At 63.1% G+C, this 55,854-nt stretch carries 55 protein-coding genes and 3 tRNA genes (2 of these 58 cut by a window edge); 32 read left to right on the forward strand and 26 right to left on the reverse strand.

Annotated features, from left to right (window positions below; translation table 11 throughout):
• The 5 genes from ACWNZ3_RS08345 to ACWNZ3_RS08365 all read left to right on the forward strand — a co-directional run.
• Positions 1-1,645, forward strand: partial view of a sensor histidine kinase gene (locus ACWNZ3_RS08345; RefSeq protein WP_496901798.1) — the 3' portion only. The gene continues 86 nt to the left of window position 1, outside the view; the window shows 1,645 of its 1,731 coding nt (coding positions 87-1,731); its start codon lies off the left edge, out of view; it ends in the stop codon at positions 1,643-1,645.
• Positions 1,642-2,874 (forward strand): sigma-54-dependent transcriptional regulator, encoded by a 1,233-nt coding sequence (locus ACWNZ3_RS08350; RefSeq protein ID WP_269367707.1) that lies wholly within the window; start codon positions 1,642-1,644, stop codon positions 2,872-2,874. The genes ACWNZ3_RS08345 and ACWNZ3_RS08350 overlap by 4 nt, the downstream gene beginning before the upstream one ends.
• Positions 2,875-3,118: 244 nt before the next feature.
• Positions 3,119-4,120: a TRAP transporter substrate-binding protein gene (locus ACWNZ3_RS08355; RefSeq protein ID WP_269367708.1), complete on the forward strand. Its 1,002-nt coding sequence runs from the start codon at positions 3,119-3,121 to the stop codon at positions 4,118-4,120.
• Between the two features lie 81 nt (positions 4,121-4,201).
• On the forward strand, positions 4,202-4,882 hold the full coding sequence (locus ACWNZ3_RS08360) for a TRAP transporter small permease (RefSeq protein ID WP_496901799.1): 681 nt from the start codon (positions 4,202-4,204) through the stop codon (positions 4,880-4,882).
• Between the two features lie 4 nt (positions 4,883-4,886).
• Positions 4,887-6,263: a TRAP transporter large permease gene (locus ACWNZ3_RS08365; protein WP_269367710.1), complete on the forward strand. Its 1,377-nt coding sequence runs from the start codon at positions 4,887-4,889 to the stop codon at positions 6,261-6,263.
• A gap of 153 nt (positions 6,264-6,416) precedes the next feature.
• Here the strand turns inward: ACWNZ3_RS08365 and tpiA are convergent, their stop codons facing one another.
• Positions 6,417-7,160 (reverse strand): triose-phosphate isomerase, encoded by a 744-nt coding sequence (tpiA, locus tag ACWNZ3_RS08370; protein ID WP_496901800.1) that lies wholly within the window; start codon positions 7,158-7,160, stop codon positions 6,417-6,419.
• Positions 7,161-7,256: 96 nt separating this feature from the next.
• Between tpiA and ACWNZ3_RS08375 the strand changes: the two genes are divergently transcribed.
• Positions 7,257-8,189 (forward strand): isopenicillin N synthase family dioxygenase, encoded by a 933-nt coding sequence (locus tag ACWNZ3_RS08375; protein ID WP_496901801.1) that lies wholly within the window; start codon positions 7,257-7,259, stop codon positions 8,187-8,189.
• A gap of 173 nt (positions 8,190-8,362) precedes the next feature.
• Here ACWNZ3_RS08375 and ACWNZ3_RS08380 read toward each other — a convergent pair whose 3' ends face one another.
• From ACWNZ3_RS08380 to ACWNZ3_RS08415, 8 genes are all read right to left on the reverse strand, one after another.
• Complete coding sequence (locus ACWNZ3_RS08380) at positions 8,363-8,689, reverse strand: TfoX/Sxy family protein (protein WP_269367713.1); 327 nt, start codon at positions 8,687-8,689, stop codon at positions 8,363-8,365.
• Positions 8,686-9,048, reverse strand: a complete 363-nt coding sequence (locus tag ACWNZ3_RS08385; protein WP_269367714.1) for a HesB/IscA family protein — start codon at positions 9,046-9,048, stop codon at positions 8,686-8,688. The genes ACWNZ3_RS08380 and ACWNZ3_RS08385 overlap by 4 nt, the downstream gene beginning before the upstream one ends.
• A 151-nt stretch (positions 9,049-9,199) precedes the next feature.
• Positions 9,200-10,411 (reverse strand): glycerophosphodiester phosphodiesterase family protein, encoded by a 1,212-nt coding sequence (locus ACWNZ3_RS08390; protein ID WP_496901802.1) that lies wholly within the window; start codon positions 10,409-10,411, stop codon positions 9,200-9,202.
• A 118-nt stretch (positions 10,412-10,529) separates the two neighbouring features.
• Entirely contained in the window at positions 10,530-10,892 is a 363-nt protein-coding gene (locus ACWNZ3_RS08395; protein ID WP_114275625.1) for an SUF system Fe-S cluster assembly protein, read from the reverse strand.
• Positions 10,893-11,316: 424 nt separating this feature from the next.
• Complete coding sequence (gene rimK, locus ACWNZ3_RS08400; RefSeq protein WP_269367716.1) at positions 11,317-12,696, reverse strand: 30S ribosomal protein S6--L-glutamate ligase; 1,380 nt, start codon at positions 12,694-12,696, stop codon at positions 11,317-11,319.
• Positions 12,697-12,747: 51 nt separating this feature from the next.
• Complete coding sequence (locus ACWNZ3_RS08405; protein ID WP_496901803.1) at positions 12,748-14,418, reverse strand: mechanosensitive ion channel family protein; 1,671 nt, start codon at positions 14,416-14,418, stop codon at positions 12,748-12,750.
• Between the two features lie 42 nt (positions 14,419-14,460).
• On the reverse strand, positions 14,461-14,736 hold the full coding sequence (locus tag ACWNZ3_RS08410; protein WP_274575232.1) for an NfeD family protein: 276 nt from the start codon (positions 14,734-14,736) through the stop codon (positions 14,461-14,463).
• Positions 14,736-15,623, reverse strand: coding sequence for an SPFH domain-containing protein (locus ACWNZ3_RS08415; protein ID WP_443069640.1), 888 nt, complete (start codon positions 15,621-15,623; stop codon positions 14,736-14,738). The genes ACWNZ3_RS08410 and ACWNZ3_RS08415 overlap by 1 nt, the downstream gene beginning before the upstream one ends.
• Before the next feature lie 117 nt (positions 15,624-15,740).
• Here ACWNZ3_RS08415 and tgt point away from each other — a divergent pair, with 117 nt between their 5' ends.
• The 14 genes from tgt to ACWNZ3_RS08485 all read left to right on the forward strand — a co-directional run bounded on the left by tgt (position 15,741) and on the right by ACWNZ3_RS08485 (position 30,176).
• A complete protein-coding gene (tgt, locus tag ACWNZ3_RS08420; RefSeq protein ID WP_496901805.1) occupies positions 15,741-16,868 on the forward strand; it encodes a tRNA guanosine(34) transglycosylase Tgt in 1,128 nt (375 codons plus the stop codon).
• Positions 16,869-17,112: 244 nt separating this feature from the next.
• Positions 17,113-18,210 carry an alkene reductase gene (locus ACWNZ3_RS08425; protein WP_496901807.1) on the forward strand — a complete coding sequence of 366 codons (1,098 nt, stop codon included), beginning with the start codon at positions 17,113-17,115 and terminating at the stop codon, positions 18,208-18,210.
• 274 nt (positions 18,211-18,484) lie between these two features.
• Positions 18,485-20,896: an endopeptidase La gene (gene lon, locus ACWNZ3_RS08430; RefSeq protein ID WP_496901808.1), complete on the forward strand. Its 2,412-nt coding sequence runs from the start codon at positions 18,485-18,487 to the stop codon at positions 20,894-20,896.
• A 466-nt stretch (positions 20,897-21,362) separates the two neighbouring features.
• Positions 21,363-21,749, forward strand: a complete 387-nt coding sequence (locus ACWNZ3_RS08435; protein WP_269366498.1) for an HU family DNA-binding protein — start codon at positions 21,363-21,365, stop codon at positions 21,747-21,749.
• A 58-nt stretch (positions 21,750-21,807) separates the two neighbouring features.
• Positions 21,808-21,882, forward strand: a tRNA-Val gene (locus ACWNZ3_RS08440).
• 489 nt (positions 21,883-22,371) lie between these two features.
• The gene (locus ACWNZ3_RS08445; protein WP_496901809.1) at positions 22,372-22,953 is read left to right on the forward strand and encodes a histidine phosphatase family protein; all 582 of its coding nucleotides are present in this window, start codon (positions 22,372-22,374) and stop codon (positions 22,951-22,953) included.
• Between the two features lie 5 nt (positions 22,954-22,958).
• Positions 22,959-23,522, forward strand: a complete 564-nt coding sequence (locus tag ACWNZ3_RS08450; protein ID WP_496901810.1) for a histidine phosphatase family protein — start codon at positions 22,959-22,961, stop codon at positions 23,520-23,522.
• A gap of 35 nt (positions 23,523-23,557) precedes the next feature.
• Positions 23,558-23,633 (forward strand) — tRNA-Val (locus tag ACWNZ3_RS08455).
• 450 nt (positions 23,634-24,083) lie between these two features.
• Positions 24,084-25,160: a hypothetical protein gene (locus ACWNZ3_RS08460; RefSeq protein WP_496901811.1), complete on the forward strand. Its 1,077-nt coding sequence runs from the start codon at positions 24,084-24,086 to the stop codon at positions 25,158-25,160.
• Between the two features lie 76 nt (positions 25,161-25,236).
• Positions 25,237-26,331 carry a GSCFA domain-containing protein gene (locus tag ACWNZ3_RS08465; protein ID WP_269366491.1) on the forward strand — a complete coding sequence of 365 codons (1,095 nt, stop codon included), beginning with the start codon at positions 25,237-25,239 and terminating at the stop codon, positions 26,329-26,331.
• A 22-nt stretch (positions 26,332-26,353) separates the two neighbouring features.
• Complete coding sequence (locus ACWNZ3_RS08470) at positions 26,354-27,124, forward strand: hypothetical protein (protein WP_496901812.1); 771 nt, start codon at positions 26,354-26,356, stop codon at positions 27,122-27,124.
• 10 nt (positions 27,125-27,134) lie between these two features.
• A complete protein-coding gene (locus tag ACWNZ3_RS08475; RefSeq protein WP_496901813.1) occupies positions 27,135-28,799 on the forward strand; it encodes an aldolase catalytic domain-containing protein in 1,665 nt (554 codons plus the stop codon).
• A 7-nt stretch (positions 28,800-28,806) separates the two neighbouring features.
• Positions 28,807-29,505 carry an acylneuraminate cytidylyltransferase family protein gene (locus ACWNZ3_RS08480; protein ID WP_269366486.1) on the forward strand — a complete coding sequence of 233 codons (699 nt, stop codon included), beginning with the start codon at positions 28,807-28,809 and terminating at the stop codon, positions 29,503-29,505.
• Complete coding sequence (locus ACWNZ3_RS08485) at positions 29,502-30,176, forward strand: HAD family hydrolase (protein WP_496901814.1); 675 nt, start codon at positions 29,502-29,504, stop codon at positions 30,174-30,176. The genes ACWNZ3_RS08480 and ACWNZ3_RS08485 overlap by 4 nt, the downstream gene beginning before the upstream one ends.
• Before the next feature lie 74 nt (positions 30,177-30,250).
• Here ACWNZ3_RS08485 and xth read toward each other — a convergent pair whose 3' ends face one another.
• Together xth and ACWNZ3_RS08495 are read right to left on the reverse strand one after the other, a co-directional pair.
• Positions 30,251-31,060: an exodeoxyribonuclease III gene (xth, locus tag ACWNZ3_RS08490; protein WP_496901815.1), complete on the reverse strand. Its 810-nt coding sequence runs from the start codon at positions 31,058-31,060 to the stop codon at positions 30,251-30,253.
• Between the two features lie 126 nt (positions 31,061-31,186).
• Positions 31,187-31,510, reverse strand: a complete 324-nt coding sequence (locus ACWNZ3_RS08495) for a HesB/IscA family protein (RefSeq protein WP_269366480.1) — start codon at positions 31,508-31,510, stop codon at positions 31,187-31,189.
• A 92-nt stretch (positions 31,511-31,602) separates the two neighbouring features.
• Here ACWNZ3_RS08495 and ACWNZ3_RS08500 point away from each other — a divergent pair, with 92 nt between their 5' ends.
• From ACWNZ3_RS08500 to ACWNZ3_RS08530, 7 genes are all read left to right on the forward strand, one after another.
• A complete protein-coding gene (locus ACWNZ3_RS08500; RefSeq protein ID WP_496901816.1) occupies positions 31,603-32,802 on the forward strand; it encodes a deoxyguanosinetriphosphate triphosphohydrolase in 1,200 nt (399 codons plus the stop codon).
• Positions 32,803-33,693: 891 nt separating this feature from the next.
• The gene (gene argS, locus ACWNZ3_RS08505) at positions 33,694-35,439 is read left to right on the forward strand and encodes an arginine--tRNA ligase (RefSeq protein ID WP_496901817.1); all 1,746 of its coding nucleotides are present in this window, start codon (positions 33,694-33,696) and stop codon (positions 35,437-35,439) included.
• A 78-nt stretch (positions 35,440-35,517) separates the two neighbouring features.
• Entirely contained in the window at positions 35,518-36,528 is a 1,011-nt protein-coding gene (locus ACWNZ3_RS08510) for an SPOR domain-containing protein (protein ID WP_496901818.1), read from the forward strand.
• A 65-nt stretch (positions 36,529-36,593) separates the two neighbouring features.
• Positions 36,594-37,607 carry a beta-N-acetylhexosaminidase gene (gene nagZ, locus ACWNZ3_RS08515; protein WP_496901819.1) on the forward strand — a complete coding sequence of 338 codons (1,014 nt, stop codon included), beginning with the start codon at positions 36,594-36,596 and terminating at the stop codon, positions 37,605-37,607.
• Entirely contained in the window at positions 37,600-38,397 is a 798-nt protein-coding gene (locus ACWNZ3_RS08520; protein ID WP_274577116.1) for a segregation and condensation protein A, read from the forward strand. Before nagZ ends, ACWNZ3_RS08520 begins: the two co-directional genes overlap by 8 nt.
• The gene (gene scpB, locus ACWNZ3_RS08525) at positions 38,378-39,043 is read left to right on the forward strand and encodes an SMC-Scp complex subunit ScpB (protein WP_496901890.1); all 666 of its coding nucleotides are present in this window, start codon (positions 38,378-38,380) and stop codon (positions 39,041-39,043) included. Before ACWNZ3_RS08520 ends, scpB begins: the two co-directional genes overlap by 20 nt.
• 87 nt (positions 39,044-39,130) lie before the next feature.
• Positions 39,131-39,391 (forward strand): hypothetical protein, encoded by a 261-nt coding sequence (locus ACWNZ3_RS08530; protein ID WP_269366468.1) that lies wholly within the window; start codon positions 39,131-39,133, stop codon positions 39,389-39,391.
• A 203-nt stretch (positions 39,392-39,594) separates the two neighbouring features.
• Here ACWNZ3_RS08530 and ACWNZ3_RS08535 read toward each other — a convergent pair whose 3' ends face one another.
• From ACWNZ3_RS08535 to ACWNZ3_RS08575, 9 genes are all read right to left on the reverse strand, one after another.
• Positions 39,595-40,317: a hypothetical protein gene (locus ACWNZ3_RS08535; protein WP_496901820.1), complete on the reverse strand. Its 723-nt coding sequence runs from the start codon at positions 40,315-40,317 to the stop codon at positions 39,595-39,597.
• A gap of 238 nt (positions 40,318-40,555) precedes the next feature.
• Positions 40,556-41,632: a 2'-deoxycytidine 5'-triphosphate deaminase gene (locus ACWNZ3_RS08540; protein ID WP_496901891.1), complete on the reverse strand. Its 1,077-nt coding sequence runs from the start codon at positions 41,630-41,632 to the stop codon at positions 40,556-40,558.
• 75 nt (positions 41,633-41,707) lie between these two features.
• Positions 41,708-41,784, reverse strand: a tRNA-Pro gene (locus tag ACWNZ3_RS08545).
• Positions 41,785-41,851: 67 nt separating this feature from the next.
• Positions 41,852-43,024, reverse strand: coding sequence for a MerR family transcriptional regulator (locus ACWNZ3_RS08550; RefSeq protein WP_496901821.1), 1,173 nt, complete (start codon positions 43,022-43,024; stop codon positions 41,852-41,854).
• Positions 43,025-43,028: 4 nt separating this feature from the next.
• Positions 43,029-43,331 carry an integration host factor subunit alpha gene (gene ihfA / locus ACWNZ3_RS08555; protein ID WP_114273520.1) on the reverse strand — a complete coding sequence of 101 codons (303 nt, stop codon included), beginning with the start codon at positions 43,329-43,331 and terminating at the stop codon, positions 43,029-43,031.
• 110 nt (positions 43,332-43,441) lie between these two features.
• The gene (locus ACWNZ3_RS08560) at positions 43,442-44,413 is read right to left on the reverse strand and encodes a beta-ketoacyl-ACP synthase III (protein ID WP_496901822.1); all 972 of its coding nucleotides are present in this window, start codon (positions 44,411-44,413) and stop codon (positions 43,442-43,444) included.
• Positions 44,410-45,486 (reverse strand): phosphate acyltransferase PlsX, encoded by a 1,077-nt coding sequence (gene plsX, locus ACWNZ3_RS08565; RefSeq protein WP_496901823.1) that lies wholly within the window; start codon positions 45,484-45,486, stop codon positions 44,410-44,412. Before plsX ends, ACWNZ3_RS08560 begins: the two co-directional genes overlap by 4 nt.
• Before the next feature lie 44 nt (positions 45,487-45,530).
• Positions 45,531-45,737 (reverse strand): 50S ribosomal protein L32, encoded by a 207-nt coding sequence (rpmF, locus tag ACWNZ3_RS08570; RefSeq protein ID WP_114273517.1) that lies wholly within the window; start codon positions 45,735-45,737, stop codon positions 45,531-45,533.
• A gap of 218 nt (positions 45,738-45,955) precedes the next feature.
• Positions 45,956-46,507 (reverse strand): YceD family protein, encoded by a 552-nt coding sequence (locus ACWNZ3_RS08575; protein WP_496901824.1) that lies wholly within the window; start codon positions 46,505-46,507, stop codon positions 45,956-45,958.
• Positions 46,508-46,597: 90 nt separating this feature from the next.
• On the opposite strand from ACWNZ3_RS08575, the gene ACWNZ3_RS08580 reads away from it, so the two are divergent.
• From ACWNZ3_RS08580 to ACWNZ3_RS08595, 4 genes are all read left to right on the forward strand, one after another.
• Complete coding sequence (locus tag ACWNZ3_RS08580; RefSeq protein ID WP_269366458.1) at positions 46,598-47,053, forward strand: outer membrane protein assembly factor BamE; 456 nt, start codon at positions 46,598-46,600, stop codon at positions 47,051-47,053.
• Positions 47,054-47,122: 69 nt separating this feature from the next.
• On the forward strand, positions 47,123-47,845 hold the full coding sequence (locus ACWNZ3_RS08585) for a GNAT family N-acetyltransferase (RefSeq protein ID WP_496901825.1): 723 nt from the start codon (positions 47,123-47,125) through the stop codon (positions 47,843-47,845).
• Positions 47,846-47,909: 64 nt separating this feature from the next.
• Positions 47,910-49,718 carry an ABC-F family ATP-binding cassette domain-containing protein gene (locus ACWNZ3_RS08590; RefSeq protein ID WP_496901826.1) on the forward strand — a complete coding sequence of 603 codons (1,809 nt, stop codon included), beginning with the start codon at positions 47,910-47,912 and terminating at the stop codon, positions 49,716-49,718.
• A gap of 46 nt (positions 49,719-49,764) precedes the next feature.
• Complete coding sequence (locus tag ACWNZ3_RS08595) at positions 49,765-50,082, forward strand: DMT family transporter (protein ID WP_269366452.1); 318 nt, start codon at positions 49,765-49,767, stop codon at positions 50,080-50,082.
• Here ACWNZ3_RS08595 and ACWNZ3_RS08600 read toward each other — a convergent pair whose 3' ends face one another.
• The 4 genes from ACWNZ3_RS08600 to tyrS all read right to left on the reverse strand — a co-directional run bounded on the left by ACWNZ3_RS08600 (position 50,083) and on the right by tyrS (position 53,636).
• Positions 50,083-50,628: a sugar O-acetyltransferase gene (locus tag ACWNZ3_RS08600; RefSeq protein ID WP_496901827.1), complete on the reverse strand. Its 546-nt coding sequence runs from the start codon at positions 50,626-50,628 to the stop codon at positions 50,083-50,085.
• A gap of 5 nt (positions 50,629-50,633) precedes the next feature.
• A complete protein-coding gene (locus ACWNZ3_RS08605; RefSeq protein WP_496901828.1) occupies positions 50,634-51,389 on the reverse strand; it encodes a 3-hydroxyacyl-CoA dehydrogenase in 756 nt (251 codons plus the stop codon).
• A gap of 42 nt (positions 51,390-51,431) precedes the next feature.
• On the reverse strand, positions 51,432-52,265 hold the full coding sequence (locus tag ACWNZ3_RS08610) for a GNAT family N-acetyltransferase (protein ID WP_496901829.1): 834 nt from the start codon (positions 52,263-52,265) through the stop codon (positions 51,432-51,434).
• A gap of 120 nt (positions 52,266-52,385) precedes the next feature.
• Positions 52,386-53,636 (reverse strand): tyrosine--tRNA ligase, encoded by a 1,251-nt coding sequence (gene tyrS, locus ACWNZ3_RS08615; RefSeq protein WP_496901830.1) that lies wholly within the window; start codon positions 53,634-53,636, stop codon positions 52,386-52,388.
• A 77-nt stretch (positions 53,637-53,713) separates the two neighbouring features.
• Between tyrS and ACWNZ3_RS08620 the strand changes: the two genes are divergently transcribed.
• Positions 53,714-54,823, forward strand: coding sequence for an anhydro-N-acetylmuramic acid kinase (locus ACWNZ3_RS08620; RefSeq protein ID WP_496901831.1), 1,110 nt, complete (start codon positions 53,714-53,716; stop codon positions 54,821-54,823).
• Positions 54,824-55,099: 276 nt separating this feature from the next.
• Here ACWNZ3_RS08620 and ACWNZ3_RS08625 read toward each other — a convergent pair whose 3' ends face one another.
• Positions 55,100-55,516, reverse strand: coding sequence for a cupin domain-containing protein (locus ACWNZ3_RS08625; RefSeq protein WP_496901832.1), 417 nt, complete (start codon positions 55,514-55,516; stop codon positions 55,100-55,102).
• 10 nt (positions 55,517-55,526) lie between these two features.
• Positions 55,527-55,854: the 3' portion of a GNAT family N-acetyltransferase gene (locus tag ACWNZ3_RS08630; RefSeq protein ID WP_496901833.1), read on the reverse strand. Its footprint extends 230 nt past the window's final position; only the last 328 of its 558 coding nucleotides appear in the window; its start codon lies off the right edge, out of view; its stop codon occupies positions 55,527-55,529.

Genomic DNA, 55,854 nt, shown 5'->3' on the forward strand with positions numbered 1-55,854 from the left:
ACGCGGGCGCGCGGACCTGGCGCTTGCCGGGGACCGGCTGGTGGGCCAGCTGCAGCGCTACCGGGATCTGGCGGTGCTGATGGGGAATCATCCGGCGGTGCGCGCGGTCCTTTCCGAGGGCGATGCGCAGGACCTGGGCGATCTGCTGCTGAAGGTCGCGGACAAGACGGCGGCGCTGGATGTGCTGGTGATCGATGCAGAGGGGCGCCTGCGCGCCTCGGCGCTGGGGCTGGATGCACCGATGGAACTGGCCGGACAGCCCTTTGTGCGCCGGGCATTGCGCGGCGCGCTGGGATGGGGGCACGGCGAAGCGATACCGCTCTCCCAGCGGGCCTATTTTCATGCCTCACCGGTGTTCAGCCCGCCGGGGCAGGTGCTGGGCGCCGTGGTTGTGGTGACCGATCTGAACGGGATCGACTACAACTGGCGCGGCAGCAACCCGCCGGCCTTTTTCACCGACAACAGCGGCGAGGTCCTGATTTCGAACCGCTCGGAACTGCTGTTCTGGCGCCGGGCGCCGGCATCCTCCGGCCTGGTCGGTCTGGTGCCGCCGGTGGGGCCCGCTCCGCCTTTCGAAGCGCGCCGGCTGGGCGGGCATGAGATCTGGCTGCTGGACTGGGGCCCGTATCTGCCCCGCTCCGCGCTGCATCTGACCCAAGGCCTGCCGGTCATCGGCCTGACCGGCGAGGTGCTGCTGGATACCGAACCCGCGCGCAGGCTTGCGGCGGCACAGGCCGCGGCGGTGGCCGCACTTTGCCTCGCATTCGGGTCATTGCTGTTTCTGGCGGCAGAGCGACGGCGCGCGCTGGCCAGCGCCAATGCCCGACTGGAAGACCGGGTGGCCGAGCGCACCCGGGCCCTGCGCGATACCAATGCCAAGCTGCTGGCAGAGGCGGCGGAGCGCGAAGAGGCGCAGGCCGCCCTGCGCCGGGCGCAGGATGAGCTGGTGCAGGCGGGCAAGCTCAGCGCCCTGGGGCAGATGTCTGCGGGCATCAGCCACGAGTTGAACCAGCCGCTGATGGCAATCCGGTCCTTTGCGGAGAACGGGGTGCAGTTCATGAACCGCGGCACGCCGGCGCGCGCGGCAGAGAATCTGACCCGCATTTCCGAACTGGCGCAGCGGATGGCGCGGATCATCCAGAACCTGCGCGCCTTTGCCCGGCAGGACCAGCAGACCGATGACCGTGTCGATCTGCGCCGGGCCCTGGAAAGCGCCCTGGAGCTGACCCGCGCCCATGTGCAGGAGGCGGGTGTCGAACTGGTGCATGCACCGCTCGAAGCGCCGACCTGGGTGCGCGGCGGCGAGGTGCGGCTGGGGCAGGTCTTTGTCAATCTGATCACCAATGCGGTGGACGCGATGGCCGATGCGCCGGAAAAGCGTCTTGAAATCCTGGTGCTCGAAGCGGATGAGGTCACTGTCAGCTTTCGCGACACCGGACCGGGGATCGAGATGCCGGACAAGGTATTCGATCCTTTCTATACCACGAAAACCCAGGGCCCCTCCGCCGGGATGGGGCTGGGCCTGTCGATCAGCTATGGCATTGTGCAAAGCTTTGGTGGACAGATCAGGGGCAGCAATTATCAGGGCGGGGCGCTTTTTACCGTGACACTTGAACGACATACACAGGATGTGGCGACGGCATGATGGGCAAGGTGCTGCTGGTGGATGATGACGCCGCCGTGCGCGAGGCGCTGGCGCAGACGCTGGAACTGGCCGACTTCACGGCGGTCACCGCCGGCTCCTTCGTGGCGGCCAAGGATCGGATCACCCGCGATTTCGACGGGGTGATCCTGTCGGACATGCGGATGCCCGGGCGTGACGGGTTTCACCTGCTGAAATATGCCCAGGGTCAGGACCCGGACCTGCCGGTGATCCTGCTGACCGGCGAGGGCGACATTCCGATGGCGGTGGAGGCGATGGGGCAGGGGGCCTTCGATTTCCTCGAAAAGCCCTGTGCGCCTGCCGCCCTGCTTGCGGTGCTGGAACGCGCGCTCAAGACCCGTGCGCTGGTGCTGGACAACCGCCGCCTGCGCGATCTGGTGCGCAAGGGCGATCCTGCGTCGCGGATGATCTTTGGCACGTCGGAGATATCGGAGGCCCTGCGCGCCCGTGTCCGCCGTGTTGCCCAGACCGAGGGCGAGGTGCTGGTCTTTGGTGCGCCGGGCACCGGGATTTCCAAGGTGGCGGAGGTGATCCACCTCAGTTCCGCGCGCTCCAAGGCGGCTTTCGTCAAGCGCGCGGCGGCAGAGATGGGATCGGAGGCCCTGTTTGCAGCGCTGGAGGCGGCGGCAGGCGGCAGCCTGTTTCTCGACGAGGTCACATTGCTGCCCGCCCAGACCCAGCTGGCGCTGATCGAGGCGCTGGAGGGCGCGCCCGCCGCGCGGCTGATGACCGGCAGCACCCGTGACGTGGAGGCCGCGGTCAGGGAAGGCCGCTTGCATGCCGATCTCTATTACCGGCTGGAGGTGATGCCGGTGCGGATCCCGGCCCTCTCCGAGCGGCCCGAGGATATCCCTTCGATGTTCCGCCAATATGTCGATCAGGCGGCAGAGCAGGCGGGGCTGACCCGGCCCGAGGTCACGCCGCAGGTGGTGGCCGACCTGATGGCGCGCGACTGGCCCGGCAATGCCCGCGCGCTGATGTCGGCGGCGATGCGCTTCGTGATGGGGGTGCATGAAGATGCCGTGGCCCCCGATGCGGCGCTGGGATTGTCCGAACAGATGGCCCAGGTGGAGCAATCCCTGTTGGAGGCTGCCCTGCGCCGGGCCGACGGGCAGGCCAGCGCAGCCGCCAAGGCGCTCAAACTGCCGCGCAAGACCTTTTACGACAAGCTGGCGCGCTACGGCATCCGCCCCGAGGATTTTCGCAGCTGAATTATGTGCGGATTTCCGCACAAATGCCGCTCCGGCATGTGTGGGAAACCGCACATCCGGTACGGCAGGTTCAATGACCTATCACGGGACCGTCTGGTAAATCTTTGTAAATAAACTATAAAAATGAAAAAGGACACCGCGGATCACACGCACTTGTGAACGCACGCGGGAATATGGCTCCTTATCTCAGCGCACCCGGAAAGGTGTGACGATTTGATTCCAAATCTCTGGGAGGAGACAACCAATGAAGATATTTACCGCCGCCGCTGTTGCCCTGACGATGTCTGTCAGCGCGGGCGCTGTTGCCGCTGCCTGTGATGACGGCGAGATTGTCATCAAGTTCAGCCATGTCACCAACACCGACAAACACCCCAAGGGCATCGCCGCCTCGCTGTTCGAACAGCGCGTCAACGACGAGATGAACGGCAAGGCCTGCGTCGAAGTGTTCCCGAACTCCACGCTTTACGACGACGACAAGCTGCTCGAAGCCATGCTTCAGGGTGACGTCCAGATGGGCGCGCCCTCGCTGTCCAAGTTCGAGCAGTTCACCAAGGTCTTCCGCCTGTTCGACCTGCCCTTCGTCTTCAAGAACATCGAAGCCGTGGACGAGTTCCAGAACTCCGAAGCCGGTGCCGCGATGAAGGAATCGATGACACGCCGCGGCCTGCTGGGTCTGGGCTTCTGGCACAACGGGATGAAGCAGATGTCGGCCAACAAGCCGCTGCTGCTGCCCGAAGATGCAAAGGGTCTCAAGTTCCGCGTGCAGCCTTCCGAAGTGATCAAGGCGCAGATGGAAGCGATTGGCGTCAGCCCGCAGCCGATGGCCTTCTCCGAAGTTTACGGCGCGCTGCAGACCGGCGTTGTCGACGGTCAGGAGAACACCTGGTCCAACATCTATGGCCAGAAGTTCTTTGAGGTGCAGGACGGTTCCACTGAAACCAACCACGGCGTTCTGGATTATATGGTTGTCGTATCCACCGACTGGTGGGACAGCCTGCCCGAAGACGTGCGCACCCAGCTTGCCACCATCATGGACGAAGTGACCGCCGAGCGGAACGCCGCCGTGGCACAGGTGGACGCCGAAGCACGTCAGGCGATCCTGGATGCCGGTGGCGTGATCCGCGAACTGGACGCCGAACAGCGCGAAGCCTGGGTCAGCGCAATGAAACCCGTCTGGGAAGAATTCGTGGCCGACGTTGGTCAGGAAAACATCGACGCCGCACAGGCGATCAACGAAAAGCACTAGGCTTTCGTGTCTTGCGGGTGGCCGGCCCCGGTCAGGGCGACCGGCCACCCCTTACCTGCATTTTTCCGGAAGGGCTGAGCGATGGCATCGCATTACCAACCACGCACGGGGCTGGGGCGCTTCGTGCACGAATTCGAGGAAACGGCGATCGCCGTGATCCTCGGGCTCATGACACTCATCACATTCATCAACGTGGTTCTGCGCTACGGCTTCAACACGGGCCTGATCTGGGGGCTTGAGGCGGTGACGCTTCTGTTTGCCTGGCTGGTCCTCCTGGGCGTGAGCTATGCGGTCAAGGTCACCGCACATCTGGGCGTGGACGCGGTGATCAACCTTTTTGACAAGCCTGCGCGCCGGGTGCTTGCCCTGATCGCGGGCCTGGTCTGCATCATCTATGCGGTGTTTCTGATGAAAGGCGCCTGGGATTACTGGGCCCCCTTCGCGGGTCTCGATGCCACCACGGGCCGCTGGTTCCCGACCGGCTTTGCCGACAGCCGCGATCAGGCCTGGTACGAGGTTGTCGATCTGCCCATGCCCGACTGGCTGCGCTTTATCGAGCCGGTGATGAACGAGGGCGAAAGCTATGACAAACTGCCCCGTTTCATTCCCTATGCAATCCTGCCCATCGGCATGGCGCTGCTGTTGTTCCGCTTCATCCAGGCGTTCATCCGTCTGCTGCAGGGCAATGCCGACAGTCTGATTGTCAGCCACGAGGCCGAAGACGCCATCGAGGACGTCAAACACATGAACGCGGAGCGTTGATCCCATGGAAGTAGCAATTCTTTTCGCAATGGTCGTGGGCCTGATGCTGATCGGGGTGCCGATTGCGGTCTCGCTCGGCATGTCCTCCATCATGTTCCTGCTGGTCCTGTCCGATACCTCGCTTGCCTCCATTGCGCAGACGCTGTTTCAGGCGATGGCCGGTCACTATACCCTGCTGGCGATCCCCTTCTTCATCCTCGCCTCCAGCTTCATGTCCACCGGCGGCGTGGCGAAACGGATCATCCGGTTCTCCATCGCTCTGGTGGGGCACCTGCCGGGCGGTCTGGCGATTGCGGGCGTCTTTGCCTGTATGCTCTTTGCCGCCCTTTCCGGTTCTTCCCCTGCGACCGTGGTCGCCATCGGCTCCATCGTCATCGCGGGGATGCGCCAGGTCGGCTATACCAAGGAATTCGCGGCAGGTGTTATTGCCAACGCGGGCACCCTGGGCATCCTGATCCCGCCCTCCATCGTGATGGTGGTCTATGCCTCGGCCACCGATGTCTCCGTGGGCCGGATGTTCCTGGCCGGGGTGATCCCGGGTCTGATGGCCGGCACCATGCTGATGATCACGATCTACATCATGGCCAAGGTGCGCAAACTGCCGCAGGGCGAATGGCGCGGCTGGGGCGAAGTCTGGGCCTCGGGCCGGGAAGCGGGCTGGGGCCTGTTCCTGATCGTGATCATCCTGGGTGGCATCTATGGCGGGATCTTCACCCCGACAGAGGCGGCAGCGGTGGCGGCAATCTATGCCTTCCTGATCGCCAGTTTCGTCTACCGCGACATGGGGCCGCTGCATGTGGAGGGCGAGGGGCGCAACCTGTCGCTGATGCGCAAGCCGCTGGCGCTCCTCAGCGTGTTCTGGCACCCCGACACCAAGCGGACCCTGTTCGACGCGGGCAAGCTGACCGTGACGCTGATGTTCATCATCGCCAACGCGCTGATCCTGAAACATGTGCTGACCGACGAACAGATCCCGCAGCGGATTTCCGCGATCATGCTGGACGCGGGCTTTGGTCCGATCATGTTCCTGATCATCGTCAACGTGATCCTGCTGATCGGCGGACAGTTCATGGAGCCCTCGGGCCTGCTGGTTATCGTGGCACCGCTGGTGTTCCCGATTGCCATCGAACTGGGCATCGACCCGATCCACCTTGGCATCATCATGGTGGTGAACATGGAAATCGGGATGATCACGCCACCGGTCGGGCTCAACCTCTTTGTGACCTCCGGGGTGGCGAACATGCCGATGATGAAGGTGGTCAGGGCCGCGCTGCCCTTCACCGCCGTGCTCTTCGTCTTCCTGATCATGGTGACCTATATCCCGATCATCTCGACCTGGTTGCCGACAATGATGATGGGGCCGGAGATCATCACGAAATGACAAACGGGCGGCGCACCCCGTCGGTGCGCCGCCCCCTCCGCGCGCAGCGCTAACCAAATAAGATGTCTGTTAACAAGTATTTGGGTTCCCCGCGGGGAACCCTTTTTTGCGGGGGCCGTGCGCGCCTGTCGAACGGCCCATGCAGCAGGAAGCTCAGGATGCCGCCAGCGCCGCCACGATGGGGGCGAAATCACTGGCCTTCAGGCTGGCCCCGCCGACCAGCGCGCCATCGACATTTTCCGCCTCAAAGATGGTGGCGGCATTCGCGGCCTTGACCGAGCCGCCATAGAGCAGCGCAATCGCATTGCCCCTGTCCGCACCAAAGCGCGCGGTCAGCTCGGCGCGCAGGAAATCATGAACCTCGACGATCTGCTCCAGGGTGGGCACCTTGCCGGTGCCGATGGCCCAGATCGGCTCATAGGCCACAACGGTATTTTCAGCACCGGCATCATCGGGCAGGGAGCCTGCCAACTGCGCGCCGATCACCTCCAGCGTGCGCCCCGCCTCGCGGTCCGCTTCGCTTTCGCCCAGGCAGAGGATCGCGGTCAGCCCCGCGGCCCAGGCGGCCTGCATCTTTGCGCTGACATCCGCGTCGCTTTCGCCATGGTCGGCCCGACGTTCGGAATGGCCAAGGATCACATAGGCCGCACCGCTGTCCGCCACCATCGCGGCGGAAATATCGCCCGTATGCGCGCCCTTTTCCGCCGCATGGCAATCCTGCGCGCCGATGGCGATGCCCTTTGCCCGCGCCACGGCAGGGATCAGCAATGGGGCAGGCGGGCAGATCACCACGCGGGTGTCGCCGCCGGGCAGCATCGCGGCCAGAGCATCGAGTTCGTCGAGGGCGGATTGCGTGCCGTTCATCTTCCAGTTACCGGCGGCGATCTTGGGGCGCATGAAATTCTCCTGATTTTCGAACAGACTTACCAGCCGGCACCCGGGGCGGCAACGAAAGGCTTTGCCGATGGCGTCAGCACGACCTAGGCTTGCCCCATGAATGAGCACAGCGAGACATCGGGGCTGATTCCCCGCATCGACCTTCAGGCCCTGCGCACCAGCGACCCGGCCGCCCTTGATGCCATGCGGGTCGCCGCCACGGATGTGGGCTTTGCCACCGTGTACAACACCGCATTGCCGCCCGAGCGGGTCGCGCAGGTGATCGAAACCTATCGCGCCTTCTTCAAACTGCCGGAGGCGGAGAAAGCCGCGACCGACATGGCCACCACCGGGTCGAACCGGGGCTGGGGCCGGTCCGGTGCGGAACAGGTCGATCCGGACGCCAACCCGGATTACAAACAGGTCTTTGATTGCGGCGTGACACTGCCAGAGGATGATCCGCGCCTTGCGGACCCCTTTTATGCGCCCAATATCTGGCCCGGCACACCCGCCGGTTTTCGCCAGACGGTTGAGAGCTATTACACGGATGCCTGTGCCGTGGGTCTGGAAGTGCTGCGCGGCGTGGCGGAGGCCATCGGCCAGCGGCGCGACGCCTTTGATGCGGCCTTTGACGCGCCGATGGCGCTGCTGCGCGGCAATTACTATCCCGAAAGGCCCGCATCGGCCGGGGCCAGGGATTTCGGCATCGCGACCCATACCGATTACGGCTGCCTGACGCTGCTGGCCACCGATGGCACACCGGGGCTGGAGGTGCGCAAACGCGGCGGCGGCTGGATACCTGTCACGGCGGCGCCGGGGGCTTTCGTGATCAACTTTGGCGAGATGTTGCAGTTCTGGAGCGATGGCAAGGTGATCGCGACGCCGCACCGGGTCATCGGCAGCACCGCCGAGCGCGTCTCGGTGCCGCTGTTCTTCAACCCCGCGCGGGAAACCAATGTGGCGCCACCGGGGTCGGATCAGGTGATCAGCGCAGGCGACCATCTGGCGAAACGCTATAACGAGACCTACTTGCACCTGGCCAAGGCCTGATCACCGGGGGGGCCGCGCCCGCCCGTCGCACCAGAGGTGCGCCGAAACGATCAGGCACGCCTCTGGCGTGACGGGGCGGCTCGGGTGCTGCCCGGACGCAGGGCGTCCGGGCATTGTGGCGAACGGCTGCAAACTCCGCATTGCAGACACTCTCGCGCTTTGAAACGTATCCCCTAACGCAGCGCGTCGATCGCGTCGCGGGCGAGGGCCAGCGCCTGTTCGGGATCTTCCATCGCGGCCTCGGGCAGGGTCCAATAGGGCATGGCGGCACTGGCACCGTTCTTGCGGGTATAGGTCCATTGTTCGGCCCCGTCCCCCGCCAGCCGCTGTGCGAAACCGCCCTGGGCCTTGAGCATCAGACGGCCGTCCGACAGCATCAGGGCAAAGATCGTATCGCCGCAGTAAATCCCCAGCCCGCCGAACATGCGGCGGGTGGCCAGGTCTGGAATCTCCGAAAACAGATCGCGGGCAAAGTCGATATCCGCGGCGCCCAGGCTCACTTCGCGCCGAGCGCTTCGTCGAACTTGATGGATTCGCCGCAGCCACAGGCTTCGGTCACATTGGGGTTGGAAAACCTGAACCCGCTTTCCAGCAGGGTGGTTTCATAGTCGATTTCCGTGCCGAACAGGAACATCTGCGCCATCGGCGCGATCATCACCCGCGCACCGTCCTGTTCCACGACCTCGTCATTGGGGTCGGGGGAATCGACGTATTCCATGGTATATTCCATACCCGCGCAGCCGCCCTTCTTGATGCCGATGCGCAGGCCCGCGTGGCCTGCCGATGCCATCAGCTTGGAAATCTGGGCGGACGCCCTGGGCGTCATGGTGACAGCTTGTTTTCCGGGAATGCCGAACATGGGTGTTTTCTCCTGTTGGGACAAAGATAGGAGCCTTGCGCGGCATTCTCAAGCGGTCTGCGGGAAAACGGTGCGCGCTGCAGCAAAATGGCCGCCTCCGGGGGGATGGAGGCGGCCTGCTGCGCGGGTCCTTTGGGGACGGGGTGGGGCGTTACAGACCCATGCAGTTGGCGTAGAAGGTGACGGTGGCAGGCCAGTCAGAGAAGACGCCCGCGACCTTTACATCCTGTGCAAGCACGTCGAGCGCGACGAGGTAATCGCTGTCATCGGTGATGATGTCGTTCACCGACTGGAAGTACCAGCCGCCGCCCGATGCCAGCGGCCCGGAGCGTTCCAGGGTCCAGGCGATCAGGGTGATCCCGGCGTCCCGCGCGGCCCGGGCATAGTCGGAGGCTGCCAGCGTGCGATCCGCGTTTGTCAGCAGCATGTTCAGCGAGGCACCGATGTAATTGACACCCGCGGCCTTGAGCGCGGCAAAGTCCTGGACCCAGGTCTCGGGGTTCTGTTCGTCGAAGCCTTCGGACCATTCCACGAGATAGACCGCCTGTGCGCCGAATTCGGGTTCGTTTTCAATCCAGTACATCACGTCATCCAGGTTGAACGACTGCGCCCAGACATCGGAGGCGGGGATGCCGGCGGCCTTGTATTCGTCGATCATCTTCTGCGCGTAATCCGCCTGGGTGAAACCCTCATGCGGCATTTCGACGGCGGGAGATTTCAGTTCCGGCGTGAACCGGGCACCCAACGAGGCGAAAAGCGCAATCGACTCGGCATGGGTCATGGTCCGGGCGCCAGCGGAATAGAGATCCGTGCGCCAGCCCGCGACACCGCCCTGATAGGCTTCGGCTGTGGTGGCGGATTTGTCGGCGCTGTCCATCTTGGGGGCAAGGCTGCGGAATTCCGCCAGGGTCAGATCGGAGGTGCGGCATTCGGCATTGGCGGGCGTGTCCGCCGTGGCGGGGGTGAAACCGGTGGTGCATTTGGCCGCAAGATCGGTGGTCAGGATGTTCGTGGTGGTATGCAGGTCGTTCTGCGCGTGACGGCAGACCAGCTCGTGATCGGCGGTGAAGGTCACGTCGCATTCCAGGATGCCGGCACCCATGCCGGCGGCGGCGACATTGGATTCTATGGTATGTTCGGGAAACATCATCGGCGCGCCCCGGTGGCCGATGGAGAACAGCGTCGGCTCGGCCTGCTGGCCCAGGCAGGCGGTCAGCCGGGACTTGAGATCGCCATCGGCAAGCCGGGAGACCAGGAAGGCCGGGCGGGGACCATAGCCGTAGCCATTGGCGGCCAGGTGGTCTTCGGCCTGGGCTGCGAGCGGGATGAGGGAAAGGGCCGCGAGGGCTGCGAGACTGCGCATGGAAGCTCCGTAAATTCAGGGTGTCGTCGCGTCCCTTCTGACGGCAGCCTGTAACGGTATGACGAAGCCTCTGTGACAGGCGGGTGACGGTTTCACGACACCTGCCGGTTTCTTTGTGTCACATGAAGCCCAGTTCGAGCCGCGCCTCGTCCGACATCATGTCCATGCCCCAGGGCGGCTCCCAGACCAGTTCCACATTGACCTGTTTGACACCGGGCAGCGGTTCGATCGCATCCGCGACCCAGCCGGGCATTTCACCGGCCACAGGGCAGCCGGGGGCGGTCAGCGACATCTTGATGTCCACCGCGTTTTCGGTGTCGATGTCGATGGTGTAGATCAGGCCCAGTTCATAGATATTCACCGGGATTTCAGGGTCATAGACTGTGCGACAGGCCTCGACCACCTGATCGTAGAGCGGGTGATCGGTGCTGGAGGGCGCAATCAGCGGTGTGCCTTCGAGCGGTTGGGTGTTGTCGGTCATGTCGGCCTCTGATCTGGTTCCTGACTGTTTATATAGGGATAGCATGGCGCGGCGTCCAGTGGGGGGTGGGGGTGCAGCAGGGTGGGCGGGGTTGCGGACGTTCGCTGTGGTTTGCGCAGAGGTCGGGTATGGGGACGAAGAGGCCCTTTGCAACGAAACCCCAAGCCGCGCGTCGCAGGGCCGTGGTGCGGCGATCCGACCGTCGTGACTGGCACTTTATGGCAGCCAAGCACTTCCAAGTTATCCATGGAACACGACAGCAGACAAATCGCCGTGCCAGGGGACGGCCAGTCATGTCGGAGACATGCCTCTGGCATGATGCGCGGCGGCCTGCGGCCTTGATTCCGCGCTTGCGAAAGCGGCAAGGCCCCATCGCTGCCATTGGCTGCGCCTGCTGCGCATGCCCGCTCCGGGCCGTTCCCAATCACGCCTTGCGCCGGCGCACCGGCTGCGGTTTCACCCTTGCTTCGATCTCGTCGTAGACCTTGCCGACGATGTCCTTGCCGGTGGCCTTTTCGATGCCTTCGAAACCGGGGGAGGAATTGACCTCCAGCACCTTTGGCCCGCTTTCGGAGCGCAACAGGTCCACGCCTGCCTTGCCCAGACCAAAGGCGCGGGCGGCGCGGACGGCGGTGTCGCGTTCCTCTTTCGAGATGCGCACGACCTTGGCCGAGCCGCCGCGGTGCAGATTGGACCGGAAATCGCCCTCCGCCCCGGTGCGTTTCATCGCCGCGACAACCTTGCCCGCGACCACCAGACAGCGGATGTCTTCGCCTGCCGCCTCTTTCACGAAATTCTGCACCAGAAAATTCGCCTTGAGGCCCCGGAAGGCGTCGATCACGGATTCGGCGGCCTTTTTGGTTTCGGCCAGCACCACGCCTTTTCCTTGCGTCGATTCCAGCAGTTTCACGATCAGCGGCGCGGAGCCGACCAGCGCCATCAGGTTGGAGGTGTCCTTGGGCGAGGCGGCAAAGGCGGTGGTGGGCATGCCGATCTTCTTGCCCGCCAGCACCTGATGGGCGTGCAGCTTGTCGCGGCTTGCAAGGATGCCTGCCGAGCCGTTCACGCAATAGGTGCCGATGGTTTCGAACTGCCGGATCACGGCGCAGCCATAGGGCGTGACGGAAGCCCCGATGCGCGGGATCACCGCGTCATAGCGGGGCAGGCGCTTGCCGTCATAATGCACTTCGGGCGCCAGAGAATTGATCGCCATGTAGCAGCGGGTGGTGTCGATGACCTCCACGGTATGGCCGCGCGCCTCGCCGGCCTCTACCAGACGGCGGGTGGAATAATTGTCCTCGCGGCTGAGCACCGCGATGCGCAGGGCGCGGACGGGGGCGGCATGGCGCACCTTTGCGGAATGATAGACATCATAGCTGAGGTCGGGCTGCAGCCGCCGCTCCGTGGGGGAAATGATGATATGATCCCCCAGCGCCTGACGGCCCAGCAACATGCGGCTGGTCAACCCCGCGCGGTTGGTCAGGGTGATTTCAATGGGCCAGCTCTGGCCGCCGACCTCAAGCGTGGAGGCGATGACCAGCCGCTGTTCGCTTTCGCCGTTCGAGGAGGTGACCTCGCGCCGGTCGATCAGCGGGGCAGAGCAGGTGATGGAGATGTCCTCGCGCCCCGGAATCGGATGCACGTTGAAACGGACCTTGGGTTTCGCGGCAGAGCCGAAGGTTTCGATGTCATGGGCATGCAGCGCTGAGGTGCGCGCGCCGGTGTCGACCTTGGCCTTGATGGCGGGCAGGCCCAGATCGGGCAGGGAGACCCATTCCTCCCATCCGAAATTCAGTTCGTTCACGGCGTTTCTCCTGCTGCTGCGCGGCCTGCCTAGCGGCTTGCCCGGCGGGCTTCAAGCTGGTGTTACGTCCGGCGGCAGGATCGGAAAAATCCGTGCGCCGGTCTCGCGTTCGATGCGCGCGGCCTCGGCCAGCAGGGCTTCGCGCAGGCGGCACTCCACATCCCAGAAAGTGGCCGGATTCGCGGTCGGCAATTCGAAGCGGACCTTGATGCCGATGGCGTCCTGTCCGGTCACATTGACCCTGGCGCGCTCCATCGGCGAGACATCGGAAGGGTCTTCGTAGCTCAGCAGATCGAGGAACACCTGCCGCAGGCGCTCCACATCGGCACCATGGGCCAGGGTCAGTTCGATGGGGCGGACCATTTCGGGCTCTTCGATCGACCAGTTTTCGAAGGGGTCCGACACAAAGGTGCTGACCGGCACGATCAGCCGGGTGCCGTTCCAGATCATCAGCTGCACATAGGTGAAATCAATCCGCTCCACCGTGCAGAAATGCCCTTTGAACATCAGCTGGTCACCGATCCGCGCCGAGCGGTTGAGCGCGATCTGGACAGAGGCCAGGATATTGCCGAGCACTTCGCGGGCGGCAAAGCCCAGCACGATGGTCAGCGCCCCGGCAGAGGCCAGCAGCGAGATGCCAAGGGTGCCATAGGCGGTGATGGAGCTGAGCACGACGCCCGAGGCGGCGAGGGTCGCGATGACGATGACAAATTTGCGCGCGGCGGAAATGGTTGTGGCCACGGCGCGCAGATGGGCATTCTGCGGGTCCGCCAGTTCGGTCGCGGTGGAGACGCTGATGCGGTCGAAGACCTCGTCGATCACCAGCACCACCGCCAGGGTGATCGCCACCACGTAAGAGATCAGCACCAGCGGCGAGACCACCGCGTCGATGATGCCCGTCACCACCAGCACACGGCTGGTTGCGGTGCCGATGATGGCGGCAAAGATGGTGATGGCAGCGGGCCATTTCAGCGAGCGCGCGAGGAACCGGGCACCGCGCCGCCGGGCGGTTTCGCCCAGTCTGCGCAGAATCCGGAAGGCCAGGGCAGCGACGATCAGCGCGGCCAGCGCCACCAGCGGCAGGAACAGCACCTCCCAGAGGAACATGCCCCAGAAGGCGGGTGTGCGCAGCCATTCCGGCAGGGCCAGTTCCAGATCGGTCGGCCCGTAAAGCGCGTAGAGTGCGGGAATGTTGTCCACGCTTTGCCGCGAGAACACCCAGACGGGTTCCTTGGTGTCTGCCGCCTTGATCCGGTTCAGCCGCAAGGGCACCAGATGGCCGCCGCGTTCCATCCGGTCGATCAGGATGGAGCGGCGTTCCCGGCCGGTGTCATTGTCCTCTGTATTGCCGGAGAGCCAGCCGTCCGGCCGGTCTTCGAGCGAGGACCAGGGGATCACCACCTTGCGTTCCAGGATCACCGACAGCATCCGCGCGCGTTCGGTGCCGATGCTTTGCTGATCGGCCGGTGCCACGTCCGACAGATCCAGCAGATGTGCGGCGACGCTGAAATGGCCGTGTTCCGCGAGGTAGAGGAAGGTTTCCATCGCGGCCATCGGCGTGGCGCGGTCCAGCGTGGCGGGGGGTGCCGCCATGCCGGCGTTCAGGCTGTCCTGCTCGAACCACGGCTCCTGCGCAATGGCGCCAGGGGCCAGACAGATCAGACAGGCCGCCAGGGCGGCGGCGAGGGTCCGCAGGAAGGGTTTCAGAACGACCTGATGCATCGACAGGAAACTAGCCCGCCCTGCCTTTGGTCAAGTCCTGCTTCAGTTGTCGTTGATGTCGTGGGTGACGATCCGCGCACCGCTGGACTGGTGGCGGAATGCAAAGCGCAGGATGATCCAGCCCACAAGCGACAGGATGGCAAAGAGCGCGAGCAGGGCAGGAATGCCGATGGCCGGCAGGATCAGCACAAGGCCCGCCATCGCCAGCGCCCCCAGGGCAAAGCCCAGAAAGATGAAGCCCGGAGCCAGCAGTTCAAGCACGCCAAGCGCCAGCGCGATGCAGATCCAGACCCACCAGAGTGTCAGATAGGCCTCCATCAGCCGCGCCCTTTCAGCAGTTTGAAGGCATCGCCAAAGGCGGCCAGCGCCTCTGCCGGGACGATGATGGTCTGGTTGCCTTCGCCCGAGCCCATGCCGTTCAGCGCTTCCACCTGTTTCAGGGCAATCTGGTATTGCGCGGCCTCCAGCCCGTTTTCGTTGATCGCCTGGGCCACGACCTGGGTGGCATAGGCTTCGGCCTCGGCCAGCACGCGGCGCGCCTTGGCGGTCTGTTCCGAGGCATAAAGCTCGGCGTCGGCGGCCAGTTCAACGGCGCGTTTCTTGCCCTCGGCCTCGGTCACCTGGGCGCGGCGGGCGCGTTCGGCATTGAGCTGCTGCATCATCGCGGCGCGGGTGGCGGTGTCGAGGTTCACATCCAGAATCTCGGCCCGCGTCACCTCGATCCCCCAGTTGTCCACGGCGTCCTCGACATTGGCCTTGATGGTGGTGATCAGCGAGGAACGGTTTGCCTGCACCTCGTCCAGATCCATCTTGCCGATCTCGGCCCGGACGATCCCCGCAACCGTGGTGGAAATCGCGCTGTCCACGTCGCGGATGCGGTAGACGGTCTTTTCCGGTTCGGTGATGCGGTAGAAGACAGAGGTATCCACCTGCGTCAGCACGTTGTCGCGGGTGATCGCATCCTGGCTGGCGGTGGGCAGCTGGCGTTCGAGGATCGACACCCGGTGCGCGATCCGGTCGATGAAGGGCACGATCAGGTTGATCCCCGGTCCCATCACCTTGCGCAAGCGGCCAAAGCGTTCGACCACATGCTGTTCGGACTGGGGCACGATCTTGACCGCCTTGAAGATGACGATGACGACAAGTGCGGCCAGCAACAGATATGCCAGGTTGTTTTCCAGCAATCCGACGATCAGGTTCTCGATGTCCAAAGGATCAATCCTTGTAAGGGCGCGTGATGTTTCATCTGCGCATTTTTCGGGCGAATTGCAAGTTTCACCGCAAGGGGGTATCCGCCTGCTGAGATTGCAGGGAGACGGCAGATGAGCCAGGTCAGCTTTGACATAAAGGCCAGCGATGGCAAGGCGCGCACCGGGGTGATCCGCACCACGCGGGGCGACATCCGCACGCCCGCCTTCATGCCGGTGGGCACGGCCGCCACGGTCAAGGCGATGATGCCCGAAAGCGTGGCTGCCACCGGGGCCGACATCCTGCTGGGCAATACCTATCATCTGATGCTGCGCCCCACGGCGGAGCGGGTGGCGCGTCTGGGCGGGCTGCACAAGTTCATGAACTGGTCGGGGCCGATCCTGACGGATTCAGGCGGTTTTCAGGTGATGAGCCTTGCCGAGCTGCGCAAGCTGACCGAGCGCGGGGTGACCTTCAAGAGCCATATCGACGGGTCGCGCCACGAGATCACGCCGGAACGCTCGATGGAGATCCAGGCGCTGCTGGGCTCCGACATCGTGATGTGTTTCGACGAATGCCCGGCGCTGCCCGCGTCGCGGGACCGGATCGCGGAAAGCATGGAATTGTCGATGCGGTGGGCGAAGCGGTCGAAGGAGGCCTTTGGCGACCGCCCCGGTCACGCGCTCTTCGGCATCCAGCAGGGCGGGCTGGAACGCGATCTGCGCCAGCAGAGCGCCGAGGCGCTGCGCGAGATCGGCTTTGACGGCTATGCGGTGGGTGGCCTGGCGGTGGGCGAGGGGCAGGCGGCGATGTTCGATTGTCTGGATTACGCGCCGGACCAGCTGCCCGAGGACAAGCCGCGTTACCTGATGGGCGTGGGCAAGCCTGATGACATCGTGGGGGCGGTGGCGCGGGGCATCGACATGATGGATTGCGTGCTGCCGTCGCGGTCGGGGCGCACCGGGCAGGTCTTCACCCGGCTCGGCGTGCTGAACATCAAGAACGCGCGCCACGCGGATGATCCGCGCCCGCTGGACGAGAACTGCAGCTGCCCGGCCTGCCGCAACTATTCGCGGGCCTATCTGCATCACGTCTTCCGCAGTCAGGAGATCATCAGCTCGATGCTGCTGACCTGGCATAACCTGCATTATTTTCAGGACATCATGGCCGGGATGCGCGGCGCCATCGCGGCGGGCACATTTGCGGCCTGGCAGTCGGAGTTCCATGCCACCCGTGCGCAGGGCGATATCGACCCGCTTTGAAGGGGACGGGCCAAATGCGGCGGGCGCGCGAGGGCGAGATGGCCGGGGCCTTGTCAAACCGTTTCATGGCCGACAAGCGCTCGAATTCATGAATTGTCGTTTGAATAAAGAGGCCTACGCGACGTTCTTCATGTTTCGGATTGCCGCGTCTTGTGATCGTGGCGCGGAAATTTCAAGGTCTTGCAGCGGCGCAGGGGCGCATTAGCTGTCATTTCCGACACCACCTTCATCAAGGACTCCCACAATGACACAACCGCTTTTCACCCCCGCGAAGGCCGGGGCCATCGAGGCCGGTAACCGGATCGCGATGGCACCGCTGACCCGCAACCGCGCCGACAATGTCACCGGCGAGGTCAGTGACATGCATGTCGATTACTACCGCCAGCGCGCCGGTGCCGGCATCATCATCACCGAGGCGACCCAGATCAGCCCCGAGGGCAAGGGATACCTGCAGACCCCCGGCATCCACACCCCCGGTCAGGCTGCTGCCTGGCGCCGGGTGACGGATGCGGTGCACGAAGCAGGCGGCAAGATCGTCGTGCAGCTCTGGCACGTCGGGCGCATCAGCCATACCTCGCTGCAACCCGACGGCCAGCCGCCGGTTGCCCCCTCGGCGCTGAATGCGGGCAGCAAGACCTTTACCGCGAACGGGTTTGAAAACACCTCCGACCCGCGCGCGCTGGAGCTTGCGGAAATGCCCCGGATCGTCGCCGATTACGCCCATGCGGCGGCCATGGCCCTTGAGGCGGGTTTTGACGGGGTCGAGGTGCATGGCGCCAACGGCTATCTGCTGGACCAGTTCCTGAAGACCGGCAGCAACCACCGCGACGACGCCTATGGCGGGTCGGTGGAAAACCGCGCCCGGCTGCTGCTAGAGGTGATGGAGGCCGTCACCAGGGTCTGGGGCGGGGACCGTGTGGGCCTGCGTCTGTCGCCGTTCTCTCCGGCCAACGGGATCAGCGACGACAATCCGCAGGAAACCTTCGAATATGTGATCAAGGCGCTGAACCGCTTTGGTCTGGCCTATCTGCACCTGGTCGAGGGCGCCACCGGCGGATCCCGCGCCTTGCAGGAGGGGCAGAGCATCGACAGGCTGCGCAAGCTGTTCGAGGGGCCCTATATGGCCAACAACGGCTATGACCGGGAGATGGCGCTGAAAGCCGTCGCAGAGGGTCATGCGGATTTCATCGCCATTGGCCGTCCGTTCATTGCCAACCCCGATCTGGTGGCACGTTACGAGCGCGATCTGCCCCTCGCAGAGAGTGATCAGAGCACCTATTACGGCGGCGGTCGCGAAGGGTATACCGACTATCCCGCAGCGGTCGCGCAAGCGGCGGAGTGACGATGCCTGACCGCGCGGCGCAACGCGCGGTCAGATGCGTTATGATGCCCGCGCAGCGCGACATATGTTGCGCGGGCAGGGCCTTTCGTTCATTTTGCGTTACATTCCTGTAAAAACCCCGGTTGCCATGACCGGACAGGCAGGCGATGATGACGCAAAGCCCGCGGAAGGGATTGAAACAGGCGGGGCAGATCTCCATATCCACCCCATGTCAGGAGACGGAGGCGGTTGCCTAATCAGGGACCTTTTCGTCTTGCTAGTAAAGGAAAAGAGCATGTTAGAGCCATTGAACGCTTCTTACCCGGTATTGCCGCTGCGCGACATCGTGGTGTTCCCACATATGATCGTGCCGCTGTTTGTCGGTCGCGAGAAATCCGTGCGCGCCCTGGAAGAAGTGATGTCCGACGACAAGCAGATTCTGCTGTCGAGCCAGGTTGACCCGGGCGAGGACGATCCCGAAAGCACCGGTATTTTCAAGGCGGGTGTGCTGGCCAATGTGCTGCAGCTGCTGAAACTGCCCGATGGCACCGTCAAGGTGCTGGTCGAAGGTCAGGCGCGGGTGCGCATCACCGAATACCTCGAAAACGAGAACTTCTTTGAGGCCCGCGCCGAGTATCTGACAGAGATGCCGGGCGATGCCGCGACCACGCAGGCGCTGATCAAGACCGTGGCCGATGAATTCGAACGTTATGCCAAGGTCAAGAAGAACGTGCCGGACGAGGCGCTGACCGCCGTGGGCGAGTCGGCAGAGCCTGCGCGACTGGCCGATCTGGTTGCGGGCCATCTGGGCATCGAAGTGGAGCAGAAGCAGGACCTGCTTGAAACGCTCTCGGTCTCCGAACGGCTGGAAAAGGTCTATGGGCTGATGCAGGGCGAAATGTCGGTTCTGCAGGTCGAGAAAAAGATCAAGACCCGCGTGAAGTCGCAGATGGAGCGGACCCAGCGCGAATATTATCTGAACGAACAGATGAAGGCGATCCAGCAGGAGCTGGGCGATGGCGAGGACGGCAAGAACGAAGTTGCCGAGCTGGAAGCCAAGATTGCCGACACCAAGCTGAGCAAGGAAGCCCGCGAAAAGGCCGAGGCCGAGATCAAGAAGCTCAAGAACATGAGCCCGATGTCCGCCGAGGCGACCGTGGTGCGCAATTACCTCGACTGGATGCTCTCCATTCCATGGGGCGTGAAAAGCCGCGTGAAAAAGGACCTTGGCAAGGCGCAGAAGGTGCTGGACGACGACCACTACGGCCTTGAGAAGGTCAAGGAGCGGATCGTTGAATATCTGGCCGTGCAGCAACGCTCCAGCAAGCTGAAAGGCCCGATCATGTGCCTTGTCGGCCCTCCGGGCGTGGGCAAGACCTCGCTGGGCAAGAGCGTGGCCAAGGCCACCGGGCGCGAGTTCATCCGCATCTCCCTTGGCGGCGTGCGGGACGAGAGCGAGATCCGTGGCCACCGCCGGACCTATATCGGCTCCATGCCCGGCAAGATCATCCAGGCGCTGAAAAAGGCGAAAACCACCAACCCGCTGATCCTGCTCGATGAAATCGACAAGATGGGGCAGGATTTCCGGGGTGACCCGGCGTCGGCCATGCTTGAGGTGCTGGACCCGGAACAGAACTCCACCTTCGTGGATCACTATCTGGAGGTCGAATATGACCTCAGCAACGTGATGTTCCTGACCACATCGAACAGCTACAACATGCCGGGGCCGCTGCTGGACCGGATGGAGATCATTCCGCTGTCCGGCTACACCGAGGACGAGAAGCGCGAGATTGCCAAACAGCATCTGGTGGCCAAGCAGATCAAGAACCACGGTCTGAAAGCAAAGGAATTCTCGATCGAGGATTCCGCGCTGACCGGCATGATCCGCTATTACACACGTGAGGCGGGCGTGCGGAACCTGGAGCGGGAGATCGCCAAGGTGGCACGCAAGTCGCTGACCAAGATCATCCGCAAGGAGGCCGAGAGCATCACCGTGACCGGCGACAACCTTGAGGAATTCCTGGGCGTGCGCAAACACCGCTATGGCCTGGCCGAGAAGGAAGACCAGATCGGCGTGGTGACCGGCCTTGCCTATACCTCTGTCGGGGGCGAATTGCTTCAGATCGAAGCGCTGCGCCTGCCGGGCAAGGGGCGGATGAAGACCACCGGGAAGCTGGGCGATGTGATGAAGGAATCCATCGACGCGGCCTCCAGCTATGTGCGGTCGATCAGTCCGAAGATCGGGGTCAAGCCGCCGCGCTTCGACACGCTGGACATCCACGTTCACGTACCGGACGGGGCCACGCCCAAGGACGGGCCGAGCGCCGGTCTGGCCATGGTCACGGCCATCGTGTCGGTGCTGACGCAGATCCCGGTGCGCAAGGACATCGCCATGACCGGCGAGGTCACGCTGCGCGGCAATGCCTCTGCCATCGGCGGGTTGAAGGAGAAACTGCTCGCGGCCCTGCGGGGGGGCATCACCACGGTGCTGATCCCCGAGGAGAACGAGAAGGATCTGCCGGATATCCCCGACAACGTGAAAGAGGGGCTGACCATCATCCCTGTCAGCCACGTGTCGGAGGTTCTGAAACACGCGCTGGTGTCGGTTCCTGAACCCATCGAATGGGATCAGGAGGCCGAGGACGCCGCCGCTGCCGCCAGCCTGGCCTCGCAAAAAGGCTCCGGCGACAGCGCCACCGCGCATTAAAGCGTCCGGCCTTTCACCAGAACCATCCTGTGACACGGATGTCCCGAGAGCGCCGCAGGCGCGGCAGGGTATTCGTGTCACAGGTTCAAGGGCGGGCGCTCAAAGACCCGCGCCTGACGAAACACCAAAGCGCCCCGATCCACATCGGGGCGTTTTTGTCTGGATGGCGGATTCGCAGGCAGGCACAGGCGGGCGGCGCAGGGTCCGGCCGATGCCCCGGGTGGCAAGGAAAGACTGTGACCGGTGCGGCGGAAACTGGGCGCAACCAGCTGAAACACTGCGTTTTTTGCCGGTTTTGAACCAAAAACACGCAAAATCGGCACAGTCATGCGGATTTTGGGGCCAACACCCTGATTTTGATATTCTCACAACATGGGGTATGGTAGAAAAACCAAAACACAAGAACCTACGAGGCAGTATGATGGCAACCAAATCAACACGGTCCTCTCGGACCAGAAAGACCCCCGTGGCAACAAAATCCTCAACACCCGCCCCCGTAACCGCAATTGATGGCAAGGCGCCCGCCGCTGCCGCAGCAGCGACACCCACCGTCGTGGAGGCACCGCAATCGGTGATCCTGGGCCCCGTCATGCGCAAGAAAGAGCTGATCGATCAGGTCGTGAAACGCTCCGGCATCAAGAAGAAAGACGCCAAGCCCGTCGTCGAATCCCTGCTTTCCGTGCTGGGCGAAGCGCTGGCCGACAACCGCGAACTGGTCCTGCCGCCCTTTGGCAAGGTCAAGGTCCGCCGTGAAAAGCAGATGCCGAATGGCCGCGTCATGGTGGTCAAGGTGCGCCAGTCCGCACCGCCGCAACCCGGCCCGTCCGACAAGCTGCCCGACGCGGCCGAGTAACAGCTTTTTCGCATCTCCTCTTGCAACGGCCCGCGCGATTGTCTAATTCGCGCGGCAAGGGTGATTAGCTCAGTGGTAGAGCGCTTCGTTCACATCGAAGATGTCAGGAGTTCAAATCTCTTATCACCCACCATTTTCCTCGCGTTTCGTATGTTCTGACCGGGTGGCTTGCTGAGAGCCTGACCGACGCGCGCCCTGCGGGCGCTCTGGGTCAGGAGTTCAAATCTCTTGGCGCCCACCATTTTCCTCGCGTTTCGTTTAATCTGACCGAGTGCTTTGCTGAGAGCCTGACCGACGCGCGCCCTGCGGGCGCTCTGGGTCAGGAGTTCAAATCTCTTGGCGCCCACCATATTTCCTCGCGTTTCGTTTGATCTGACCGGATGGCTTGCTGAGAGCCTGACCGACGCGCGCCCTGCGGGCACTCTGGGTCAGGAGTTCAAATCTCTTATCACCCACCTTTCTTCTACTGTTGTTCAGGTCGTCGGGTCGCGGTTCCCTTGAGAACCTGACCGACGCGCGCCCTTAGGCATCGAAACACCTGCGTTGGAATTTGGCATTTCCATCCGGCAACACCCCGGATATGGCTGTCTGCACCCGACGGAACGACGCAGGCGGCAATCACGTGACGACATATCCGAAAATCTGGTTCCTGCGCCACGGCCAAACGGAATGGAACAAGGTATCGAGGCTGCAGGGCCAGCTCGATTCCCCGCTGACCGACCAGGGGCTGGCAGAGGCGCGGCGGCAGGCGGCGCTGATGCCCCCGATCCTTGCAGATGAGCCGGCGCTTTTTGCCTCGCCGCTTGGCCGGGCACGGCAGACGGCGGATATCGCACTGTGGCAAAGGCCGTACCGGACCGACCCGCGGCTGATGGAAATCCACGCGGGCCGCTGGCAGGGGCTGCTGCGCGACGAGATCATGGCCCGGCATCCCGATTGGGCGGCCACCGATCCCACAGCGCTTGAGATCTACGAGGCGGCCGAGGGCGGCGAGGGGCTGACGGCGTTTCACGCCCGCATCCGCGACTTCATGCGCAGCCTCGACGGCCCCACTGTCATTGTCGCTCATGGGCTGCTGGGGCAGGTGCTGCGGGCCGAGGCCCGTGGCCTGCCGCTGGCCGAGGCTGGCAGCCTGTCGAACCTGCAAGGCTGCGTCTACCTGCTTGAAAACGGGGTGGAAACACGGCTGGACCTGCCGGAGTGAGCCGGATGCCGCCGCTCTATATCCTGCGCCATGGCGAGACGACATGGAACGCCTCGGGCCGCTTGCAGGGCCATTTCCACGCCGATCTGACCGACCGGGGCAGGGCCCAGGCCGAGACCCAGCGCCGGATCCTGGCAGCGCGCGACCTGACCGGTTTCCAACTCCTCAGCAGCCCGCAGGGCCGGGCGGTGCAGACCGCCCGCATCGTGATGCAAGCCGTTCCAGGCCCCCTGCAGACCGAAGCGGCGCTGGCCGAAATCGGCCTCGGCGGCTGGGCCGGGGAAACCCGCGCCGATCTGATCGCGCAGACCGGTGCGCAGGACGGGTTCGCGCTTTATGATCTGGCACCGGGGGGCGAGGGGCTGGCGGCCCTTCACGACCGCTGCAGCGCCTTTCTGGCCCGGCTGACGCAGCCCTCGGTGCTGGTGACCCATGGCATCACCTCGCGCATGCTGCGCCTGATCCTGACCGGCCGCCCGCCCCGCGATCTGCGCGCCATCGACGGCGGGCAGGGGGTTGTATTCTACGTTGATGGCGGGGTGCAAACCCGACTGACTTTAGGGTCTTGAAGCCGCCCCCCGCCTTGCGCTAAGAGAGCCGGGCCGGGTCGTTAGCTCAGTTGGTAGAGCGCTTCGTTTACACCGAAGATGTCGGGAGTTCGAGCCTCTCACGACCCACCATCCTTCACCGTTTGATCAAGATGATAGGGAGGCTTTCCCTTGCAGGCCCGACCGACGCGCGCCGCTGCGCGGCACTTTGGGTCGGGAGATCGAGCCTCTCACGACCCACCATCAACTACCTGAAAATATTAGACTAAATGATCGGTCTGGCGTTCGTGTCCGTTCTTGTTTCCCAAGTCACGAGATGTGTTTCCCAACATCGGGCAGCGGCAAGATGGGTTCGGCGTTCATGGGGTCCTGAATCGCGCAGCGCGTCGAGCTCTGCCATGCGCCCTGACATGTACCCCAGCATGGAGTTCACATCGGTTCAATGCGCGTTATCGTCTAGCACCTGACACAGCTTTGCGGTCGACCGGACCTGAGGCGCCATTGCCCAGAGGGCGTTTGGCCTTGCCCGTCTTGCAGTGAAATCATATACGCTGATGGCTTTAGAAGGAGCTGGATTGACCGATGAGTAACACGAATGACGAGACCACGGTTCAAATGGTTGTTGGCGCGATTGCTTATGATCCCCAGCGCGGTCTTGTCTTCAGTGGAACGGCCGGGGCGCAACCTTCGGCCATTCCAGCAACCGCTCCGATCTCAATGAGCTTGAATTACGACGACCGATCAGTCCCTGCCGCAGCAACCTTCTCATGGCTTGACGCAGCAGCTGAGAAAAATGCCGGAAATTCGTTTGAAATCGTCTTGCCGCTGCCGGAGCATTCCGATCAACCGCTGTGTTCCGTTACTTGCGATTTGCCCGATTGGTTGACACTGGACACTGCCGTCGCAACGTTTCTTGCCGAGATCTTTCCGCGTGATGACAAGGCGTATGAGGCGATGTTCTTGAGAAAGATTCACCGTTTCGGTGACGAGGCGTTGCAGTATTTCATGGCGCGTCAGCTCTCGCAGAGCTTTAGTGGCAAGCGGGCATACCGGGTCGGCGCCGCCGTTGTGATGACCTACAAGGCCCTTGAGATCAATGATCCCGTGCTGCAAGAAGAGGCACTGCGACATGTCAAGACGCAACTTGTGCGGGTGGATGAATGTGAAATCACAAATCATCCCCGGACCAACCGCGAACATCTCGAAATTTCCTTGCTCTGTGCCAAGTGGCATCTGGAACTGGCTCTCCGGCGCCATGATGAGTTCTTTGCTACCCTGGAGCATTGTCGATCGCGTGCCGCAGGTATTACGAACTTCTTTACGCCTGCTTACAATCTGTCGATGACGCTGTTGATGCTCTGCGCGCTGTTGGCACGTAAGGGAGACGTGGAACAAGCTGCTGTCGTTGCAAATGAGGGGATGCAGATATTCAAGAATGCGGTGGCTTCTACAACCCAACAGCTCACATTGTTTCAAGAGCTGCGCATCTCACATCGAAATGTGCATCTTATGCTTTGCGCAACCAAGCCCGATAAACAAACCGACGCAGATTTCAAGATTTACTTTCGAAACAGCTTGAGGGTCCTGGGTGAGGCGGTGGATCGCCTGACGGATGCGGCTCTTGCGATCTATCCTGTACAGGAGGTCAATCGTTCTTGAAGGTTGGGGGGAGCGTTCCCCAGAACGTTTTGATTCGATAAACGATAACACCTATCGACCAAACGAGGTATTTCAGATGTCCCATCCTTATAGCGATCTTCCAGCGCCAGCATTTTGGCGCAGCGCCGTTTCCGAGCGCAATCCTCTTGAAACATCCGATCTGTGGTCGCCGAAGCATGCGCTTTTGCCCACAGACAGTGTCGTGACCTTTGGCTCGTGTTTTGCACAACACATCAGCCGCGCCCTGCGACGCAATGGCTTCTCCTGGCTGGATTGCGAACCCGGCGCCAGTTTCGTCTCCGACAAGTTGAATAGCCGCTTCAACTATGGTGTGTTCTCGGCTCGAACCGGCAACATCTATTCGGCCAAAGCACTGTTGCAATGGGTTAAATGGTCATTGGGCCATGAGACAGCGCCCGAAGAAGTATGGGAGCGGAACGGCCGCTATTACGATCCTTTCCGTCCTGCGATCGAACCCGGTGGTTTCGCATCTCCCGAAGAAATGCACGCCTCTCGGGCGCAGACCCTGAGCGCTTTCCGTCGCGCTCTGACAGAATCTGATCTGTTCGTCTTCACCCTCGGCCTTACGGAAAGTTGGGAAAACGCCCAGCACGGCTATACCTATGCAACCTGCCCTGGCACCAACGCGGGCACCTTCGATCCGCAAGCACATGTCTTCCGGAATTACAGCTACGCGGATGTGCATGGCCATCTGCAAGAGGCCCTGACATTGCTGCGGGACGTTAACCCAGATGTTCGCATTCTGCTCACCGTTTCACCAGTCCCGCTTACCGCGACAGCATCAGGCAAGCACGTGGTGGTTTCGACAACATACTCCAAATCCGTTTTGCGTGCGGTGGCGGGTGCCGTGTCGGACACTTGGGACTCGGTAGATTATTTTCCCTCCTACGAGATTATTACGGCACCGAGTTTTCGCGGCATGTTCTACGATCCGAATATGCGCACCGTTTCGGGCAGGGGCGTGGATTTCGTTATGAGCCATTTCATCGCCGGTATCTCGGACAGCGCGACAGACAGCGCATCCGCCGATGTTTCGCAGCCTGCGCCTGCCGAAAAGACAGCACCTGTCGAGACGGCGCTTGAGGCAGAGGCCGACGTCGACGACATCAAGTGCGAGGAAGAGATCCTCGCAGCTTTCGCACCTAACTGACTTGCCCGGAGAATTCCACAGAATGCCCAAGATGTGTATTATCGGTAACAGCCACCTGGGTGCGCTGGCCCAATCGGAAACCGGAATGAAGAACTTTGCCGAAGCCGGTTTTGATGTCGTGTATTGGGGGGCTGCGGGCACCCTCTTTGGCAAGATTGAATATTCAGATGGTCAGTTGGTTTCACCGGCGCCCGAGCGTTCCAAGATTATTTCTTCCGGTCGCTACGGCCACCTCCCTCTTTCCGATTTTGACGTCGTGGTTTTCTATGGCATGTCAGTCACGCTTTCCAACTTTGCCGCCCAGATCACGAACCGCCTCAAAACGATAGAAGGGCGGTCAAAGTCCTTCGTTGATGCGGTTTTGGCGGAACAGATATCTGAATGGTGGGAGCGGCGGTTGGGGCGCGCCTTGATGCAGGTTGTGACAGATGCCGCGCCTGCGAAGAAGTTCGTCTTCACCCCGGATCCGCTGGTGGCGGAGAATCCAGAGTATCTCGGCAAATTCAAGGACTCTGTTCTTCTGCGAAGGGTTTTGGACGCTTTGTATGCCCATTGCGCGAAGTGGTGTGACGAGCGCAATATCTCATTCTACAGACAAAGCGACGCGACCCTTGCTGGCAACCGCGTCACGACCGATTTCGATTACAACACCAATTCGGTCAAGATGGAGGCAGGCAAGCCGCATCCCGAGGATGATTTCGTGCATATGAACAGCAAATACGGCGACATCGTTCTTGCCGATCTGCTGACGCTGCTGGAAGCGGACCGTCCGGCAGAACGCGCGGTCGGCTGACAGCTGTCGGTTGCAGCGAACAGCGATAGACGATAAGCGACTTTCAGTAACTAAAGAGGTCCAGATGTCGGACATTAAGATTTTAGACTGCACATTTCGAGACGGCGGTTATTACAACGATTGGGATTTTTCCACACCCCTGATCAACAGTTATCTTGAGGCGATGAAAGCCGCTCAGGTGGATATCGTGGAGCTGGGATTTCGGTTTCTCAAGAACTCCGGATTCAAAGGGCCCTGCGCCTTTGCCACGGATGATTTCATTCGCTCCCTCACAATTCCCGAGGGGCTTGAAGTCGGCGTGATGCTGAACGGCGGGGACCTGCTGACCGATCTTGGTCTGGTGCCCACGCTCGAACGTCTGTTCCCGGAGCGAGCGGATACCACACCGGTCAGCCTGGTGCGGTTCGCCTGCCACTTCCGCGAATTCGAACAGGTGCTTCCGGCTGTCGGCTGGTTGACAGAGCGCGGATACAGGGTCGGTTTCAACCTGATGCAGATCACCGAACGCTCCGAGGAGGAAGTGCGACACTATGCCCGCACCTCCAAGGAATGGCCGATCGAGGCGCTCTATTTCGCCGACAGCATGGGTAGCATGTCCCCGGATGACGTCGGTCGCATCATCGGATGGATGCGCAAGGAGTGGGACGGCCCCATCGGGGTTCATACGCATGACAACATGGGCCGTGCGCTGGCAAACACATTGCGCGCTGCCGCGGATGGTGCGACATGGCTTGACGCAACCGTGACCGGCATGGGCCGCGGACCGGGCAATGCGCGTACCGAGGAACTCGTGATCGAGGCCGAGGCGCTTCGTGGGCGACCTGCAAATCTCGTGCCGCTGATGAATATCATCCGCAAAACATTCCAGCCTATGAAGACTCATTACGGCTGGGGCACAAATCCCTACTATTATCTCTCCGGGCATTACGGGATTCATCCTACCTACATTCAGGAAATGATGGGTGATGCCCGCTACAGCGAGGAAGACATCCTGGCCGTGATCGACTTCCTTCGCCAAGAGGGAGGCTCGAAATTCAGCTCGGAGCGGCTGAACGGTGCGCGCACCTTTTACCGGGGCGAGGCTCAGGGTTCCTGGTCGCCCAAAGAGATCATGGACGGCCGGGACGTTCTCATTCTTGGCACGGGGCCGGGCGTTGCCGAACACCGCGCAGCGCTGGAGGATTACATCCGACGCACGCAGCCGCTGGTTTTGTCGCTCAATACTCAGTCAGCCATTGATCCCGGTCTGATCGACCTGCGTGTCGCCTGCCACCCGGTGCGCCTGATGGCCGATTGCGAGTTGCATACAAGCCTGCCGCAACCGCTGATCACACCCTTTTCAATGCTGCCCGAGGATCTGCGGAAAAATCTGCAAGACAAGGAAGTGCTGGATTTCGGGCTTGCGGTTTCTCCGGGACGTTTCAATTTCCATGACACGCATTGCGAGGTGCCCGCACCGCTCGTGCTGGCCTATTCCCTTGCCATCGCAACCAGCGGCGGTGCCAAGAGGATCTTGATGGCAGGGTTCGACGGATACCCGGCGGGCGACCGCCGCAACGAGGAAACGGCGGAAATCCTGTCGGCATACAAGGGCCATACCTCAGATGTGATGCTTTCATTGACGCCCACGCGCCATGCCATCGCTACCGCCAGCCTTTATGGCTACTTGGAATAGGTCCGCCATGAGCTCAACAAGTCCGGTCAATTGTTTCTTGCCGTGCCGAAAGGGCAGCGAGCGGGTTCCGCGCAAAAACATCAAGCCTTTCGCGGGGTTTGCGAACGGGCTGATCGAGGTCAAGCTACGACAGTTGATCGGAGCCAAGGGGATTGGAAAGATTTATCTTTCCACCAATGATGAGGAAATTCTCGACTACGCCGCGACCCTCGGTTCTGACAAGATCGTTCTTCACAAACGTTGCGAAGAATTGTCTTCAAGCCAGACCAGCACCGATGACCTGGTCGCACATGCGCTGGAACTGATCGGTGATGGCGATATCATGTGGACCCATGTGACCTCACCCTTTGTCAGTGCTGCATCTTATGATTCCATTGTCGCCCGGTATCGGGAGGCTCTCGACGAGGGTCATGATTCACTGATGACCACATCTGTGATCCATGGTTTCATCTGGAACGAAGATGGCCCGGTCAATTACGACCGCAACATTGAGAAATGGCCGCGGACACAAACTCTGCCGACCTTGTACGAAATCAACAGCGCGGCATTTCTGGCGCCGGCTTCGATCTACCGGGACGAGGATGACCGGATAGGCCGTAACCCCTTCATCTACGGCATGGACAAGATCGAAGGTATGGATATCGACTGGCCGGTAGATTTCCAGATTGCTGAAAGCATGGTTCTGCAAGGAATCGCGTCCGTATGACAAACCTGTCACACTACGGTACGCTGGTGTTCGATTGCGACGGCGTGGTTCTTGATTCCAACCAGGTCAAGACTGCTGCTTTTCGCAGCGCGGCAATGCCTTATGGCGCGGCGGCGGCTGATGCGCTGGTCGCGTATCATGTGGCGAATGGCGGGATATCACGATACGTCAAATTCGCGCATTTCCTCGAACGGATCGTGCCCGAACATGGGGCAGGTGCTGTCCCGGGGCGTGACGGCCCGGATCACGAGGCACTGCTCCAGATCTATGCAGAGACCGTTCGAGACGGGCTGATGAACTGCGGGATCGCCACAGGCCTGGAGCAGTTGCGGAGTAAAACCCGGGGTGCCAACTGGCTGATCGTGTCCGGAGGCGACCAGAACGAGCTGCGCGAAGTTTTCGCGGCGCGTGGCATTTCCGATCTGTTCGACGGCGGAATATTCGGAAGCCCGGACACCAAGAGCATGATCCTGGACCGCGAGCTTTCGGTCGGCAATATCTCCGGGCCGGCGCTTTTCCTGGGTGACAGCCGTCTCGACCACGAGGCGGCCTCTGCCGCAGGGCTGGATTTCATCTTCGTCCACGGCTGGACCGACCTGGCCGACTGGTCGGCCTACGTTGAGCAAAATGACATCATCACAATTGCCGGTGTTGGCGATCTTGCCAGTTGAGGGATTGCGGTGACCGCTTTGGTTACCGCAGTCTAACGGCGGATACGCTCCGCCATCTCGCCCCCCAAATCCCCTTACAGATCCAGGTCCACCCAGACCGGGACGTGGTCCGAAGGTTTGTCGCGGCCGCGGATGTCGCGGTCGATCTGGCAGTCGCGCAGCAGGTCGGCGCAGGCGGGAGACAGCAGGAAATGGTCGATCCGGATGCCGTTGTTGCGGTTCCAGGCGCCGGCCTGGTAATCCCAGAAACTGTAGTGGCCGGGGCCCTGGGTGCGGGCGCGGAAGGCCTCGGTCAGGCCCAGGTTCAGCAGCCTGCGCCACTTTTCGCGGGACTCGGGGCGGAACAGCGCATCGTCGCGCCAGCTTTCCGGTTTTGCCGCATCCTCGGCCTGGGGGATGATGTTGTAATCGCCCGCCATCAGAAAGGGCGTTTCCTCGGCCAGCAGGCATTCGGCGCGGGCGCGCAGCCGGTCCATCCAGCCCAGTTTATAGGCGAATTTGCCCCCCGCGACCGGCGCGCCATTTGCGTCCAGCTCTACCGGGTTGCCGTTGGGCAGGTAGAGCCCGCAGAGGCGCAGTGCAGCGTTTTCGCCGACAATCGTGGCCTCGATATAGCGGGCCTGTTCGTCTGCCGCATCGCCGGGCAACCCGCGGGTCACATCTTCCAGCGGGAGTTTTGAAAGGATCGCCACGCCGTTGAAGGATTTCTGGCCGTGGGTTTCGACGTTATAGCCGCGCTCCTCGAAGATTTCGCGGGGAAAGGCCTCGTCCACCGACTTGATCTCTTGCAAAAGCACCACATCGGGCTGCGCCTCGTCCAGCCAGGCGGGCAGCGCCTCGGCACGGGCCTTTATGCCGTTGATGTTGAAGGTGGCAATTTTCATCATCTCACTCCCTGCAGGCTGAGGGAGCTATCGCCGATCTGGGGCAGCGGGGCAAGGGGCAGGGGCGGCGATCTGGCAAGGGCGCGCAGGCCGGGGGCCGGATCCGGGGCTCAGGACCCGCCGATCCTACATCGAGAAGGAGGTGCCGCAGCCGCAGGCGGAGGTGGCATTCGGGTTCTCGATCACGAAGCGCGCGCCGATCAGCTCTTCGGAAAAATCAATCACCGCATTGGCAAGGAAGGGCAGCGAGATGCTGTCCACCACCACCTTTTGCCCCGATCCTTCCAGGATCAGGTCATCTTCCCTGGGGTCATCCAGTGCGATGTCATATTGAAAGCCGGAGCAACCGCCACCTTCGACCGCGACGCGCAATGCCTTGCCCTGATCGCCTGCGCCGATCTCGGCCAGGCGTTCAAAGGCGCGGGAGGTGACTTTGGGCGGCAGGTTCATGGCGCGTCTCCGTTCTGCAATGCTGGGCCGGTTTTCATCCCCGGTTGCTTGCAATATAGAAGTCCGCAGGACAGGCTACAAGGACCGGCCAGATGCACGCGCCCTATGCCTCTGATCCGACGCGCGCCCGGGGACGGCGTGTGGCGGAGGAGGAAAGCACGTTTCGTTCCTGCTATCAGCGGGACCGGGACAGGATCATTCATGCCAGCGCCTTTCGCAGGCTCAAGCACAAGACCCAGGTTTTTGTGGAACATGAGGGTGATTATTATCGCACCCGGCTGACCCATTCGATCGAGGTGGCGCAGGTGGCGCGCACCATCGCCGGGGCGCTGGGGCTGAATGGCGAGCTGACCGAGGCGGTGGCGCTGGCGCATGATCTGGGCCACACGCCCTTTGGCCATACCGGAGAGGATGCGCTGCATGCGCTGATGGCCCCCTATGGCGGGTTTGATCACAACGCCCAGGCGATCCGCATCGTGACCCGGCTGGAACGCCATTATGCCGAATTCGACGGGCTGAACCTGACCTGGGACACGCTGGAAGGCATTGCCAAGCATAATGGCCCTGTGACGCCCCTGCGGGGCGATGGTCCTGTGACGCCCCTGCGGGGCGATGACCAGGTTGTGGGCGAACTGCCCTATGCGCTGGCGGAATATGACGCCCAGCATGACCTTGAGCTTCATACCCACGCCAGTGCCGAGGCACAGGTGGCGGCGCTTTCCGATGACATCGCCTATAACAACCACGATCTGCATGACGGGCTGCGCGCGGGGCTGTTCACCGAGGATGAGATTGCCGAACTGCCGCTGGTCGGGCCGGCCTATGCGCAGGTGGACAGGCTTTATCCCGAGACTGACAGTTACCGGCGGCGGCACGAGGCGCTGCGGCGGGTGTTCGGGGTGATGGTTGCAGATGTGATCGACACGTCACGGGCGCTGCTGGAAGGGTCGGGGGCGCAAAGCCCCGCAGAGATCCGCCATCTGGGCCGTCCGGTGATCCGCTTTTCACCCGCGATGTGGCAGGATCTGCGCCAGATCCGCGATTTCCTCTTTGCGCGCATGTACCGCGCGCCCCAGGTGATGGCAGAGCGGGCCCGAGTCACCAAGGTGGTGGAGGAGCTGTTTCCGCTGTTTCTGGCACAGCCCGACCTGATGCCGCGCCATTGGGCGCGCCAAATCGAGGAGGCGGCGCAGGACCGGACCACGCTGGCGCGCATGGTGTCGGATTATATTGCCGGCATGACTGACCGTTTCGCCCTGCAGGAACACGCGCGGCTGATCGGCACCTCCTGAGCGCCTGCCGCGCCGCGCGGTTGGTCCGCTTCAACGGGATGTGACGGCGCGGGGGGCGCCGGGCTGTCAGATGCCAGGCAAACCCGGCTTTAGCGTGACTACGCTGATCCGGCTCAACGGAGTGGAGGTTGGCTGAGAGCCCTTTCCACTAAGCCCTCGCGCGGGACAAGGCCGAAGGACGCAGCGCATCAAGCCAGAGGCATGTCTGCGACATGTGAGGCTGCTGAAAAAGCACGTTCCTGCACCCGTTCCCCCCGAAACAACGAAATCGTTCTTCCACGACGCCAGCCACAAGCCTTGGCCCGGGTGTCAGCCCGGGCCGCGCCCGACCCTCCCGTCAAACCGAAGGTTTGCCTCCGGCAAAACGGGAGGGCGCTTTTGGTGACTTCTCGTATCACACTGACAACATTGATATTTGTAAGGGAGGCGCTCCGAATGCGCGTCTCAATGCGCCCTCCCAGGCTCGGGCGCGGCCCTTCGTTCAAAAACGTAACGCTGAGCGCAGAAGAACGATTTACCTCCGGCGGCAGCCGTTTTTGGGTTTGTCAGCAATCTGGCATGTCTCCGACATGACGGGCCGGCCCCTGGCACGGCGATTTGGCTGCTGTTGTGTTCCACCGGTAGCTTGGAAGTGCTTGGCTGCCATAAAGTGCCTGTCAGTGAGGTCGGATCGCCGCACCACAGCCTGTCAATGCGCGGCTCGACGTTTCGTTGCGAATGGCAGCAAAGTTCGCGCAACGGACCTCAATACCCGTCGCGTCCAAGGTCCGGCTTGCGGTGGAACGGCTTGATGGCCGGGTCAGGATCGCCCGGCATCCGCCCCGCGCGGCCCGTCCCGATTGACTGTCCCCGGCAAGATGATAGACGAGCCTGAGACGAAGGAACTTTCCAATGAACCTATTTGCCGACATCCGCGATGTGATCCTGACCTGCCTTGACCAATTGGTCGCCGATGGCGTGTTGCCACAGGGGCTGAACACCGACCCGATTACGGCGGAACCGCCGCGCGACCCCGCGCATGGCGACATGGCGACCAATGCCGCGATGGTGCTGGCAAAGCCCGCCGCGATGAAACCGCGCGACATTGCCGATGCGCTGGCCGCGAAGCTGACCGATGATCCGCGCATCACCTCGGCAGAGGTGGCGGGGCCGGGGTTCCTGAACCTGCGGCTTGCGCCCTCCGTCTGGCAGGGCATCGCGGGCGCGGTGCTGGCAGAGGGCACCGATTTCGGGCGCGGCAGCCTTGGCGCGGGGCGCAGGGTGAATGTGGAATATGTTTCCGCCAACCCCACCGGGCCGCTGCATGTGGGCCATACCCGGGGTGCGGTCTTTGGCGATGCGCTGGCCAGCCTGCTGGATTTCGCAGGCTTTGACGTGACCCGTGAATATTACATCAACGACGGCGGCGCGCAGGTCGATGTGCTGGCGCGCTCGGTCTACCTGCGCTACCTCGAAGCGCATGGCCAGGAGGTCGCCTTTCCGGACGGCACCTATCCCGGTGATTACCTGATCGCGGTGGGCGAGGCGCTGAAGGCCAAGGTGGGCGATGCCTATCTCGACAAGGGCGAGCAATTCTGGCTGGAAGACGTGCGCAACTTTGCCACCGATGCGATGATGGATCTCATTCGCGCCGACCTGAAGTCGCTGGGCGTCGAGATGGATGTCTTCTATTCGGAAAAGTCGCTTTACGGCACCGGCCGGATCGAAGCGGCGCTGGAAGACCTCAAGGGCAAGGGCCTGATCTATGAGGGCGTGCTGGAGCCGCCCAAGGGCAAGAAGCCCGAAGATTGGGAACCGCGCGAGCAGACCCTGTTCAGATCCACCGAACATGGCGACGACGTGGACCGTCCGGTGATGAAATCCGATGGCGGCTGGACCTATTTCGCGCCCGACATCGCCTATCACTATGACAAGGTGCAGCGCGGGTTCGACCTGTTGATCGATGTCTTCGGCGCCGATCACGGCGGCTATGTCAAACGGATGAAAGCGGCAGTTTCGGCGCTGTCGGGGGGCAAGGTGCCGCTCGATATCAAGCTGACCCAGCTGGTGAAACTGTTCAAGAACGGCGAGCCGTTCAAGATGTCGAAACGGGCAGGGACCTTTGTGACCCTGCGCGACGTGGTGGATCAGGTGGGGCCGGATGTGACCCGTTTCGTCATGCTGACCCGCAAGAACGATGCGATGCTGGATTTCGATTTCGACAAGGTGCTTGAGCAATCGCGCGAGAACCCGGTGTTCTATGTGCAATATGCCCATGCGCGGGTGTCCTCCGTGCTGCGCAAGGCGGCAGAGGCCGGCATGACGCTCGACGATGCGGCGCTGGCACAGGCGGATCTGACGCTTCTGGATCACGAGGCGGAGATTGCGCTGCTGCGCAAGATCGGTGAATGGCCCCGGTTGGTGGAAATTGCCGCCCGGACCAATGAGCCGCATCGGGTGGCCTTTTATCTCTACGAACTGGCCGGAGAATTCCACGGATTGTGGAACCGGGGCAACGAGGTGCCTTCGCTCCGCTTCCTGCAGGAGGACAACCCGAAGGCCACGATGGCAAAAATTGCGCTCGCGCGGTCCGCGGCGATTGTAATTGCGGCAGGTCTTGGTATTCTTGGGGTCACTCCGGCGCAAGAGATGCGATAACGCACGAGCAACGGCGCTGACAGGCAACCCCATATCCAGACCCGCGCGGCGATGTATCTCGCGGGCAGTGAGGCAAAAATGGCAGAATTCACCTCTTCCCCCATGGCGGGGGATTACTCCTTTGAATCCGCAGCCGATTCCGGCCTGACATCCACCGCCAGAAGCTTGAAAAAGCTGACAAATCTGGCAGGTGCCATGGTGTCGCTGGCGCTGATTGCGGGGATCGGGGTCTGGGGGTACAAACTGCTGGTCCGCGACGTCAGCGGCATTCCCGTGGTCCGGGCGGCCAGCGGCGAAATGCGCATCCGCCCCGAAGATCCGGGCGGCGAACTGGCCGATCATCAGGGATTGTCCGTCAATGTGATCGCCGCCGAAGGCAGCGCCGGCCGGCCCGCCGATCAGCTGCGTCTGGCCCCCAGACCGGTCGATCTGTCCGATGAGGATCAGGTGGTTCAGGCGGCCATGGTGACAGATGCGCCACAGCAGCAAGCGCCCGCCGCCGCCGCACCTGCCGCGCAGGTTTCGGCCGATGAGGTGGCAAGCGCCCTTGCGAGCGGGGAGGTGGATGATCTGGTGGCCAAGCTGACAGATGGTGTCGCCCCGCTGACCGGGATCGAGGATGAAACCGATGCCATCGTGGCCGAGGTCACCCAGGACGTGGTGGCCGAGGTTGTCGAATCCGAAGAACGCCTTGCCAGCGTGATCGACGGGCCCGGCGTGCGCCATTCCCTGCGCCCCAAGCGGCGCCCCGCCACCCGCGCCGTTGTCACCCCGGCGGCGCTGACCACACAAAGCGCCGATACCGCGTCGGAAGAAGTGGATGCCGCCAATCTGCCCGCAGGCACCCGGCTGGCGCAACTGGGCGCCTTCGACAGCGCCGAAGTGGCGCGCGAACAATGGGATCAGCTGCAGAACCGGTTCAGCGCCTATCTGGGTGACAAGAAACGGGTGGTGCAAAAGGCCTCCAGCGGGGGGCGGGTGTTCTACCGCCTGCGCGCCATGGGCTTTGAAGACATCGCCGATGCGCGCCGCTTCTGTTCGGCGCTGGTGGCAGAGAATGCCGATTGCATTCCCGTGGTAACACGCTGATGCCCCCCTTTGGGGAAACGTCAGCGCGCCCCGTCGAGGAAACGTCAGCGCGCCCCTTTGGGGAAATGTCAACGCGCCCCTTTGGGGCGACCATCCTCGATGCGGACGGGCTGACCCTCTCTGCGGAGGAAAAGGCGTTTTTCCGCGACACGCGGCCCTTTGGCTTTATCCTCTTTGCCCGCAACATCGACACGCCGGATCAGGTCCGCGCGCTCTGCGATGAATTGCGCGAGGCGGCGGGGCATGAGGCGGTCATCACCATTGATCAGGAAGGCGGACGCGTGCAACGCCTGCGCGCGCCGCACTGGCGCGAATGGCTGCCGCCGCTCGATTTCGTGGCCCTGGCCGGGCGCGGGGCGGAACGGGCGATGTATCTGCGCCACCGCATCATCGCGGATGAGCTTGCGGCGCTTGGCATCGACAGCAATTGCGCGCCGATGGTCGATGTGGCGGGCCACCAGACCCACCAGTTCCTGCGCAACCGCTGCTATGGCAGCGAGCCTGCTCGCGTCGCCACCCTGGGCCGCGCCGCAGGGCAGGGGATGCTGGACGGCGGGGTGCTGCCGGTGGTCAAACATATCCCCGGCCATGGCCGCGCCACGATGGACAGCCATTTTGACCTGCCCCGCGTCGATGCCGCCCATGCGGATCTGACAGCGGTGGATTTTGCCCCCTTCAAGGCGCTGAACGACCTGCCGATGGGGATGACCGCCCATCTGGTCTATGACGCGATTGATCCTGCACCCGCGACCTGTTCGGCCCCGGTGATGCGCCTGATCCGCGAGGAGATCGGCTTTGACAATCTGATCATGACCGACGACCTGTCGATGAAGGCGCTGGCGGGCAGCCATGTGGAAAGCACCCGCGCCGCATTGGCGGCGGGCTGCGATGTGGCGCTCTACTGCAACCAGCCGCTGGCGGACCGGATCGCGGTGGCCGAGGCGGCAGGCGAGATGACAAAAGCCGCCCAGACCCGCGCGGAGCGTGCCCTGTCGATGCGCAAACGCCCCGACGACGTTGACATTCCCGCACTGGAAAGCGAACTTGAAGCGCTTTTGGGCGGGACGGGGCATGGCTGAATCCACATTCGAGGAAGATATTGTTTCGGTTGCCGAAAGGCGCGCCGCCGAAGCGCTGATTGTCGATGTGGATGGGTTTGAGGGGCCGCTGGACCTGCTGCTGACCCTCAGCCGCACCCAGAAAGTCGATCTGCGCAAGGTGTCGGTGCTGCAACTGGCGCGGCAATACCTGGCCTTTGTGGACAAGGCCAAGGCCCTGCGGCTGGAACTGGCCGCCGATTATCTGGTGATGGCGGCCTGGCTCGCCTTTCTGAAATCCCGCCTGTTGCTGCCGCCGGATCCCACGGAAGAGGGCCCCTCGGGCGAGGAACTGGCCGCGCATCTGGCGTTTCAGCTGGAGCGGTTGCAGGCGATGCGCGACGCCGCCGCGCGGCTGATGGCGCGCGACCAGCTGGGGCGCGATTTCTTCGCGCGGGGCCAGACCCATGAAATCCGCCGGGTGCGCCGGGTGACCTATACCGCCACCCTGCTGGACCTGATGCAGGGCTATGCCCGGATCCGCACCCGCGACGAATTCCGCCCCTTTGTCATGGACCGGGACGCGGTATTCACCATGGAACAGGCGCTGGAACGGATGCGCGGCCTGATCGGCTATGCCGGGGAATGGGGCGACTTGATGAGCTATCTGCCCGAAGGCTGGGAAAGCGACCCGGTGCGCCGCCGCTCTGCCACGGCATCGACCTTTGCCGCCTCTCTCGAACTGGTAAAAGAGGGCCATCTGGAGATCCGGCAATCGGAGGTCTTTGCCCCGATCCAGCTGCGAAAAAGGGATGTGCCGCGTGGCGGATGATATTGAAGAGAAAGAAGAAAGCCTGTTCGAGGCCCCGCCGATGGCCGAACAGGAACGGATGATCGAGGCGGTGCTTTTCGCCACCTCCGAGCCGATCACCCTCAAGGAGCTGGAGGCGCGGCTGCCGCATGGCTGCGACGCCGGCGAGGCCATGGTGCACCTGCGCCGCCGTTACGACGGGCGCGGCGTGCAGGTCTCCAAGGTCGGGGATGGCTATGCGATGCGCACAGCGGCTGATCTGGGCTTTCTGATGCAGAAGGAAACCGTCGAGGTCCGCAAGCTGAGCCGTGCCGCCATCGAAACACTGGCGATCATCGCCTATCACCAGCCCGTCACCCGCGCCGAGATCGAGGAGATCCGCGGCGTCTCGGTCAGCCGGGGCACGGTGGATCAATTGCTGGAACTGGAATGGATCCGCTTTGGCCGCCGCAAGATGACACCGGGCCGCCCGGTGACCTTTGTGGTGACCGAAGGTTTCCTGGATCATTTCGGGCTGGAAAACGCCCGCGATCTGCCGGGATTGAAGGAATTGCGCGCTGCCGGTCTGCTGGAAAACCGGCCACCCCCCGGCACCCTGCCGCTGATGGGCGAGGGCGAGGACGAGGAAGAGAGCACCGAGGGCCAGAGCGAGCTTTTCGAGGATTGATGCCGATGGCGGGATTTCTGGTCCGATCAGCCTGAAAATTGCCGCAATACGTGCTATATAGGGGGGGAGGTAAAAAGGGGTCAGTCAATGAACCAAATTATCAACATGATTATCCGCCAGGTCATGCATCAGCTGGTGCGGCGCGGCGTGAACGCCGGATTCGACCAGGCGTCGAAGATCGGCAAGCGCCGCAATCAGCCCGAAGTGGACGCGGATGGCAACCCGGTGCAGCAGCGCCAGCTGACGCCCGAGGAACGCGCAGAGCGGCGCGCCCGGCGTCAGGCGCGCCAGAATACCGGCCATGCCAAGCAATCCATGAAGGCGATGCGCCGCTTCTCGAAGTTCTGAGGCGTTTTTCCGGCGAGGGTGTCTTGCGCGGCAGGCGCTGCGCAGGGATATTTTCTTGCCAAAAAGAGCAGGGGTGTCCCAACCCTTTGCATTTCGTGGTGCAAATGGGGCTAAGGGCTCGGAGCGCAATGTCCGCTCCAAGTCCAACGTGACAACTGCTGCACTTCGTTCGAATGGCAGTTTTGGGTTAAGACCGGATAGGTTCAATCAGCATGCTCAGTCACCGCAGCTTCTTCGCTCGTCGATTTCCGGAACTGTTCATTGTCTGCATTCTCGGTGATTATCGGGTTTTCTTCGATCCAATAGCCATTTTGATCGATCCATCCCAAATCCAAAAACACCTGAAACCTGCGGTTCTGGTATGAAGGATTCATCTCGGCGTCGTCACGGTCATAGCATACGAATGAGAAGTCAGTCGCCAAGGATGCTTTCTGAGCAGCGTAGCTGGGTTCAGTTCTCTTTGTTTCCATGTTGTGAATGAACACAACAAAACCAGTTGTAAGGTCCCACGGCGACACGCTCCATTTGACGCCGCAAACGAAATCGATGGCTGTGCAAACTGCAAAAACGTCGGCCGCGACTTGGTAGAACCCGCCCTTACAGCAAGCAAGAAGAAGTATTCCATCTTTAGCGACTGTATCATTTTCACAAAGCGCCAAGGAAAAGTCGATCCAAGTTATCTCTTCTTGCTTCCCTTGGGTGTCTGCAAGAAAGCATTCAGTATTGCCGTGTGTGCACAGATAGACGTAGTCAAATTGAAGCTCTTCATCGTGAAGTTTTTTGAGCTGATCCTTCAGATCGTCAGTACTTCCGATATCGACTTGACAGACACTGAATTCTAGAAGTTCGCAGTGACTTTTGATTAGTGACACTTCGTTACCGCAAACGTCTTCGGCTGCGCGCAATATCAATAGCCTTTTGTTCATACTTTCACTCAGTCCTTGAAAAAATCGCGACAAGTTAATGGTTTACACCATAATATATTAGGAACTAGAAGCCGACATTGATTGACAGAACCTTTACGGCAGGTTTGTCCCGCCAAGCCGACCTCCGGCGCGGAGGCCTCCCGAAGGTTTCTTCGGGAAGCTTCTTCGGACATAGCGTCAGGCCCACAAGGAGCTTGGCTACGAGTTGCACCACGAAATGCAAAGGGCTGGAGGGGTGTCAGGCAGCTTTGAAATGTTTGCTGAGCTTCAGCCCCTGTCCCTGATAGTTCGACGCGATGCCCGCCCCGTAAAGCTGAGTGGGCCTTTCGGTCATGCGCTCATAGATCAGCCTGCCCACCACCTGGCCATGCTCCAGCACAAAGGGCGCTTCATGGCAGCGGACTTCCAGCACGCCGCGTGATCCGCTGCCGCCCGCCGCGGCATGGCCGAACCCCGGATCGAAGAACCCCGCGTAATGCACGCGGAATTCACCCACCATCGCCAGATAGGGGGCCATTTCGGCGGCATAATCCGGCGGGATGGTCACCGCCTCGCGGCTGACCAGGATATAGAATGCGCCCGGATCGAGGATGATATGACCTTCGGTGCTGTGGACCTCTTCCCAGAAATCCGCCGCTGCATAATGGCCGATCAGATCAAGGTCGATCACCCCGGTATGGGGTTTGGCACGGTAGCCCACCAGCGTCGTGCCGGGCAGTTTCAGATCGACGGAAAAGCCCAGCCCGTCGTCGATCACCGGTTTGCCATCCACCAGCGGTGTCTGGTCGTGCAGGGCGCGCAGGGCCGCGTCGTCCAGCATGGCATCGCCCCGGCCAAAGCGGATCTGGTTCAGGCGCATGCCGGGGCGCACCAGCACCGAAAAGGAGCGGGGGCAGATCTCGGCATAAAGCGGCCCGGTATAGCCCGGCGCGATTCGGTCGAATTCGGTGCCGCCATCGGTGATCGTGCGGGTCAGCAGATCAAGCCGCCCGGTCGAGCTTTTGGCATTGGCCACGGCGGAAACATCGTCAGGCAGCGCCAGGGCCTCCATCAGCGGCACCAGATAGACACAGCCTTTTTCCAGCACCGCACCCGGGGTCAGATCAACCTCGTGCATCTGGAATTCGCTCAGACGCTCCGCGACGCTCTTGCCGTGACCGGCCAGAAAGGAGGCGCGCACGCGAAAGGCACGGCTGCCAAGGCGCAGGTCAAGGCTGGCAGGCTGGATCTGGCCCGGAATGACCGGCAGGTCCGCGCTGATCTGACCTGCGTCGATCATGTCGCTGATCTGCTGGTTGGGGATCGCGCCATGCATGACATCGCTCATCGGATCGGGCCTTTCAAAAACAAACGCCCGCGAACCACAAAGGGTGCGGGCGTTCGGATTGTTTGGTCGGGCTAGCAGGACTCGAACCTGCGACCTTCCGTCCCCCAGACGGACGCGCTACCAGGCTGCGCCATAGCCCGAACTCAGGCGGTTCATACCTGATCTTGCCCGGCGTGCAAGAGGGAATTGCCGCCCCGGACATGGGGATCAGCCGTTTGCCCGCGGGCCGCCGCCATTGCCCCTGCTGGCGGCCATCGAATCACGCAGCTTTGTCAGCCGTGCCACCAGCGGTTCGATCCGGTCCAGCTTGTCCCGGTTCAGCGACCTCAGCCGGTAGGCGGTGGTCAGCACCGCCGGGATCGCATCGAAGTCCTGTTCTGCGGTCAGCACCAGATCCGGCAGCACGCGTGGCCTGGGTGCGGGCGGTGTGTCCTCCGCCGGTGCCTCGGGGGTGGCTTGCGGCCCGTCGGCCTCTGCGGCGGGCGCGTCGCTTTCCCCGGATGCCGGTGGCGGCGGGTTGTCGGAGGGATCGGCCGGCGTGCTCTCCAGCGGGCGGCGCAGAAAGGCGGGCAGGGCCTGTCTTTCTTCGGCGGCGGGTGCCTCAGGCTCCCGCGCTTCGGTTTCCGGTGCTGCCCCGGGGGCATCGGCCTGCCGGATCGCTACCGGCTCCTCCGCTGCAGATTCGTCTTCCGCATCCTCGACATCCTCGGCCATCGGGGCCTCGGGGATCGGCGCGGGGTCTTCGGCGGGTCGGGCCTCAATCCCGTCGGGCTCAGGCGCGCCTTGCGGTGCAGCGGCGGGGGTATCAGGCGCTGCTTCGGGCGCTGGTGCAGGGGGGGCTTCCGGCGCGGCGCTGGCCTGTTCATCCTCGGCCGGGGCATCCGGGGCGCTGGCGGCCGCCGATGGTGCCGCTTCACCCGCATCATCAGCGGGTTCAGAGGTAAAATCCTGTTCTTCTTCAATTGCTTCCGGGTCGTTCTTCACGTTCTTCTCAGCCGCCGGTTCAAAGCTGAGCACAACCCCTGTTTCCGGTTCGACCGCTGCAGCCGGGGGCGGCGGCGCGGCAGTTTCCGGCGTGTCGTCGATCTGGGAGGCGGTCAGCTCATCCAGCGGTGCGGACATCGCCGCGACATGATTCATGCCTTCCTCGCGGAGGATCTTCTGTACGCCCTTGATGGTCAGCCCGTCGTCATGCAGCAGCTTCTTGATGCCGCCCAGCAATTGCATGTCGCCGGGGCGATAATACCGCCGTCCGCCCGCCCGCTTGATCGGTTTGACCTGCGTGAACTTGCTTTCCCAGAACCGCAGGACATGGGCCTGTATGCCCAGCCAGTCGGCCACTTCGGAAATGGTGCGGAAGGCGTCGGGCGATTTGGCCATGATATCAGGACTTGTTGCCGTCTGCGACGCGGTCTTTCATCAGATGGGAGGGGCGGAAGGTCAGGACACGGCGCGGGTTGATCGGCACTTCTTCTCCGGTCTTGGGATTGCGGCCGACGCGGGCGGTCTTGTCACGGACCGAGAAGGTGCCAAAAGACGAAATCTTGACCTGTTCGCCAGCGACCAGCGCGTCGGACATATGCTCCAATACGGATTCGACAAGTTGCGCGCTTTCGTTGCGCGACAGACCCACTTCGCGAAAGACAGCTTCGCTCAGATCCATGCGCGTCAAAGTCTTGTTTGACATTCAATCCCCCATGTATTTTCAGCAACTTTGGCGGCACTGGAATAGGGAGTCAATATCAATGACTTGCAGGGCGCTGTTTCGGCGGAAATTTCCGCCCCGATAACAGGTGCTTACCACCTGAGAACCACGGCGCCCCAGGCCAGGCCGCCGCCGATCGCCTCGGTCACCAGCAGGTCGCCCTGCTTGATCTGGCCCCGGTCGCGGCCCACGGAGAGCGCCAGCGGGATGGAGGCCGCAGAGGTGTTGCCGTGATCCTGGACCGTTACCACCACTTGCGACATCGGCAGGTTCAGCTTGTTCGCGGTGCCCTGGATGATGCGGATATTGGCCTGATGCGGCACAATCCAATCCACGTCTTCGGGGGTCACGCCGGCCCGTTCCATCGCGGTGGTGGCGGTGGCGGCCAGCTTGCCGACCGCATGGCGGAACACCTGATTGCCCTGCATCCGCAGATAGCCGACGGTGCCCGTGCTGGTGCCGCCATCGACATAGAGCAGGTCGCGGTGCCGCCCGTCGGAATTCAGATCGGTCGAGAGGATGCCACGGTCCTGCGCGGTGCCCTCGCCACTTTGCGCTTCAAGCAGCACGGCACCGGCGCCATCACCAAAAAGCACGCAGGTCGACCGGTCGGTCCAGTCCATGATCCGGCTGAAGGTCTCCGCCCCGATCACCAGAACCCGCGTTGCCTGACCCGAGAGGATCAGCGCATTGGCATTGGCCAAGGCAAAGACGAAACCGGCACAGACCGCCTGTACGTCAAAGGCAAAGCCCTTTGTCATGCCCAGCTGCGCCTGCACCATGGTCGCGGCGGAGGGGAAGGTCAGATCGGGGGTGGAGGTTGCCAGGATGATGGCATCGACGTCATCCGCACCCAGGCCTGCGTCGTCCAGCGCCGCCCGGGCGGCGGCTGTGGCCATCTGCGAGGTGGTTTCCCCCTCGGCCGCGAAATGGCGGCGTTCGATGCCCGACCGCGATCTGATCCATTCGTCATTGGTGTCCAGCGTGGCTTCGAACTCGGAATTCTCGACAATCCGCGCAGGCAGGTAGTGGCCGCAGCCAATGACAACAGATCGGGTATTCATAGGGGCGTCTCTTCGGTCGGCAGCGTGGCGGCGACGCGCGCGGCAAGTTTGTCGTTGAAACGGCTTTCGGAAAGCTGCGCCGCCAGTTTGATGGCTGCCGACACGCCGGTCGCATCCGCAGAGCCGTGTGATTTGACCACCGTGCCATTGAGGCCGAGGAACACGCCGCCATTGACGCGGCGCGGGTCGATCCTGCGGCGCAGGCGCATCAGCGAGGTATAGGCCAGCAGCGAGGCCAGCCGCGACAGGGGCGAATATTTGAAGGCTTCGCGCAGGCGGTCGCCGATCATGTTGGCGGTGCCTTCGCCGGTCTTGATCGCGACATTGCCGGTGAAACCGTCGGTCACGATCACATCTGCCGCATCGCCGGAGATATCGCCGCCCTCGACGAAGCCGACAAATTCGAACCCGGCCTGATCGCGCTGGTCGCGAATCAGATCATAGGCTTCCTTCAGCTCGGCGCGGCCCTTGTGTTCCTCGGTGCCGACATTCAGCAGCCCGACACGGGGGCGGGCGATGTCCATGCCGTTGCGGGCATAAGAGGTGCCCATCAGGGCAAAGCGCAGCAGGTCGTCGGCATCGGCACGCACATCCGCGCCCACATCCAGCATCACGTTGAACCCCTGCGGATTGGACGAGGGGTAGAGCACGGCAATGGCCGGACGGTTCACGCCGGGCAGTTTCTTGAGGCGGATCATCGACAGCGCCATCAGCGCGCCGGTATTGCCGCAGGAGACCGCCACGGCGGCCTCGCCCGTGCGCACAGCTTCGATCGCGGACCACATGGAGGTATCCTTGCCGGTGCGTACCACCTGGCTCGGCTTGTCCTTCATGGTCACGACGTCAGTCGCATGCCTGATTTCGCAGCGGCCCTCCAGCTCGCGCCGCCTGGCGACAAGCGCAGTGAGCTGCGCCTCGTCCCCGTGCAGGATAAAGGCGATATCGGGATTGAGCTTTGCAGACAGAGAACACCCGGCAACAACGGCTGCCGGGCCTTCATCACCCCCCATGGCGTCCACGGATATCAGGGTGCGTCCGGCCTTCGCTGCGGTATGATCGGTCGGGGCCGTCATGGGTGCGAATGCCTTTTTATGATCTGAAAATGGGCAGCGCCGGCTCAGGCCGCGTCGTCTTCCAGTTCGATCTCGTCTGTCAGGGCGACCACCTCTGCATCATCGTAGTGACCGCAGGCGGCACAGATGTGGTGGGGACGCTTCAGTTCACCGCAGTTGGAACATTCGTTCGGGTTCGCAGCGGAGAGCGAATCGTGCGCACGGCGGTTGTTGCGGCGCGACTTGGAAACTTTATTCTGCTGGACAGCCATGTCTGGTGCCTTTGTCGGTTCGGGGCTGTGCATCATGGGCGCAAACAGCCGTGTTTCAATCGACCCCTCATCGGGCGTGACGCCGCTTTAGGCGAGAGGCCCTGCATTGTCCAACCTTAATTGGGGTGAGGGCGGCAAAATACCCGGAAAATGTCGCGATGCAAGCAGGTATTTCCGGTTGCGCCGCACCAATCTCAGGGCCACTCCGGCTGCGGCCCTCAGGGGTCTTCCTTGTTCAGCTTTGCCTTCAGACCGGCCAGCCCGGCAAAGGGTTTGGCGTCATCATCGGTCATCGGGGCCTGACCGGGTTCGGTATAGACGATCTGCACCGGTTCCGCCCCCTCCGCCCGGGGATAATCCGGCACCGCCAGCGCCAGCGCTTCGCGCATCACAATGGCGGGATCAATCCACTGGCCAAGCGGTTCGACGGTGTCGTCCTCGGGCATTTCCGCCTCCGGCTCCTCGGGATCTTCGAAGGCAGTCACGAACTGGCGGGTCACATCCGTGTCAATGCGGGTGGTGACGGGGGCCAGGGTGACGACGCAGGGCTGCACCACGGTGGCACCCAGCCTGCCGGTCAGCTGCCAGTCGCTGCGGCCCAGCGGGCTGATCCGCCCGTCGAAGCTGAGTTTGCGCAACGCGCTGAGGTCGAGGTCGGCCGCGATCTGCTCCAGCATGGCCTTGTCGGGGCGCAGGGCAAAGCCGTTCTCGGCACTCTGCGACAGCTCCGAGACGCGGATGGCGGTGTCACTTGGGGGCTTGGGGGACATGGGGGGCCTGTTTTCGTTTCTTGAACCTGAGGGGGTCCATGGTGTATGCGAAATAAAGCCAGACCAAACAAGGGCAAGAGGGCAGGACAGATGCACAGGACCAACAAAGCCGGCATGATGGCATTGGCGTTTGCCGGGATCGTCGCCCTGGGCGCATGTTCACCGCAGTACCGCAACCATGGCTATGTCCCCCCCGAGGAAGACCTGCAGCAGATCCAGGTCGGCGCGGATACCAAGGAAACCGTGGCCGAAAAGATCGGCGTGCCTGCCTCCTCCGGTGTGCTGACCAACTCCGGCTATTATTACGTGCGGATGCGTACCCGCACCCTTGGCCCGCTGGCCTCAAAGGAAATCGACCGCCAGGTGGTCGCGATCAGCTTCTCCGAACAGGGTGTGGTGCAGAACGTCGAACGCTTCGGTCTGGAAAAGGGGCAGGTGGTGCCGCTGACCCAGCGTGTCACCTCCTCGCCGGTAAGCGACAAATCCTTCATCCGGCAGCTTCTGGGCAACATCGGGCGCTTTAACCCGGCCGGTCTGGCGGGCTGACATCATGGTGTCATATCCCTTTGGCAGGTGGTGACACAGACCGCGTTGCATAGGGGACATGAACCAGTGATGCATCTGAAAAAGGGAAGATACACCGCCCGCAGCGCCAGCGGCCCCGCCGATCTGGCGGCAGCCCAGCGTCTGCGCGCCTTCTGTTTCGGGCTGCAGGCACCGCTTGATGTGGATGCCTATGACGACCAATGCACCCATGTGCTGATCGAGGACACCTCCAGCGGCACCCTGGTCTGCTGTTACCGGCTGCTGACTCTGCGGGGGGCGGACCTGCCGCAATCCTATGCCGCGCAGTTCTACGAGCTCAGCGCGCTGCAATCCTATGAAGGCCTGATGATGGAGCTGGGGCGCTTCTGCGTACACCCAGACTGGCGCGACCCCGACATCCAGCGTCTGGCCTGGGCGGCAATGACCGAGCTTGTGGACGCGCGCGGGGTGCAGTTGCTGTTTGGCTGTTCCTCCTTTGCCGGGACGGAAACCGCAGAGTATCTCGACGCCTTTGCCATGCTGCGCGCCCGCCACCTGGCCCCCAAGCGCTGGCTGCCCCGGGTGAAGGCTCCGGATGTCTTCCGCTTTGCCGCCCGGCTGCGGCGCAAGCCTGACCTGAAGAAAGCGATGCTGCGCATGCCGCCCTTGCTGCGGACCTATCTGATGATGGGCGGCTGGGTCAGCGACCATGCGGTGGTGGACCGCCAGATGAACACGCTGCATGTTTTCACCGGGCTTGAGATCGGCGCGATTCCCGCCGCCCGCAAGCGCCTGTTGCGGGCCCTGGTCTAGGATATTTTTGGCCAAAAAGAGGAGGGGCGTTGATTTCCCCTCAAGGTGACGCTAGCTGCGGCGCATGGCACGTGCACCCCTTCTTCAACTGAATGAAATATCGCTCACCTTCGGGGGGGATCCGGTATTCGAGGACCTGTCTCTGGTCGTGCAGCCCGGCGACCGGGTGGCGCTGGTCGGGCGCAACGGGTCGGGCAAATCGACCCTGATGAAGGTCATGGCCGGTCTGGTCGAGGCCGACAGCGGTGATGTGACCGCGGGGCCGGGCGTTTCCGTGGGCTACATGGAACAGGATCCGGATCTGAGCGGTTTCGACACGCTGGGCGATTTTGCCGCCCATGGGCTGGACCCGGGCGAGATGTACAAGGTGGAACGCGCAGGCGAGGGGCTGAAGTTCGACCCGGCGCGCCCGGTGGCCACCGCTTCGGGCGGCGAACGCCGCCGCGCGGCTCTGGCGCGGCTGATGGCGCAGGCCCCGGAACTGATGCTGCTGGACGAGCCCACCAACCATCTGGACATCGAGGCAATCGGCTGGCTGGAAGAAGAGCTGAAGACCACCCGCACCGCCTTTGTCATCATCAGCCACGACCGCGCCTTCCTGCGCGCGCTGACACGGGCAACCCTGTGGATCGACCGGGGCCAGGTGCGGCGGCAGGAAAAGGGCTTTGGCGATTTCGAAGCCTGGCGCGACCAGATCTGGGAAGAGGAAGACACCCAGCGCCACAAGCTGAACCGCAAGATCAAGGCCGAGGCCCGCTGGGCGGTCGAGGGGATCTCGGCCCGGCGCAAGCGCAACCAGGGCCGGGTGCGCGCCCTGCAGGACCTGCGGGCCGAACGCGCCAGCCAGATCAAACGGCAGGGCACGGCGGCAATGGCGCTGGATGCCGGCCCCAAATCGGGCCGCAAGGTGATCGAGGCGGAAGGCATCGCCAAGCACTTTGGCGACAAGGTGATTCTGCGCGACTTTTCCCTCAAGGTGCAGCGCGGTGACCGGATTGCGCTGGTGGGCCCCAACGGGGTGGGCAAGACCACGCTGCTGAACATGCTGATCGGGGCGGAACAGCCGGATGCGGGCAGGGTCACGCTGGGCACCAACCTGGAACTGGCGCTGTTCGATCAGGCCCGGGCACAGCTGGACGGCGACATGTCGCTGTGGGATTCGCTGACCGGCGATCCCGAGATGCGGGTCAGCGGCAAGGCTGATCAGGTGCTGGTGCGCGGCCAGCCGAAACATGTGGTGGGCTACCTCAAGGAATTCCTCTTTGACGAGGCACAGGCCCGTGCGCCGGTGCGCTCGCTCTCGGGCGGTGAAAAGGCGCGGCTGCTGCTGGCGAAACTGATGGCGCGGCCCTCCAACCTGCTGGTGCTGGACGAACCCACCAACGATCTGGATGTGGAAACCCTCGACCTGTTGCAGGAACTGCTGGAAACCTACGACGGCACGGTGATTCTGGTCAGCCACGACCGCGATTTCCTGGACCGTGTCGCCGCCACCACCATCGCGATGGAGGGGGACGGGCGCGCCACGGTCTACGCCGGCGGCTGGACCGATTATCTGTCCCAGCGCGGGCAGGATGATTTTTCGCAAAGCGTGGTCAAACCCAGGGAAGCCCCGGTGCGGGAAAAGACCGCCAAAGCGCAGAAATCCGGCCTGAGCTTTACCGAAAAGCACCGGCTTGAGGCCTTGCCCGCAGAGATCGCGCGGCTGGAGGCCGAGATCGGCAAGCTGGAGGCGTTGCTGGCCGATGCAGAGCTTTTCACCCGCGAGCCGGTCAAGTTCAACAAGGCGACGCAAGCCCTTGTGGAACGTCAGGAAAAGCTGTCAGCAGCGGAAGAGGAATGGCTGCTGCTGGAAGACAAGGCAGAGGCCTGAGCGCGCCCAGAGCGCGGTGGCCCCGAGGGCGTGAAAGGATCACATCATGGCTTGGCTACTTCTTGTTCTGGCGGCGGTTTTCGAGGTCATGTTCGCAATGGGCATGAAGATGTCACATGGATTCACCCGGCTCACGCCGACGCTGGTGACCATCGTGGGGATCATATTCGGCCTGTGGTTCCTGGCCCTTGCGATGAAACAGCTGCCGGTTTCCATCGCCTATCCGGTCTGGACCGCACTTGGCACGCTGGGCACCGTGGCCCTGGGCACGCTGCTGCTGGGCGAGGCGATGACCCCGCTCAAGGCGGTTTCGGTGCTGGCCATCGTCGGCGGCGTGATCGGGCTGAAAATCTCCGGCGGCTGATCAGAGTGGCCGCGCAGGCACGCCCGCTACGGTCAGCCCTGCGGTAACATCCCGGGTGACCACGGCACCGGCCGCCACAATCGCCGCATCGCCAATCGTCACCCCCGGCATGATAATTGCCCCGGCCCCGATCCAGACGTTCCGGCCAATCGTGACCGGCAGGGCAATCTCCTGACCGGCGGCGCGTTTGACCGGATCCTTGTGGTGCTGGGCGCAGAGAATCTGCGCCCCGGGGCCGATCATCGTGTCATCCCCGATCTCCACCCTGGCGCTGTCCAGAATCGTGCAATTGGCATTGATGTAGACGCGCGCGCCCAGATGGATGTGACAGCCGTAACTCGCGTGGAAGGGCGCTTCGACCAGGCAGTCGGGGCCATGTTCGGCAAAGAGCCCGCGCAGCGGTGCGCTCAGCGTCTCGCGCGGCTCTGGGGGGAGGTGGTTGTGCGCGTGGATCGCGCGCCGCGCCGTCTGGCGCAGGGCATCCAGCGCCGGGTCAAGGCAGGAGTACCATTCCCCCGCCGCCATCTTCTCCCGCGCGCTCCGCATTGGCGTCAGCGCATCCGCAGCGCGCCGTCCAGGCGGATCACCTCGCCGTTGAGATAGCCCATCTCGACGATGAAACCGGCCAGCCGCCCGTATTCCGCAGGATCGCCCAGCCGCGCGGGGTTGGGCACATCGGCGGCAAGGCCGGCCTGCACCTCTTCCGGCAGGTCCGCCAGCATCGGCGTGCGGAAAATTCCCGGCGCGATGGTCATCACGCGGATGCCCTCCTTGGCCAGGTCGCGCGCCATCGGCAGGGTCATGCCCACGATACCACCCTTCGAGGCCGCATAGGCCGCCTGGCCCTTCTGCCCGTCAAAGGCGGCGATGGAGGCGGTGTTGATGATCACACCGCGCGCGCCGTCAGGTTCGGGATCGTTCCCTGCCATCGCCTGCGCCGCCAGCCGCGCGATGTTGAAACTGCCCACCAGGTTGATGTCCACGGTGCGTTGGAAATCGCCCAGGGGATGCGGCCCGTCACGGCCCAGCGTCTTGATGCCAAGCGCGATACCGGCGCAGTTCACGGCAACGGTGATCCGGCCCATCTTTTCGGTGGCCAGCGCGATGGCGGCCCTGACCGAATCCTCATCCGTCACATCGGTTTCGGCGAAATGCCCGCCGATGTCAGCAGCGACCTGCGGCCCGCGCGTGGTGTCACGGTCCAGCAGGGTGACCTGTGCGCCCTGTGCGGCAAAATGGCGGGCCGTGGCCTCGCCCAGGCCGGAGGCCCCTCCGGTGATGATGGCGGCGGTGGTGTCGAGCTGCATGTGGCCCCTCCCGGATATGCAATTGAACAGGGGTTCAGATGATCATGGGCAGCGGCGGCGCGCAAGGGGATGCCAGCGCAGCCATGTGCCGCCGGTCGCACAGGCCCGCGCGCCGCTGCGCAGCTTGAACCGGTTCAGCCCGGGGGTGGCGCTGTGCAGCAGCCCGAGGTCGAGGGTCTCATGACCCTCTGCCGCCAGCCAGTCGCAGGCTGTCATCAGCAGCAGGTTATGGGCATGGCATCTGCGCCCTTCCGGAAAGCTGTGGCCGATGTGATAGCTGGCCCCGGTGCCATGGCGCAGGAACAGCATCTGCGCCACCACCCGCTGCCCGCGCCGTGCCGTGAAGAGCCGGGTCTGCGCGGGGGCCACGGCGGCAAAGGCGCAGGTCAGCGCCAGCGGCCATCCGGCATAGCCGCGCTGCCGCTGTTGCAGCGCCTCTGTCAGCAGCAGCGGATGGTGCGGATCGGCGGGCATCGGCCCATGGGACAGGCGCAGCTCTGCCCGGCGCGCCTTTCGCCATTGGTTGCGCCATTTCGGATGCAGCCGGGCGATGCGCCGGTCCGGATCGGTGCCGAGGTCCAGCAGGGCGATCTGCTGCGCTGCGCGCAGCCGCAGGGCGCGGGGCAGCGGGCAGGGATGCGCAGGCGACAGGATCAGCGGCAGCCGGGCCAGCCCGGCCGCGGCAAGTTGTTCGTTCAGGTCCCGCGGTGGCGCCATACGCGGCAACATCAGGATCGGCAGACCCAGAATGCGCCGCCGCAGGATCATCGCCCCGCCGGGCAGGATCAGCGGCGCAGCACCGCAGAGCCGCAGCGCCGCGGCAAAGGCCGGGTCCTGCATCAGGGCAGGCGCGGACAGGGGCGGTGCATCAACCATGCCCCGATGTGAGCGCGAGAAAGGTTAATAGTACGTTACATCTGGCGGGGGAAAGGCGGCTCAGTTCGCTGCACCACCACCATCCTCACGATGGCGGTGGCGCTGCGCGGCAACAAGCTATCAGCCGATCTGCACCAGCGCATGGCGCTTCTTGCCGGCAGACAGCTTGACCGGGCTGGCCAGCGCCGCGGCATCCAGCATCAGCCCCGCGTTGGTAATCGGCTGATCGTCCAGCCGCGCGCCATTCTCTGCGATCAGGCGCTTGGCTTCCTTGCCGGATCCCGCCAGCCCGGATTTCACGATCAGCTGCACGATGGAGATGCCATCGCCCAGTTCCGCCGCCGTCAGGGTCAGGGTGGGCAGGTCATCGCCCACGCCGCCGCGTTCAAAGACCTCGCGCGCGGTGGCCTCGGCTGCGGCTGCCGCATCGGCACCGTGCAGCAGCGCGGTCACCTCATTGGCAAGCCGCACCTTGGCCTCGTTGATCTCGGAACCCGCCAGCGCGCCCAGACGGTCGCATTCATCGACGGGCAGTTCGGTATAGAGCTTGAGGAACCGGCCCACATCCGCATCGGTGGTATTGCGCCAGAACTGCCAGAATTCATAAGGCGACAGCATGTCGCCATTCAGCCAGATCGCGCCCGACTGCGACTTGCCCATCTTCTTGCCGTCGCTGGTGGTCAGCAGCGGCGAGGTGAGGCCATAGACCTCCCCCTCGATCACCCGGCGGGTGAGGTCGATCCCGTTGACGATATTGCCCCATTGGTCGCTGCCGCCCATCTGCAGGATGCAGCCATAGCGGCGGTGCAGCTCCATGAAATCATAGGCCTGCAGGATCATGTAGTTGAATTCGAGGAAGGAGAGCGATTGCTCCCGGTCCAGCCGCGATTTCACGGATTCGAAACTCAGCATCCGGTTGATGCTGAAATGCCGCCCGATGTCGCGCAGGAAATCGAGGTAGTTCAACCCGTCCAGCCATTCGGCATTGTCGATCATCAGCGCATCCGATGGCCCGTCGCCATAGGTCAGATAGGCGCTGAACACCTTGCGGATGCCCGCGATGTTCTCGGCAATCTGTTCCGGCCCCAGCAGCGGGCGTTCATCGGCGCGGAACGAGGGATCGCCCACCTTGGTGGTGCCGCCGCCCATCAGGGTGATCGGCTTGCCGCCGGTCTTCTGTAACCAGCGCAGCATCATGATCTGGATCAGCGAGCCGACGTGCAGGGATTTCGCGGTGGCGTCGAAGCCGATATATCCCGGTTGCCCGCCCTTCAGCAGGGCCTCGTCAAGCCCCTGATAATCGGTGCAATCGGCCAGAAAGCCGCGTTGCATCATCGTGTGGATGAACTCCGATTTGGGGTGATAGGTCATGATGTCTTGCCTCGGGCTGGGATTGCGGGGCATCTATAGGCCCAGCAGGATCAAAGGGAAAGGCCTTGGACGGCAACATGAGCAGGGCCATCGGGAAAACGGGCGTGGTGACGGCGCTGGGGGCGATGTCGGGGACATCGCTGGACGGCGTGGATGCGGCGGTGCTGCGCACCGACGGGCGGCAGATCACCGCCTTCGGCAAGAGCGGCTACCGCGCCTATTCCCCGCAGGAGCGGGCGGTGATCGCGGCCGGTCTGGGCAAATGGGCAGGGCCCGAGGTGCAGGCGGCGGCAGAGGTCGTGGAGGCCGCGCATCTGGAACTGCTGCGCGACTTTGTCGGTGAGGTGGACCTGATCGGCTTTCACGGCCAGACCCTTGCCCATGCGCCACGCGCGCAGGGCACCCTGCAGGTGGGTGACGGCGCGGCGCTGGCGCAGGAGCTGGGCCTGCCGGTGGTCTGGGATTTCCGCAGTGCCGATGTGCAGCTGGGGGGCGAGGGCGCGCCGCTGGCGCCTTTCTTTCACCACGCCTGCGCGCGCTTTGCGGGAATCGGGGGCCCGGTGGGGTTCCTCAACCTTGGCGGGGTGGGCAATCTGACATGGGTGGATCCGGCGATCGAGGCGCCGGAGGCGGAAGGGGCCTTGCTGGCCTTCGACACCGGGCCCGCCAATGCGCCGCTCAACGACCTGTTGCAGGCGCGGCTGGGGCTGCCCTTTGACGAAGGCGGCAGGATCGCCCGGCGCGGCACGGTGGAAACCGGCGCGCTGGAGCTTTTCCTGGCGGAACCCTATTTCGCGCGCATCCCGCCCAAATCCCTGGACCGCAACGATTTTGCCGAGATGGTGGCGCTGGTCAGCGAACTGTCCGACGCCGATGCCGCCGCCACCCTGACCGCCATGTGTGCCGCCGGGGTGGCCGAGGCGATGCAGCATTGCCCGCGCCCGCCCGACCGGGTGCTGGTCACCGGCGGCGGGCGGCACAACCCGGTGCTGATGCAGATGCTCAGTGTTTCGCTGGAATGTCCGGTCATGCCGGTGGAGGAGGTGGGGCTGGATGGCGACATGCTGGAGGCCCAGGCCTTTGCCTATCTCGCAGTGCGGGTGGCGCGCGGGCTGCCCACATCCTGCCCCGGCACCACCGGGGTCCGCGCCGCGGTGGGGGGCGGCACGGTCAGCCTGCCGGGGTGATCTGCGCTGGCGTGATCTGCGTCGGCGTGATCCGAAGGTGCGGCTGCGCCGCAAGACATTATGGATTTCGCGATGGGGTGGATCTTCGCTGCGGGCCCACCATCCCAGGAAGGTCTGGCACCGCCCTTGATTGATCTCTTTCATGGCACCATCCGCCCGTCTTCCCAAGCACAATAGCCGTCTCCCCCTGCGGGGGCCCCTCGGCGATTGTGCTTGGCAATCCGGCCGTCTGGCGCCCTGACGTGCTCAAGCAAGGGCGGCGCCAGACCAGGGATGTCAGCGGGGAATGTCGAAGCCGGGGGGCGCGAGGGCGAAGCCCTCGAACTGGAAGCCGGGCGAGACGGTGCAGCTGACCAGGGTGTAATCGCCGGTGCTGCGCGCGGCCTGCCAGTGGTTTTCCGGCACGATCACCTGGGGCGCGCCCTGTGACAGATCCGGGGTCAGCAGGTGATCGCGCGCGGGCCCTGCATCGGTTGCGGACAGCGACAGGATCAGCGGTGCGCCCGAGTGGTAGAGCCAGATCTCGGTTGCATCGACCCGGTGCCAATGGCTGCGCTCGCCCGCCTTCAGCAGGAAATAGATGCAGGTGCCGCTGGGGCGGCCCGCATTCCCGGCCACCCAGGTCTGGCGGTAATGGCCGCCCTCCGGATGCGGGGCAAGCCCGAGCTGCGCGATGATCTGGTCGGCGGTCATGGGCGGCCTCTCAGCTCAGCGGATATTCGAAAAACAGCAGATGGGGCAGGGCATCTTCCGGGAGCGGCTGGTAGGGTCCGCGTGCCTTGAACCCCAGCGCAAGATAGAGCGGACCCGCCGCGGGCAGGCTGCGCGAGGTGTCGAGCACGACGCGGGTGAAACCATCGGCGCGGGCCTGATCCAGCAGCGCGCGGCAGATCGCCTTGGCCAGCCCCGCGCCGCGTGCGGCCGGGCTGACGAAAACGCGTTTGATCTCGGATGTCTCCGCGTCCAGCGGATGCGACATGCCGCAGGCGACGGGGCTGCCCTCTGCGGATCTTGCCAGCAGGATCACACCC

This window comes from Sulfitobacter sp. IGS-18, assembly GCF_059628195.1.

Bases quoted from the DNA above. Each gene is read 5' to 3' on its own strand.
- ACWNZ3_RS08600 (WP_496901827.1), bottom strand. From the start codon at position 50,628: ATGCGGAGCGCGCGGGAGAAGATGGCGGCGGGGGAATGGTACTCCTGC.
- ACWNZ3_RS08405 (WP_496901803.1), bottom strand. From the start codon at position 14,418: ATGCATCAGGTCGTTCTGAAACCCTTCCTGCGGACCCTCGCCGCCGCC.
- ACWNZ3_RS08495 (WP_269366480.1), bottom strand. From the start codon at position 31,510: ATGAACCTGCCGCCCAAAGTCACCTCCCGCGCCTTTGAACGCCTGGCC.
- ACWNZ3_RS08465 (WP_269366491.1), top strand. From the start codon at position 25,237: ATGTCCCATCCTTATAGCGATCTTCCAGCGCCAGCATTTTGGCGCAGC.
- ACWNZ3_RS08560 (WP_496901822.1), bottom strand. From the start codon at position 44,413: ATGAATACCCGATCTGTTGTCATTGGCTGCGGCCACTACCTGCCTGCG.
- ACWNZ3_RS08590 (WP_496901826.1), top strand. From the start codon at position 47,910: ATGGCACGTGCACCCCTTCTTCAACTGAATGAAATATCGCTCACCTTC.
- ACWNZ3_RS08450 (WP_496901810.1), top strand. From the start codon at position 22,959: ATGCCGCCGCTCTATATCCTGCGCCATGGCGAGACGACATGGAACGCC.
- ACWNZ3_RS08620 (WP_496901831.1), top strand. From the start codon at position 53,714: ATGAGCAGGGCCATCGGGAAAACGGGCGTGGTGACGGCGCTGGGGGCG.
- ACWNZ3_RS08395 (WP_114275625.1), bottom strand. From the start codon at position 10,892: ATGACCGACAACACCCAACCGCTCGAAGGCACACCGCTGATTGCGCCC.
- ACWNZ3_RS08365 (WP_269367710.1), top strand. From the start codon at position 4,887: ATGGAAGTAGCAATTCTTTTCGCAATGGTCGTGGGCCTGATGCTGATC.
- ACWNZ3_RS08460 (WP_496901811.1), top strand. From the start codon at position 24,084: ATGAGTAACACGAATGACGAGACCACGGTTCAAATGGTTGTTGGCGCG.
- ACWNZ3_RS08425 (WP_496901807.1), top strand. From the start codon at position 17,113: ATGACACAACCGCTTTTCACCCCCGCGAAGGCCGGGGCCATCGAGGCC.
- ihfA (WP_114273520.1), bottom strand. From the start codon at position 43,331: ATGTCAAACAAGACTTTGACGCGCATGGATCTGAGCGAAGCTGTCTTT.
- scpB (WP_496901890.1), top strand. From the start codon at position 38,378: ATGTGCCGCGTGGCGGATGATATTGAAGAGAAAGAAGAAAGCCTGTTC.
- ACWNZ3_RS08375 (WP_496901801.1), top strand. From the start codon at position 7,257: ATGAATGAGCACAGCGAGACATCGGGGCTGATTCCCCGCATCGACCTT.
- ACWNZ3_RS08540 (WP_496901891.1), bottom strand. From the start codon at position 41,632: ATGCATGGCGCGATCCCCAACCAGCAGATCAGCGACATGATCGACGCA.
- ACWNZ3_RS08390 (WP_496901802.1), bottom strand. From the start codon at position 10,411: ATGCGCAGTCTCGCAGCCCTCGCGGCCCTTTCCCTCATCCCGCTCGCA.
- ACWNZ3_RS08580 (WP_269366458.1), top strand. From the start codon at position 46,598: ATGCACAGGACCAACAAAGCCGGCATGATGGCATTGGCGTTTGCCGGG.
- ACWNZ3_RS08625 (WP_496901832.1), bottom strand. From the start codon at position 55,516: ATGACCGCCGACCAGATCATCGCGCAGCTCGGGCTTGCCCCGCATCCG.
- ACWNZ3_RS08595 (WP_269366452.1), top strand. From the start codon at position 49,765: ATGGCTTGGCTACTTCTTGTTCTGGCGGCGGTTTTCGAGGTCATGTTC.
- xth (WP_496901815.1), bottom strand. From the start codon at position 31,060: ATGAAAATTGCCACCTTCAACATCAACGGCATAAAGGCCCGTGCCGAG.
- nagZ (WP_496901819.1), top strand. From the start codon at position 36,594: ATGTCAACGCGCCCCTTTGGGGCGACCATCCTCGATGCGGACGGGCTG.
- ACWNZ3_RS08610 (WP_496901829.1), bottom strand. From the start codon at position 52,265: ATGGTTGATGCACCGCCCCTGTCCGCGCCTGCCCTGATGCAGGACCCG.
- ACWNZ3_RS08470 (WP_496901812.1), top strand. From the start codon at position 26,354: ATGCCCAAGATGTGTATTATCGGTAACAGCCACCTGGGTGCGCTGGCC.
- rpmF (WP_114273517.1), bottom strand. From the start codon at position 45,737: ATGGCTGTCCAGCAGAATAAAGTTTCCAAGTCGCGCCGCAACAACCGC.
- ACWNZ3_RS08510 (WP_496901818.1), top strand. From the start codon at position 35,518: ATGGCAGAATTCACCTCTTCCCCCATGGCGGGGGATTACTCCTTTGAA.
- ACWNZ3_RS08575 (WP_496901824.1), bottom strand. From the start codon at position 46,507: ATGTCCCCCAAGCCCCCAAGTGACACCGCCATCCGCGTCTCGGAGCTG.
- ACWNZ3_RS08355 (WP_269367708.1), top strand. From the start codon at position 3,119: ATGAAGATATTTACCGCCGCCGCTGTTGCCCTGACGATGTCTGTCAGC.
- ACWNZ3_RS08605 (WP_496901828.1), bottom strand. From the start codon at position 51,389: ATGCAGCTCGACACCACCGCCGCCATCATCACCGGAGGGGCCTCCGGC.
- ACWNZ3_RS08410 (WP_274575232.1), bottom strand. From the start codon at position 14,736: ATGGAGGCCTATCTGACACTCTGGTGGGTCTGGATCTGCATCGCGCTG.
- ACWNZ3_RS08520 (WP_274577116.1), top strand. From the start codon at position 37,600: ATGGCTGAATCCACATTCGAGGAAGATATTGTTTCGGTTGCCGAAAGG.
- ACWNZ3_RS08585 (WP_496901825.1), top strand. From the start codon at position 47,123: ATGCATCTGAAAAAGGGAAGATACACCGCCCGCAGCGCCAGCGGCCCC.
- tyrS (WP_496901830.1), bottom strand. From the start codon at position 53,636: ATGACCTATCACCCCAAATCGGAGTTCATCCACACGATGATGCAACGC.
- lon (WP_496901808.1), top strand. From the start codon at position 18,485: ATGTTAGAGCCATTGAACGCTTCTTACCCGGTATTGCCGCTGCGCGAC.
- plsX (WP_496901823.1), bottom strand. From the start codon at position 45,486: ATGACGGCCCCGACCGATCATACCGCAGCGAAGGCCGGACGCACCCTG.
- argS (WP_496901817.1), top strand. From the start codon at position 33,694: ATGAACCTATTTGCCGACATCCGCGATGTGATCCTGACCTGCCTTGAC.
- ACWNZ3_RS08535 (WP_496901820.1), bottom strand. From the start codon at position 40,317: ATGAACAAAAGGCTATTGATATTGCGCGCAGCCGAAGACGTTTGCGGT.
- ACWNZ3_RS08550 (WP_496901821.1), bottom strand. From the start codon at position 43,024: ATGGCCAAATCGCCCGACGCCTTCCGCACCATTTCCGAAGTGGCCGAC.
- ACWNZ3_RS08485 (WP_496901814.1), top strand. From the start codon at position 29,502: ATGACAAACCTGTCACACTACGGTACGCTGGTGTTCGATTGCGACGGC.
- ACWNZ3_RS08350 (WP_269367707.1), top strand. From the start codon at position 1,642: ATGATGGGCAAGGTGCTGCTGGTGGATGATGACGCCGCCGTGCGCGAG.
- ACWNZ3_RS08480 (WP_269366486.1), top strand. From the start codon at position 28,807: ATGAGCTCAACAAGTCCGGTCAATTGTTTCTTGCCGTGCCGAAAGGGC.
- ACWNZ3_RS08385 (WP_269367714.1), bottom strand. From the start codon at position 9,048: ATGTTCGGCATTCCCGGAAAACAAGCTGTCACCATGACGCCCAGGGCG.
- tgt (WP_496901805.1), top strand. From the start codon at position 15,741: ATGAGCCAGGTCAGCTTTGACATAAAGGCCAGCGATGGCAAGGCGCGC.
- ACWNZ3_RS08500 (WP_496901816.1), top strand. From the start codon at position 31,603: ATGCACGCGCCCTATGCCTCTGATCCGACGCGCGCCCGGGGACGGCGT.
- ACWNZ3_RS08530 (WP_269366468.1), top strand. From the start codon at position 39,131: ATGAACCAAATTATCAACATGATTATCCGCCAGGTCATGCATCAGCTG.
- ACWNZ3_RS08360 (WP_496901799.1), top strand. From the start codon at position 4,202: ATGGCATCGCATTACCAACCACGCACGGGGCTGGGGCGCTTCGTGCAC.
- tpiA (WP_496901800.1), bottom strand. From the start codon at position 7,160: ATGCGCCCCAAGATCGCCGCCGGTAACTGGAAGATGAACGGCACGCAA.